A 57,671-nucleotide genomic window follows, 5' to 3' on the forward strand; every position below is an offset into this window, starting at 1 on the left:
GCCCTGCTTTGCCAAAAGTACCGCGATTGTCTTTATCATAATTCCAATCGCCACCGACCGGTGCATCGCGATTCATTAAGATGCCGGTACGTTTGCGCAATTGGCGATACCAATACTCCATGCGCAATTGTTTTTTGCCTTTTTTCCAGGCCGTAAATTCACCCGGCTTGGCGATAAAGTGATTATCGGCCAGCACCTCAATAACAACTTGGTGCTCAGCGCAACACTGCTTTAATACTTGCAAAACCCGATAGTCACCGGGTAATACAACCCGCAACTGAGCAACCTTGTAGTGCTGCAAGGTGTTTGATATCGCAGCGGTAAAATCCGGCTGCGCCTGCTCATCTAATGAAAAGTACAACAGCGGTAACTGTTCGTCACGCAGTGCTTGGGCGAAGTGACGCATAGCGGCGATAAACATCGCACTGCGCTGTTTACTTGAGGGAACATGAGTACTTTCAGCGAGGGTCTCCGCCATCCACAACACATCGTATGCTGGGTCAAAATCAGCAAATAACACACTGTCGCGATTGAGTTGATCGCCCAAAATTACACAAAGGTTACGTATCTTTTTCATCAGTGGGATTGCTTCCTGGAGCGACGGGCAGCATTGCTGCAAGCGGTAGAGCAGAATTTAACCTCAAGCCACACCTTCTCCCATTTTTTTCGCCAGGTATATGGCCGCTGGCAGTGCAGGCAAGTTTTTTGCGGCAGATGTTGTTTTTTCATGGTGGCAGATTCTTAGCGCGATCATTTTTTGATTCCAGCCTAGAGATACGAAAAACAATTGCGCTGGTATCATTCGCAGCCACACTCACTCGATCTGATATTCAACATGCAATCTATCGCTGTAAAAAACTGGGATATCTTCTGCCGTGTTATCGACAACTTTGGCGATATAGGCGTGTGTTGGCGCTTGGCGCGGCAGCTAGCTGCCGAGCACAATCAGCAAGTGCGCCTGTGGGTAGATGACGTGGATTCGCTGATACGCATTTGGCCGCAAGCCCAATCATTAGATCAACAGCTCATCGCAGGGGTCAATGTCTGCCGCTGGCACAGTGAATTGGCTCAAGACGAGCAAGTCGCCGATGTGGTGATCGAAGCGTTTGCCTGTGAAATCCCTGCTATTTATATCGATAAAATGGCGGAGCTCAAACAGCGAGGTCGAGCGCCGGTATGGATCAATCTGGACTACCTGAGTGCCGAAAGCTGGGTTGAAGACTGCCACCGCATGCCATCCACTCACCCCAGCACCGGTTTGCGCAAAACCTTTTTCTTCCCAGGATTCACACCGCGCACCGGTGGTTTGTTGCGCGAGCAGTCACTGATTAGCGCACGCGATAACTTTCACATCGCCCCTTGGCTGAACACTATTGGCGTTGCGCCACAGCCCGATGCCCTACTCGTATCGCTCTTTGCCTACGAAAACCCTGCCATTGGCAGCCTGCTCTCCACTTGGGTCAACTCAAGCACACCGGTGCACTGTTTGGTTCCCAACGGCAAAATCCTGAGCAGTATCAATCGTGCAACCGAACAAGCGCTAAAAGTTGGCGATAGCTACACCCTGGGAAATCTGCATTTGCAGGTCATCCCCTTTATTACCCAAACCGAGTATGACCAGCTGCTGTGGGCCTGCGACATCAACTTTGTGCGCGGCGAGGATTCCTTTGTACGGGCGCAATGGGCAGGCAAACCTATGGTTTGGCATATCTATCCGCAGGATGAGGAGGCGCATATCACCAAACTCACTGCGTTTCTCGATCTCTACACCCAGTCTAACCAATCGCACTTTGAGGCCAGCCTGCGCCAGCTGTGGTTGGTTTGGAACAGAGGGGAGAATATGGCAGCAGCATGGCAAGAACTGCTGACGCAGCGCGATAAATGGCAGCGTCACAGCCGCGATTGGTGCAATGCACTCTGCCAACAGCCTGATTTAGCGAAACAATTAGTCGATTTCTGCACCAACCAGCCCGGCTAAAAAAGCACTACAGAAAAGCGGCAAAGAACTGTATAGTAGCGCGCCGATTTCAAACTCGGGACGCCTGAGGGCTAAATTGCCCGCGCGCCATGCGCATCAAGGCCTCCTCTATTCGTTAACCTCTGCAAAGAATGGGATTTACCATGAAAAATGCTCAAGAATGCCGCGCTGGCAACGTTCTGATGATCGACGGCTCACCCTGGGTTGTTCAAAAAGCGGAATACAACAAATCAGGCCGTAACTCTGCGGTTGTAAAAATGAAGTTGAAAAACCTGCTGAACGGCATGAACACTGAAACCGTTTATCGCGCAGACGACAAATTCGAAGACATCCAATTGGATCGCAAAGAAGTAACCTACTCTTACTACGCCGACCCAATGTACGTATTTATGGACCCAGAGTTCAACCAATACGAAGTAACTGCAGAAGAGTTGGGCGACCTGTTGCCCTGGATGGAAGACGGCATGGAAGACATCTGTGATGCCGTATTCTACGAAGGCAAAGTAATCTCTGTAACTCCACCAAACGCTATCACTCGTGAAGTGGCTTACACTGAGCCAGCCGTTCGTGGCGACACTTCTGGTAAAGTGATGAAGACCGCTAAACTCAACAACGGCACTGAATTGCAAGTTGCTGCGTTTGTTGAGATTGGTCAGAAGATCATCATCGACACCCGCACTGGTGAATACAAATCGCGCGCTTAATTGCCGATTGGTAATCCAGCTAAATGGCGCTCTCGTAGCGCCATTTTTTTTGCCCGAATGAAATACACACGATATTTGAAACTTTAATTTACGCCACTCACCCATGGGCGACATAATTTGCCGCTTATCACGTTGCGCCACCACTTAGCACCTAATCCACACCCGCGCATCACATTGAAGGATGATAGTTACAATCACCATAAAACTTGAAAGGAATGAGATATGCGCTTTCTGACTGCACTGCTATCAATCATTATCACTTGCTCTTCACTGGCCCACGCCGATGCTGACACGCCACCGCAAACACTGGAAGAACTTAAAACGGCCATTGAAAAAATCCGCACCGAAACCAACACGCCTGCCGTGGGTATAGCACTAGTGAATAAAGATGGACCTTTGTGGATGGCAGGGCTGGGCGAAGCGAATATTGCGCAGCATACACCGGCCGATGAGAACACCCTTTTTCGTATCGGATCTGTTTCAAAAATGTTTGCCGCGCTCGCCGTACTGAAACTGCAAGAAGAAGGAAAATTAAACTTGAATGATAAGGTACGCGATTTAGTGCCAGAGATTCAGTTTGAAAACCAGTGGGAAGAAACACATCCGGTAAGAATTGCTCACCTACTGGAACACACAACTGGCTGGGATGATATTCACCTTGCGGAATACGCCTATTCCGCACCGGATAGCATGAGCACAAAAGAAGGGCTGGATTATCACCCTGATTCGCGCAAATCCCGCTGGATTCCCGGCACGCGCCACGCCTATTGCAATTCAGGTTCAGCCGTGGTCGCTTATATCGTAGAAAAAATCAGCGGCAAAAAATATGAAGACTATATTGCAGAGACTTTTTTTAAACCGCTGGATATGCCATCCACCAGTTATTTTCAAACAGAATTGTATAAACAGAAAGGTGCGACACTTTACACCAATGGCAAACCAGAAAATTATTGGCATATTATTCACCGAGCAGCAGGTTCTATTAATTCATCGCCAAAAGATATGGCCAACTTTATGCAATTTTTGTTGCAGCGCGGCGCAACGCAAAACCAACAATTAATTCCCCGCGCTGCGTTTGATCGCATGGAAATTCCTACAACAACACTGGGCAGCACCGCACAACTCACCGGCGGTTATGGGTTGGCGAATTACACCAGTGGTTACAAGGATTTTAATATGGCTTTTCACGGCCATAATGGCGGGGTATTTGGTGGGCTCACAGAATTAAGTTACAACCAGCAACTGGAAACCGGTTATGTATTTATGATCAATGCGGGTAACGGGCAGGCATTTGATAAAATATCCAAAACCATTCGCGCTTATTTGCTTAAGAATCACCAGATTAATAAACCACAACCTATAGTGCTTCCAGAAAAGTTTAAAGCACTGAATGGATATTACGTGCCCATTAATGATCGCCAACAGTTAACCCGTTTCATGAACAGGGTTTTTGGCGTAATGAAATTTCACACAGATGATACCTATCTCTATCGCCAGCCACTGCTCGGAGGATGGGACGCCCCCAGTAAAGACTTCGCAATTAACGATGATTATTTAATTGATCAATGGACAGGCTTACCGAGCATCGCACTGGTGAATGATCCAATCGCAGGTAACAGCGTGCAGGCAAGTACGGATCTATTTAAGCCTGTATCTGCATTCAGCGTATTCAGCCTGCTGGGCCTCTATGTATCACTTGGCACAATCAGCCTGTTAAGCTTGCTGGCCATTATTGTGTGGGGATGTCGTCGCCTAGCGAAAAAAATTCCCGCCGAAGCCAGTGTCTGGATTCGCATTTGGCCGCTGCTGACCAGCGTTGTATTGCTGGGTTCAATCATGAGCTTGTCTATGGTTGGCTTATTTATGCAAGCGGCCGCGAGCGTATCACTGCTTTCTATCACTGTTTATCTGTTGAGTATTGCCTATCCATTATGTGCGCTCGCCAGTGCTTTCGTGCTCATCAAGTACAGAAATCAAGTAATATCAAGGTGGATATACGGGTACGCATTAATTTATACGGGCTTGCATTTATTGATGGCGGCTCACTTGGTTTACTACGGAATATTTGCACTAAAACTCTGGGCATAATCGATGAATGTTTCTTTCTTCCCCCACAACAAAACTTTTTGGGTATACCACGGGTCAATTTTATTGCTCATGACCCTGATCCAAAGCCTAATTATTTTGTTATGGCGGGAAGAGGTACTGTTTAACTTTATGGGTGGACTGCTATGGCTACCGCTGTTTACCCTCGCCGCACTCTATTATCGGCACCTGTATAAAACACACCAATGGCATGATTTAAACACCGCCAAAAATATTCTAGTGGTAACCGGGTATAGCTTAGCGAGTAGCTTTATTGTTACTTTTATTATGCTGGGTTCGATTATTCCTTTTTTCTGGAGTGATATTGAAAATGCGGTTACCAAACATGAAGCAACTGCTTCTACAATCATTACCCAAATGTTTATCGGCAACTGGCTGCAGACCCAGCTCTTTATTGGCGGCTGGATTTTTGTGTACATTAGCATTACTACCAAGCAGCGCATTAAAGAAACGGAAGTGGCCAACTTAAGGTTGCAAAACAGCCTCAAAGAGGCACAGCTCACCAATCTAACCAATCAACTTAACCCTCATTTTCTATTTAACACACTGAACAACATTAAATTTACCGTACGCAAGGACCCGCTAAAAGCCGAAAAAATGATTACGGACCTTTCGGACATTTTGCGCTATTCATTGGAATCCAGCAGAAGTGAAAAAGTACAACTATTAGAGGAGCTGGAAATTGTTGATCGCTACATCAGCATAATAAAAGTTCATATGGAAGATCGATTGCACTTTGAAAGCGTCATTCCAGAAAATGTAGCATCGGCTCTGATTCCGCCGATGGTTTTGCAAATGCTAATAGAAAACTCTATTAAACACGGCATTGAAAATTTGCGTCATGGCGGCAAGGTACAACTATTGGCAGAGGCGGAATCACAGCACATTAGGTTTACCATAACCAATGATATACCGCACACCGAAACACCAAACATGCAAAGTATAGGAATAGGCTTACGCAACATAGAACAACGGCTTAAATTACTCTACAGCAGCTCCGCAAGCATAGATGCCAAACAACAAGCGCAACAATTTATCGTCACACTGACTCTTCCGCGAGAAACAAACCAATGAAAGCGATAGTAGTTGAAGATTCACGCATCGCCCGCGAAGGGCTGATCGGCATGTTAAGTGAATTCTCCGATGTGGAAATTGTTGGCCAAGCTGAACACCCTGCCCCGGCACTGGAACTGATTCGGGAAAAACGCCCCGATGTTATTTTTTTAGATATACATATGCCGGGTGAAACCGGTTTTGATCTGCTGGAAAAGTTGGACTACATGCCACGTATTATCTTTACCACGGCTTATTCAGAATACGCGATCAAATCGTTTGACTATCACACTATTGATTATCTATTAAAACCAATTAGTCAGGAGCGGCTGGCACTGGCTATTGCAAAATTACACACCCAGGCTGATGAGCTATCAACCCACGCCAAACCAGCGCTGGAAATGAACAACAAGATATTTGTAAAAGACGATGACAAATGCCATTTGGTGACACTGGAATCTATCCGCTATTTTGAAAGTTGTAAAAACCACGTGCGGATATTTTTCAATCAGGAGTCAGCGTTTGTTAAAAAAACCTTGAGCCAACTTGAAGAGCGATTACCCAAACGATTCTTCTTTCGCGCCAATCGCCAATTTATTATTAATCTGCATGCGATATCGGCAATCGAAGATGCGATTAGCGATGGCTATGAAGTGACGATGGAGGATGGTATGAAAATCGCAATTTCGCGGCGCCAGGCCTGTGAATTAAAAGAATTATTAAGCCTCTAGCGAATGAAAAATCAACAGTATAAAGCTCAGCAACCTTGCTACCGTAAACTTTAATATTGCCAACGAACACCCATATTCACACTGCGCCCTTCACCTGGAACCCCCACATAATTTTCGCGGCGTGCCGCGGGGTTGAGATAAGACTTATCCAGCAGGTTATTAGCCTGCAAAAATAACTCCCAGTCTGGCATCAGCTGATAAGACATATGCACATTCCACAGACTGCGGGCACTTAACCGGGTTTGTTCAACTGTGTGAATGTTTGCAGGAAAATCCTGTTCGTTCGCATCTATTTTATCGCCCTGATAATTTAGTAATAACGAACCGGCAAACGCGCCCCGCAGGTAACTCAGGCTGGCACCGAGCAGATTATTGGAATCGCGACTTGTATCATCACCTGGGTGAAAAATATGGCTGAGCGCCACCCGGCTCTGCCAGTGCTCGGCCCAGCGCCACTGCCACTCAAACTCAATACCGCTAATGTACAGCGAACTATTCATCCAAGAGCGGCGCTGATCTTGAGTAATCATATCGACCACCGCATCATCCAAGCGGCTATCAAACAAAGTCGCCGACCAGTAGCCATGATCAATAAGCTGCACCCAAACTAACTCGGTAGTTTTAGCCGTTTCAGGAGCGAGATCAGGATTCGATACCGCTACCAAGCTGCTGGTCAGGCGAGTCTCTGAAGGACTCGGCGCACGATAGGCTTCTGAATACAACAATTTAAGACTATCCATCTGCCCTAGTTCCTTCACCAAAGCAAAGCGTGGGCTAGTGTGGCCGCCAAAATCTGAATAATTATCATGGCGTACCCCCATGGTCAGCTCTAATGATTCCTGTAGAGGGTACTGATATTGACCAAAAAAACTGCGCGCGATGCGCTCGCCTTCCATCCCATTGGGCTGATCGCGTAAAACGCTGCCATCACTGGCGCGGGTTAGCTGACTGCGCGCCGCATCAACTGTAGCTCGTCGCCACTCACCCCCCAACAGCCAATTACCCTTAGCTCGCTCGCCAAATACTATCCACTGGCTACCCAGCTCCTGATCATCAGACACACCTGAGCTAAGCAACACCGGCGTAAAAACCTGAGCTGGAGCAATAGAAGTCGCTACATCCATCGCCATAAAATCACGGTCGCTCGCAAACACTCGCGCTTCCAACCTCAATGAATCGCTTAGGCGAGGCCGCCAATCCAATGCTGCATAGCGGCTTTCGCGCTCTACAAAACCAGAGTCTGCTGGAAGATATCCAGTGACATAAAATTCTTCGGCTCGGTTTTGTGCTGAACGCAGACTCAGTGTCCAATCACCCATACCAGCTCTCACATAGAGCTGCTGATAGGACCAGGGATCACGAACATCCACAGTTTGCGGCGTAGCAGGCTCCGGGCTGGGCTCAAATACCGTTAGGGATTCACCTTGAGACTCGCGCTGCTGCCAATGTAGTTCAAGCCAACCAACTTCATTTTGACCGCGCCACTGCACACTGGCATCTTGCTGGCCATGATTACCCAGCGCCAATTTCGCCTCCGGCTGGCTGCCGGTCACTATATTGATAATTCCAGTCATGGCATTACTGCCATAGATGGCAGAGCCTGGACCGCGTATAAACTCAACACGCGCCACATTATCCAAACTGATTAGCCCGTCCTTCTGCGCTGTGCCGCCACTCACCTCATCATTGAGGCGTTGACCATCCCAGAGAATAAGCAGCTCCCGACCACCCGAGCCAACTCGCCGTCCACGATTGGAGAGCGTGTAATTTGCACTGCTATCGTCCCCCCTAAAACTTTGAAAACCCGGCACAAAATTCACCAGTTCGCTCAAGGTTTCTATGCCCATAAGGCGGATATCCGCACGGGTAAAGACGGTAATTGAGGAAGGTACGGATTTGATGTTTTCAGCGGTACGAGTCGATGAATAGATATTTTGTTGCAGCAGCTCTTCCAGACTTAATGAAAAATAATCTGGCGCTACTGAAGTCGCATGGGCCGCTGCACAAGTGTTAAAAAAAAGCGCCAAAAATCGCGTGCAAAATCTCATCTAATTGCCTGACCTGAAGGATGATCTTTATAACTATCGCGTACCCAGGCAAAGCCACGGTAGACGTCATTGAAAGATATTATTCAGTAAGCTTAGTAGAGACTGGTCAAATTCCCAGCGGTTGCTAGTGAGAATGCTTTCGGAGTTGCGGTTGGATCAGCCCCTGCCCGGTTTTTGCCAATACCAATACCACCGCACCCCCAGCAGCAGCACACCAATAACCCCAAACAAAACAGCCTCAAAATAACTGGAGCGCACCTGCATAAACACATGCAGCCAAGCCAGAATAGCGATCAGATAAATGCTCTTATGCAGGCGAAGCCAGTTTTTACCTAGCCGCCGCATCATTCCCTTGGTAGACGTAACCCCCAACACAACTAATAAAATAACCGCAGGAATTGTGACCAGAATATAGGGGCGCTCAACTAGCTCTTTGGCGAAGCGCGAAAAATCCAAACCTAAAATAAAAACCAAAAACGCGGTCACATGCAACAATGCATAAAACAATACAAATAAACCCAGCATACGCCGATGAGTTTGCAACCAGCGGAAATGAACTTGCTTAAAATTAACTAAGCGCCGCAAGGGTGTGACCGCAAGCGTGATAAACAAAAAATAAATAGTCCATTCACCGGTAAATAACACAATCGTTTTAGCAGGATCAGCGCCCAGCTGATTAGTGATGGTTTGATAAATAATAAAAGCCAATGGAATTAATGAGAGAAAAAAAATTAGCACCCTGCGCCATAAAACCGGCATCGCTATACCTCTTAATAAAATTTGCGTAAATCCAACTCTTTATACAGATGCGCCACCTGTTCGGCATAACCATTAAATAATTGCGTAGGAATAATATTCGGGCGCAGCAATCCACTCGGTAACCGCCGCTCTTCCGCCTGACTCCAACGGGGGTGACTTACTTGAGGATTTACGTTGGCATAAAAACCGTATTCGTCTGGCGCGATCATGCTCCAGGTCGTTTTGGGCTGTTTTTCGGTAAATTCAATTTTCACAATTGACTTGATGTATTTAAATCCATATTTCCATGGCACCACCAAACGCAGCGGTGCGCCATTTTGATTGGGCAATACTTTGCCATACAAACCCACCGCTAATGTTGTTAGGGGATGCATAGCTTCATCCATACGCAGACCTTCGCGATAAGGCCAATCAATTGTACTGAAGCGGCTTTTTTGCCCAGGCATTTCTGACGGGCGCTCAAGCGTGGTAAATGCAACATATTTTGCTTTGCTAGTCGGCTCTACACGCTTGATTAAATCGGCCAGTGAAAAACCCACCCAAGGCACCACCATCGACCAGGCTTCAACACAGCGCAGGCGATAAATTCGCTCTTCTAACGTCACACCTCTTAATAAATCTTCCAGTGCAAACGTGCCCGGTTTATTAACCTCACCGGCGATTTCAACTGTCCAAGGGTGGGGTTTTAATACATGCGCTTTAGCAGCCGGATCAGTTTTGTCGTAGCCGTATTCGTAAAAGTTGTTATAGCCAGCAACATGTTCATAAGGTGTCAGCGCTTCACTGATTTTTTCCTGATTGGCGTTAGCGCCCGCAATCTGCTGTTTTAACCAATTCGGGCCGGGTAAATCCTTATCGGCAACCTGAGTGGGCGCGGCCAATACGCTTGTCGCGCTTGCGCCAACGCCCAGAGCGGCAACACTCATCGCACCCCGCATAAAGTCGCGGCGCGCGTTGTAAATAGATTCAGGGGTAATTTCAGATGATGGAATATCGCTGGGCTTTTTGATCAACATACAGACCTCGCGGAAACAAAATGGTTGGGCTATAGACTGGTGCGAAGCAGATTTGTTACTGCAATTCAAAAATATAATTTCTGCCCTGATAGTCGCATACATATCGCTGCGCAGTGAGCATGGCACAGTTTTGTAGCGATATTCCCTGCAGAACGCTGGATGACTCGCTCACCCCCATATTCGCTTTATCTTTCTTAAGAAAGCCATACATGATTTCAAAGCGCTGGGGAAAATCCAAACCTTTGGCCTGTAAATCCTGATAAAGATAAGCAAACTTGCCATACGTCATAGTCACGCCGCACAGACCGATTTCACACATCTTAGCAATGTACTGATCGTAGGCTTGGGTGAGATACTGGCTCAATGCACCGCCCTGATAACCTGGTAGGTTCATTTTGTTGTCGGGCGATAGTGAACCACTCGCCAAACGATGATTAGCCCTGTTGCCCACCAGCTTAAATAAATAGTTGCCACAGCGGATTTGATTACCAGCCAAATTACATTCGGCAGAATGCTTCACACCATCAAGCTCTTTACGCGTTAACTCAGCAAGTGGTTCACGCCTAACAGTTTCCGTCACACTAAGCTGCGGATTTTTAACCACCGGAGAAACTGGAGCAGGCATTATTAATGCTGGCGTTAGCATGGGTGTTTGCGTCTTGCGCGTCGGTGCAGGCAATTTAATGCCATTGCGCTCCGCTGGCCGCTTTAGTAAAGAGGCCTGCACAATTTCATTATTTTTTTTGAATTGATTAAACGGCGGCAAACCTTTGGTCTGCGCTTTAGCTTGTAGTTGACAATAGACTTGTTCGTAATAGGTTGCGGCGAGGGCGAAACAGAATTGATCAGCCATAACTGACGGTGTAACAAAAAATATTGCAACGAAAACACATCGTAATATTTTCATCGCAGGTCACCTGATCTAATTATTAGTATTCAGAAAAATAATGCATCACATCCATTTCTTGATGTAACACACCAATGATTTCAATCACTTCCAACCCGCATCGATAAAACACAACATGCTCTGCCTGGGGAAAGGAATAGAAACCTGCGCCAATATCCGATCTATTTCTACCCAATAGCGGATTTTCCGCCAGCCATTCAAAGCGCTGTTCAAGCTGTTTGAGATATTTATTGCGCTGCAACCTACCCCATTTTTGCTGTGTATAAAGGCCAATGCTTTTTAAGTCATCCCTGGCACGGGGAGTTACCCGATATTTCATGGTTAGGCGTCCTTATCCAGCTCCTCGATCAGACTATCCATAGAGAAATTGTCAACAAATTGCCCCTGGTCTGCCTGTTGTACACCTTGAGAGAGATGCGCTCTCAAGGCCTCCAGTTTATGCTTACGCTCTTCCAGTGTGCGCAACGCATCGCGTACCACTTCACTTGCAGAGCCATAGCGACCACTGGAAATTTCGTTTTTGATAAACGCCTCCCAATGATCGCCCAAACTAAGACTTGTCGTGGCCATACCCCCTCCCGAACCTATATTCATATTTAACAATAATGAATATAGTCCGCTTGAGGTGGGATGGCAATACCGCTGTTTTGATTAATGGGTAATCACCCAGCACTGATGAATTTTAGGGTTGCGTTTGAAATCTTCATCAATGGTTTGGGCGCTAATGTCTTTGATGGTGTAAGCACTTAATGCCTCTGCATCCAATTTAAAACTGCGCAGGTTGTTGGAGAAAATTAAGGTGCCGCCTTCGGCCAGTGAGCGCATCGCATTGTTGATCATGCTGACATGATCGCGCTGTACGTCCAGCACATCTTCCATGCGTTTGGAGTTGGAGAAGCTCGGCGGGTCAAGCAGAATTAAATCGAACTGTTGATCGTTTTCTTCCAACCACTTTAAACAATCCGCCTGCTCTAATCGGTTGCGCGATTCACTCAACCCATTTAACGCATAATTTTTACGCGCCCAGTTCAGGTAAGTGTTAGACATATCCACACTCACTGTATAACGCGCACCGGCCATAGCCGCGTGCACACTGGCCGTTGCGGTATAACAAAACAGATTTAAGAAACGCTTGTCTTTAGCGAGGTCGGCAATCATCAAGCGCACTGGGCGATGATCCAAAAACAACCCTGTGTCCAAATACTGCCACATATTAATATGCAGCTTGGCCTGCCCCTCTTGCACGCTGAACAGATCACCGGTTGGCCGCTCGCTGACTTTTTCGTATTGGCTAGTGCCCTTGGTGCGGCGACGCTGTTTGTAGCTAATATTGGATGCAAGTAGATCCAGCGCAAAAGGAACAGCTTGTTCAATTTCCATAAAACGCGCAGCGGCTTTATCTTCATCAACCGATTTTGGCGCAGCATATTCCTGCACGTGAGCATAGAGTTGCGGTGCGCGGTTGGGCTGAGTTTGACCGCGATAAATATCAATCGCAGCCGAATATTCCGGCATGTCGGCATCGTATAAACGATAACAACTGATATCGTTTTTCTTCGCCCACTTTTCCAATTGTTTAAGATTTTTTTGCAGGCGATTCACTAACATCTGCGCGCCGTTACTCAACGCATTGGCCTGCTCTTGTTTGTTTTCGATTTTTACCCGCGCCTCAGCGGCTTTGCGCTCTTCATCATCTTTACTGAAGCGTGCATCCTGCTCGACCCGGCTTTGCACAAAGGCTTCAGTGCTGATGCTGAACATCAACAATTCGCTCGCGATGGTGCCATTAAAAAATTTGTATTTTTTATCCGCACGCAAGCCCATTTGTTTACCCAACTCAGGGTTGCCGGTAAACACACCCGCGCGCCAGCCTTGAAACTCATTGCGCAACCGCTCGCCCAAATGGGCATAGAGTAATTTCAGCGATTCAATTTCGCCCAAGCGCTCACCATAGGGCGGGTTGCTGATGACCAAACCAAATGCCATCGCTTGATTGTGGGTGGGCTTTACAAAATCCTTTAATTCCTTGCGACTCACACGCAACCAGTGATCCAACTCGGCGCTGACAATATTGTCTTCCGCCGCGCGGATCACATTCACATCCGCATCATAACCGCGAATTTCCGGTAGATTCTCGCGGGCGAGTCCGGCTTTTTTGCGCGCAAACGCCTCTTCGCGCAACTCCAACCAAATGTCATTGCGATGGTTGAGCCAGCGCTCAAAACCAAAACTGCCGCGCAACAAGCCTGGCGCTATATCCGCCGCGATTAATGCGGCTTCCACCAAGATGGTTCCCGAACCACACATAGGGTCGAGCAATGCACCGCCCTGCGCCGCGATTTCCGGCCAGCCAGCGCGAATCAGAATCCCCGCCGCCAAGTTCTCTTTCATCGGCGCACTACCCTGCTTAACCCTATAGCCACGGCGATGCAGGCTATCGCCTGAGAGATCGATACTGACAATTACTTTGCTTTTGGATAAACGCACATTCACCCGCAGATCCGGGTCGCGCTTGGCCACTGAGGGACGCTCACCGCTGAAATCGCGCAGGCAATCCACAATGGCATCTTTGACTTTCACTGCGCCGAATTGGGTATTACGAATGGTGTCGTTAGTGCCAATAAAATCCACCAACAAGGTGCCATTAGGGCTTAGGTGTTCTTCCCAGCGCAATTCGCGCACGCCATCGTAGAGTTCTTCCTGGCTATTGGCCTCAAAACTGGCCAGCGGCAATAACACCTTATTCGCCAAACGCGACCAAAGGCAGACGCGGTAAGCCATGGCGATATCACCCGAGAAGTAAATACCGGCGACCGTCTCGCGCAAGTCGTCTGCACCCAAACCTTGTAGTTCGGTGTAGAGCAAGCCTTCCAAGCCCTTGGGGCAGGTTGCAAAATATTGATATGTCATTAATCTTTCCAAAAAGAGGCTATCAGGATGAACTTTTCTGAACCGCACCTGACTAAACAAGGTGACTGTCATTAAGCTGTCAAATACTTTTGCTAGGCCGTTATGCCATATAGAACGGCTTATGTATAAAAATCTATTCTTTCACGGCACCGGATAAATCTGGTGTACTCACCGAACCTGTCAACGCAAGGAGATTCGAAAAACCAGTCAGACATGCAAACGAAACACCGCAAGACCGCTTCCGTCGATAAGTATGATTCTATCGACAAACCAAAATATAGAGGTGCAATAACTGATGAAACGTCAAAAACGTGACCAAACAGAACGCGCATTTGTTAAAGGGTATCAAGCAGGTATTGATGGGCGTTCTAAAAGCCTTTGTCCCCATGAAACCGGTCAAGCTCGCCAGCAATGGCTAAATGGCTGGCGCGAGTCGCGCATCGATCAGTGGGACGGATATAGTCGTTTGGCACAGGTTCAAAAAGTTAACAACATTCAACCCATGGCCATGAGTGGCTGACTTTCAGTAAGACCTACAGAATGTTTCCAACCTAATCATTTTTGATTCTATAAGCCCGCTCTCGCGGGCTTCGCTATTTTAGCGCGCCAGGTTTAGACGCTCAGACTTAAAGACCTTTTTGATAGCTGGCGATACCCGCTGCCGCTTGCGCGATCAATGCTGGCCCTTCGTAAATAAAGCCGCTGTATACCTGTACCAAACTAGCGCCCGCACGGATTTTATCGGCAGCACTGGCTGCATCAAAAATCCCGCCGACACCAATAATGGGCAACTTGCCGCCCAAACAAGCACTCAAGGTTTTAATCACATAGGTGCTCTTGTCCCGCACCGGCAAACCGCTTAAACCACCCGCTTCACTGCCATTCTCATATTCTTCTACGCCGACACGGGTGATGGTGGTATTGGTAGCAATCACGCCATCCATACCCTCTTGCAGCAAAATACCGGCAACTTGATGGATCTCGCTCTCATCCATATCCGGCGCAATTTTTACCGCGATAGGCACATAGCGGCCAGTGGCTTGTTGCAATATCGCCTGCTCTTTTTTCAGCGGTGCCAACAGCTGTGACAGCGAATCACCAAATTGCAGATTGCGCAGCCCTGGGGTATTGGGCGATGAAATATTCACGGTGATGTAATCAGCGTGGTCATAAACTTTGCGCAGACAGATCAAATAATCATCGACAGCATTCTCAACTGGCGTCGTTGCGTTTTTGCCTATATTGATTCCCAACACGCCTTGATAGCGACGGTTTTTAACCTGTGCAACCAGATGATCTACACCCTTGTTGTTAAACCCCATGCGATTGATGATCGCCTGCGCTTCCGGCACACGGAACAAGCGCGGTTGTGGGTTGCCCGGCTGAGGCCGTGGCGTAATGGTGCCTATCTCTACAAAACCAAAACCCAAACTGCCCAACGCGTTGAAATAATCGCCGTTTTTATCCAGCCCTGCAGCCATACCAACGGGATTGTCGAAGGTCAGTCCCATTACCTCGACTGGTGCGCTAGGGATAGTCGGGGCAAATAAGCCCAGCAGGCGCAAACGCTCTGCAGCTCCCAGTAAATCCAGGCTAAGTTCATGGGAGGTTTCAGCATCAAGGCGGAACAAAAGATCGCGAATAGTGTGATACATAACTGGCCCTTCGGCGGTCTGAATGAGTGACTATATAAGTGACTATCTGAGTGACGATAAATAAGGCGGCAAGGATACTGGATTAGCAGGTTTGACGCACCCCAAACCTTGCCAATTTCCTACTCCAGCGACTACACCAATGACTAGGCCAATCGCTGTATGGACTGAAAGCGATTGTCATCATCAAAATCAATTTGAAAAGTGCCACGAATACCATTGTGTAATACAAATGGCCGCAGAATCCCCGCGGGAAAGCGAATACTGCGGCCATCAATACTGCGCGCAAAAACGTTCTTGACGCTGCCTTCATACAAACGCTGAAATTCTTCAGCAGAAATCGCCAGATTGACAATGATACTTTTCAAACAATATTCTCTAGATAGATTTATTCAGCTGCAGGACAAAAGTCCAAACTTTCACAATGTTGGCTGGCCTGCGCCAAATCGAGCAAATCGCGCAACGCAACCGCCACCATCGCAAAATCAGTACCATTTACTGCCTGCAATTCATTCACCATGGACTTCCAGCGGGCGATTAACAAGCGATGTTGATTACTCCAACGCTGGATTAATTGCTCCAAAGGTAATTGATCATCGTAAAAGCGCATGAGCGATATGCTCAAACTGCGCAACTGCGATTCCAAATCACCCAAATAAGTCTCGCGCGCCATAGCTTGCCAGAAATTATCGACCGGCAAACTGGAAATTTGTGCAGAGAACCAAGGCAAACTTAAATAATTGCCCAAGGCAAAATACATTTTGGCAAGCTCACCTATATCCTGATTCGCAATACGTGCCGCCTCCACCACACTCAAGCCGGAATATAAATCTGCCGGGCGTGCAACACAGCTAACCAGATTGTCGGACAAACCAAACGCGCGCAATTTTTGTACGGATTCCTGCCATTCCGCCAAGGCATCACCCACTAACAATTCGGGCAATTGCGCATTGATGGTTTGCATTCCTGCGGCAAATAATTCCACCTCACTCGCGGGCAGCAAATAACTGCGGCGATTGCGCAAAAACCAGCGCGCTGCGCGCCGGATTTTACGCATCATCATATTGATTAATTGTAATTGGCGCTCCGCCGGAACCTTAGTGCCCGCCGCATCCAACGCGGCTAAAAATTCCGGCATCGCGTAAATATCCCGCGCAATAATATACGCCTTAGCCACATCGCCCACACTCGCGCCGGTAGATTCCATCAAGCGCTGCGCAAAACTAATGCCCATGGTGTTGACCATATCATTGGCAATTTGGGTGGCGACAATTTCGCGGCGCAGGCGATGATTGCGCAACGCGAGCGGAAACAATTGCGCAATTTTATGTGGAAATGCGGTTTCGATAAATTTCGCCAGATATTCATCATCGACAATATTTGTCGCGGCCAAATCTTCTTTTAGTACCGCCTTGGCATAGGAAATTAAAATCGATAATTCCGGGCGGGTGAGTGACTTACCGTGAGTTTGGCGCTCCAACAACTGCTCATCGGTAGGTAAAAATTCGAGTTTGCGATCCAACCGACCAGCAGTTTGCAGTGCGTTCATAAAACGGCGATATTCCGCACTGCGCTGCAATGCTTCTGACTGCGCGATACTGATAGCCTGTGTCTGCCGCGTATTATTGTGCAGCACTAATTGCGCAACATTATCGGTCATATCCACCAACAATTGATTGCGCTGCTTTTGGGTAAGATCGCCGTTAGCGACAATTTCATTTAGTAAAATTTTGATATTCACTTCATGGTCGGAGCAATCCACACCACCGGCATTATCGATAAAATCAGTGTTACACGCGCCGCCATGCAAACAATATTCAATGCGCCCGCGCTGGGTCATGCCCAAATTACCGCCCTCACCAAATACTTTACAGCGCAGCTCGTCACCATTTACCCGCAGACCATCGTTAGCTTTATCGCCTGCGTCCGCATGGGTTTCTGTACTGGCTTTTACATAGGTGCCAATACCACCATTCCAAATCAAATCTACCGGCGATTTTAATAACGCATTAATTAATTCCATGGGCGTGAGGCTAGCCGCATCCAGCGCAAAACGCGTGCGCATTTGCGCAGAAATCGGAATGGATTTTGCGCTGCGATTAAACACACCACCACCTTCGCTGATTAAACTTTTGTCGTAATCATCCCACGTGGTTTTGGGGGTAGTAAATAACCGCTGCCGCTCGGTAAAACTGCGCGCCGCATCCGGATTAGGGTCGATAAAAATATGCTGATGATTAAAAGCTGCGACCATCAGAATGGATTGCGATAACAACATGCCGTTGCCAAATACATCGCCCGCCATATCGCCAATACCCAACACGGTGACGGGCTCATTTTGCACATCAACATCTTTTTCGCGGAAGTGCCGCTGCACCGAAATCCACGCACCGCGTGCGGTAATGCCCATACCTTTGTGGTCGTACCCCTGGCTGCCGCCCGATGCAAACGCATCGCCCAACCAGTGATTGTATTCAGCAGAAATAGCATTGGCGATGTCGGAAAAACTCGCCGTGCCTTTATCGGCAGCAACCACTAAATAAGGATCGTCTTCATCGTAGCGCACCACATTTTTAGGCGCGCAAATGCTGCCATCAACAAGGTTATCGGTTAAATCCAACAGGCCGCGAATAAACCACTGGTAACAGGCAATACCCTCTTGCATTTGCTGTTCGCGGCTGGCATTTGTGGGCATTTTTTTACAGACAAAACCACCCTTAGCGCCACTGGGTACGATCACCGCATTTTTAACTTGTTGCGCTTTTACCAAACCCAATACTTCGGTGCGATAATCTTGTAACCGATCAGACCAGCGCAAACCGCCGCGCGCTACTTTGCTGGTGCGCAAATGCAAACCTTCCATTCGCGGCGAATAGACAAAAATTTCATAGAGCGGACGCGGTGCCGGAATATCCTGCAATTTACGTGGTGAAAACTTGAATGAAAGATACGGTTTGTTATTGCCCTGCGCATCCAGTTGGTAAAAATTGGTGCGCAGGGTGTTATCAATTAAGGCGAGAAAACGGCGAATAATGCGGTCGTCATTTAAATTTTGTACCGCGTCTAATTGCGCAAGAATATCTGCATGCAGCATATTTCTGCGCTCTGGAGTATTTTCACTCACCAATTCCGGATCAAATTTTAGGGTAAAAAAATCCACCAACTTATGCGTAATCGCCGCCTGATTAACAAGCGCGGAAGCCATATAGCTGGCACTAAACGGAAATAAAGTTTGGTGCATATAGCCGGAATAGGCGCGTAACATGACAGCTTCGCGCCAATCCAAGCCCGCCGTGGTAATCAACGCATTAAACGCGTCACTATCAGCCAAACCGTGCCAAATAGCGGCAAAGGCATTGGTGAAATTTTCTTTGAGTGAAGGCAAGTCGATAATGCTGGAGAATTGATGCGCAAGTTTAAAATCGTGCAACCAAAACAGTGTTCCAGTGCTGGTTTGAATATCGTAAGTGCTTTCACTGACGACACGAAAACCCAAATTCTCCAGCACCGGAATCACATCAGATAAAGCTAAGGTTTTATCGCGCAGATAAATTTTAAACTGCACAAACGCCCCCGGTTCTCCCAATTGCGAATGGTACAGTCGCATGGCGATATTTTTTGCTGCAGAACCGGCATCGTCCGTCTGCATACTCTGAGTTAATTCGTGAATCGATTGAATATCCTGCACCGCTGTGGGCGCATCATATTCCTCTTGATACGCCGCCGAAAATGCATCGCGATACTCGCGCAATAAGCGCGCACTCGCTTCTTCACCATGGGTTTCTAGTAGCGCCGTGTGCAAATAGTCTTCCCATGAGCGGGTAATGTTGACAATACCCGCCTGTAAGGTAGCCACATCGACTTGCACAGGTGTCGAGCTATTGACTTTAAATACTAAATAAACTCGCGCGAGGATTGATTCAGAAAAGTACGTGGTAAATTCACTTTCGTGTGAATCAATAGCATTACCAATCAATTCCTGAATGGCCAGCCGAACCTTGGTACTAAAATAATCCCGCGGCACATACACCAGAAAATTCATAAACTTGCCAAACGGATCATTCCGCATAAATAAACGCACCATCGAGCGCTCATTGATTTGCGCAATACCCATCAGCGTATCGTAAAGTTCAGTGCCGCTACTTAAAAAAAGTTCATTGCGCGGAAAAGTTTCCAACAACTGACGAAAGTTTTTTCCATAGTGGCTGCTGGGCTCGAGCCCGGTGCGCTCAAACACTTTGGCCACTTTTGTGGAGATAAGCGGAATCTCGGTGGGGCTCATCAGATAGACAATGGAGGTGTACAACCCGAGAAAACGCACCTCGCCAATCACCTCGCCCTGCGGATTAAAGCGTTTGACGATCACATAGTCAGAATAGGCATTGCGATGTACCCGCGCCCGCGCTGAGGATTTAGAGAAGGTAATCACTTGTGGCACTAGATGAAAGCGCGCCATGCCTTCATTAAAGTCATCCACCGGCAACTCTGTGGACGCATTCTGGGAGTCATCGCGCAAGCGAAACAAGCCGAGGCGTTGCGCTGGAATTTCACACAAGGTTTTTTTGCCGTTTATCTCTTTAAATTCATATTCTGCATAGCCCAGAAATGTAAATTTATCTTCCGTTAACCACTGCACAAAGGCTTTGGATTGCTGAATGTTGGCAGCGGCCACAGCATCGCTAGCGAAATTGAGGTTTTGCTCTGTCGCCAATGCGGCAGCGCGCATAGGGTGATAATCTTTCACCACAAATTCAACTTCCGCCAAAATGCGGTGCAAACTCTGGGCAATATCGTCTAATACGGTTTGATCGGTGTGGGCGCTGATTTCCATCACAATCAAGGCTTCTTTACGGTGCTCACCGAGGCTCTGCTGCACCGCCTGCCCATTCTCCCCCTCGATTAACTCGACGAGCTGATCACTATCATCGCGCACCAAACTAAGCACCGTGCTTTTAATGGTGTAGATGGCGATATTGCGGCGGTTTAGTTCGATACGAATTGAATCCACCAGAAACGGCATATCTTTTTGCAGCACCACCAGTGCAGTGTGAGGGCACGTCCAACCATCTTCGATGAGGTTGGGATTAAACAAGCGTATTTTCGGCTGCTGCCGATCATAACTCTGAATAAATTGCGACCACTGATAGAGACTGCCAAACACATCGCTCAGGCGCCGCCCAACTAGTTCCTCCAGGGGATAATGGCTAAAGAACTTATTTGCCAGCCGCTGCAATAGCTCAAGTTCAGCACCCGTCAATTTGGATGCGGCGTAATGATTAAATTCTTCTAAAAATTCAACGAGCTTGCGCTGGCTAACCAAAGGGCTGTTCACAGTCTGAACTCCTGTCAAAAGTGAGGCGGGTTTATCTAAGCCTAGCTGAAAAAATCGTGTAAACAGTTGAAATTGCAGGGAACCGTCACAAACTTGCGCAGTCTATCGAGCACTTTTGCCGTGCTGTGCTGCCCATTTGCGGCTTGCCAGCGTTGAATCAACCCACAATTGCTAACTACAACAGCGAAAAGGTATTCATCTCCATGCAGGCTTTTCAACAAATCCAATCTCTCAGCACCTGGCTAAACGACCAAATCATCGGCCAGGAACATTTGACTCAACGCCTCTTAATCGCCCTGCTGGCCGATGGCCATTTACTAGTGGAAGGCGCGCCCGGCCTGGCGAAAACCAAAGCTATTAAAACCCTGTCGCAGGCGATAGAAGGCAATTTCCACCGCATTCAGTTCACGCCGGATTTGTTGCCGTCTGATGTGACCGGTACCGATATTTACCGCCCCGAACAAAATCGTTTTGAATTCCAGCCGGGCCCCATCTTCCACAATTTAGTATTGGCGGACGAAATCAACCGCGCACCAGCGAAAGTTCAATCGGCGCTGCTGGAAGCCATGGCCGAGCGCCAGGTGAGTGTGGGCAGCAAGACTTATCCCCTGCCCGGTTTGTTTATGGTGATGGCAACCCAAAACCCGATCGAACAAGAAGGTACTTATCCGCTGCCCGAAGCCCAGCTCGACCGCTTTTTGCTGCATGTAGTGGTGGATTACCCGAGTATTGAAGCCGAGCGCCGCATCTTAAAACTAGCGCGCAATGAAGCAGCAGCAGTCGCAGCCGAGCAACCGGAAATGATTACCCAAGCCACTATCGATGCCGCGCGCAATCAAATTTTGGCGATTTACATGGCGGAGAGTGTGGAGGACTACATAGTCCACCTGATTAACGCCACTCGCCGCCCAGCGCAATATTCCGAAGAGCTGGCCGGATTGATCGAATACGGTGCCAGCCCCCGTGCAACTATCGCGCTGGATCGCTGTGCCCGCGCCCACGCTTGGTTAAATGGCCGCGATTTTGTCAGTCCCGACGATGTACAAGCCGTCGCTCACGATGTTTTGCGTCATCGCTTGATTTTAAGTTTTGAAGCAGAAGCTACTGGCACCACACCGAATCATGCAATTGATAAATTGTTGGCCGCTGTGCCATTGAGCTAAGTGGAACGCACTGCTATGAGCAATTTGCTGCAAGACCTGAATCCGCGCGGTGCTTACACGGAGCTCGCGGCTTTATTACGCTGCCGTTTTGCCGCACAAGATTTAAAACTCTTTGCCCACCAACCGGCGCGCAGTTTGTTGTCGGGCGGTGAGCGCACCCGTTTTCGCGGGCGCGGAATGGATTTTGAAGAAGTGCGACTGTATCAACCGGGCGATGACATCCGCTCGATCGACTGGCGAGTCACGGCGCGCACCCAAGTCGCACATACCAAAATTTTTCGCGAAGAACGCGAGCGCCCGGTATTTATGTTGGTGGATCAACGCTCGCCATTATTTTTTGGTAGCACGCGCTGTTTTAAATCGGTACTCGCCGCGCACATCGCCGCACTGCTCGGCTGGGCCGCACTCGCCAACGGCGACCGTTTAGGTGCATTGGTGTTTGGCGACTACAATCAGCGCGATGTTCGCCCGCGCCGCAGTAAACATTCGGTGTTGGAATTATTGCATCAGCTGCAAGATTACAATCACCGCTTAACTTCACCAATCACACCTGCACCCGCACTATCGCCTTCAGGTCAGCCACAAAAAGCTAATTCATTGCACGATATGTTGAGCGATGCCCGTCGTATCGCCAAACCCGGTTGCGCGCTGTTTATCATCAGTGACTTTCACGATTTGGATAAAAATGCTGAGCAGCAATTATTTGAATTAGCGCGGCATACCGATGTGACCTTGGTACACCTATACGATCAACTCGAACGGCAATTGATTAGCAACTCGTCACTAACTATCAGCAATGGCCGCGAGCGGTTGCAATTAGCCGCAAACGAAAAAGCCTTTCAGCAAGCCTACACCCAGCAGTTTGATCTGCAGTTGGATTTGCTGACCACTATGTGTAAACGCTTGCGCATTCCTCTACTGAGTTATGCCACCCATGACGATATTCAAGACGGTTTGCGCAAGGCTTTTGGCCGAAAAAAATAATCCTACTTAATACGATTAACATTCTATGCAAGCACCTTCGATACAATCTCCATCAATACAATCACCGGCGCTGCAAACTCCGGCATCGCCACTGGATCAGCTGGCCGATATCCATTTGCCCGATAGCGTCAGTTGGTGGCCGCTTGCACCCGGCTGGTGGGCACTGCTCGCGCTTGTCATTATTGTGTTGGTTGGATTTTTTATCTGGCGCCATCGCAAAACACAAAATGCATATCGCGATATAGCACAACACCAGCTCGATAGCATTTATGCCGATTATCAACAAACCCAAAATGCCGCCGCCTATTTACAAGCGCTGAGCCTGCTGCTGCGCCGCACTGCACTTACCGCTTACCCGCACAGTTTTAACGCCAGCATTAAAGGTAAAGAGTGGCTGCAATGGTTGGATCAGGTTTGCCCTGCATTGCCAGAAAAATTTTCAAGCGAGTTAGGTGAGAATTTGTTAACCAGTGCCTATCAAAAAAATCCACACATAGATGTAAGCGAATTACAGCAACTCAGTTCGCAGTGGATTCGTTTGCATCGCAATCATCGCCAGAAACTTTCTATATCAAAAAAAGCCACGGCAAAAAAAACCACCAACGCAACGGAGGCCAATCATGTTTGAAATGCAATGGCCATGGTTGTTATGGCTCGCACCGCTGCCTTTATTAATGGGTATTATTGCGCCCAAAAAACGTATTGAGGCCGCACTGCGAGTGCCTTTTTACCAACACGCCAGCCAACTGGAACAACAAAATCGTTTAAGTATTGGCAAACGCCCGGCGAAATTACTATCGCTCTGGGCAATCTGGCTCTGCTGTTTATTAGCAGCCACAAATCCACAATGGGTTGGCGAACCTACCAGCATGCCATCTAGCGGTCGCGATTTATTAATGGCAGTGGATATTTCCGGCAGTATGGAACAGACCGACATGTCGGCTAACGGCCGCCGCATTACTCGCTTGATGGCAGTAAAAAAAGTCATCGGCGATTTTGTTACACGCCGCACTGCAGATCGATTGGGATTAATTCTGTTCGGTGCACAAGCTTATCTGCAAGCGCCACTCACTTATGATCGCAATACGGTCGATCAATTATTGCAAGAAGCACAAATTGGCTTTGCCGGGCGCGAAACCGCTATAGGTGATGCCATAGGCCTCGCGGTAAAACGTTTGCGCGACAGACCCAATGCTAGCCGTGTCTTAGTGGTGCTGACCGACGGCGCCAATACCGCCGGTGTGCTCAGCCCCGACAAAGCAACCGAGCTGGCACAAAAAGCCGGAATAAAAATTTACACCATCGCCTTTGGTGCAGAATCAATGGAAGTGCCGGGCATTTTTGGCTCGCGCACGGTTAACCCTTCTGCTGATCTCGATGAAGGCACCATGATGGCAATTGCTGAAAAAACTGGCGGAAAATATTTCCGCGCGCGCAATCTTGAAGAGTTAGACAACATCCATCGCGAGTTGGATCGTCTTGAGCCGATTGAAATGGAAGCTGAAACGTTTCGCCCGGTACAAACATTATTTTACTGGCCCCTGGCCTTTGCATTTTTACTTAGTTTTATGTTTGCGATTGCACATATTTGGCAAGGCCGCACGATTCGCTCAACCGCCACAAACAAAACCACAACTAGCGCGGAGGTAAAATAATGACAACGTTTGATCTATTTATCAGTCAATTTCATTTTCTGCGCCCTTGGTGGTTGCTCACACTCGCGCCTGTTATTCTTATCGCGCTGTTGCTTTGGTATCAAAAACACACGGCGCGCTCATGGCAACAAATAGTGGCGCCGGAACTATTGCACTATTTGCTCGACGGCCAAACCACTCGCATTCGCCCATGGCAACTCATCGCACTTTTAATTGCCTGGATTATCAGTTGCATTGCACTCGCTGGCCCCAGCTGGGAAAAACGTCCGGTTGCCGTTGAGCAAAATCAACAAGCATTAGTGTTGCTACTTGATCTATCGCCGTCGATGATGAGTGAAGATGTAAAACCATCGCGCTTGGTGCGTGCAAGATTAAAAATTGCTGATTTATTGCGCCTACGCAAAGATGGTCAAACCGCTTTATTAGTCTATGCCGGCGATGTGCATGTGGTGACACCGCTCACCGATGATACCGAAACCATCAACAATATTATTCCCGCGCTGCACCCTAACATCATGCCAGCGCAAGGTAGCAATACTGAAGCTGCGGTCGCTCGCGGTATTGAATTATTAAAAAATGCCGCCATCACCCAAGGCGATTTATTGCTGATTACTGATGGTATAGACAAAACCGCGCAAGCCAATATCACCGATATTATGTCGCGCGAAAGCCAATATCGTTTATCCATTCTCGGTGTGGGTGGCACCGCCCCTACTCCCATACCCAGCGAAAAAGGTGGCTTCGTGCGCGACAAAAATCGCAACATAGTCACCACTCAAGTCAACGCCAATGAATTGCAAAATCTCGCCAACGAAAACCGTGGCCGCTACCGCTCACTGGCAAATACCAGCAGTGATATTGATTATTTAATGGATCTGCCCACACCGAAAAAAGAAGAAACGCAACGCGTAGAGCGCGAATTCGACAGTTGGTACGACCGCGGTCACTGGTTAGCCTTATTGCTCTTGCCGATTATTCTCTACTGTTTCCGCCGCGGCGTTCTGCTCAGCCTTTTGCTTGTTCCCTTAATTGGCCTCACCCCAAGTAAAAGTTATGCCTTTGGCTGGGATGATTTATGGAAAAACAAAAATCAACAGGCCTATGAAAAATTGCAGCAGGAACAAGCGGCTGCAGCGGCAGAACAATTTGATCAGCCCGAGTGGAAAGCCAGCGCCCAATACCGCGCAGGCAATTATGAAGATGCGGCTAAAAACTTTGCCAAATCCGACACAGCAGATGCGCATTACAATCGCGGCAACGCGCTTGCCAAGGCCAATAAATTGCCGGACGCAATCAAGGCCTATGACCAAGCTTTAGAGCGCGATGCAGATCATGCTGAAGCGAAGAAAAACCGCGCCTTGGTTGAAGAACTGTTGAAGCAACAGCAACAAAATCAAGAACAAAATAAAGATCAGGATCAACAAGACAAACAAGATCAAGATCAAAACCAGCAAGATCAACAGAATCAGGATCAACAAAAACAAGATCAGCAAAATAACGATCAACAGAACAAACAACAAGACCAGCAACAACAAGAAAAAAATAACAAACAGCAAGATCAACAAAATCAGCAAGAGTCAGAAAACCAACAAGACTCCCAACAACAAAAAGATCAGCAACAAAAAGACCAACAAGAGCAGCAAGAACAACAGGAAAAGTCTGAGCAAGAACAATCAGATCAGGAACAATCTGAACAAGAAAAGTCAGAAGAAGAAAAAGCCGCCGAAGCAGCACAGCGCGAGCAAGAGGAGCAACAAGCTGCCGAGGAAAAACAGCAGCAAATGCAAGCTGGCGAACGCAAAGATGACGACCTAACCGACGAGGAGCGTCAGGCAATGGAGCAATGGCTGCGCCGTATACCGGATGATCCGGGTGGCCTATTGCGCAACAAGTTTAACTACGAGCACTACAAGCGCAGACAGGAAATGATGAATGGCGATTGGGAACCCGCCGAAAATGGTGCTGAAAATCGCTGGTAAAACAACAGCCCATGGCCCTGAATAGTTATTTGCAACGGAAATAAACAATGAAACAATCTTTAATGAATGTACAAAAATACCTCAGCCACTGTGTCGGTTTTTTATTAATGATTAGCGGGCTCAATGTTTACGCGGGCAATCTGACCGCCAGTGTGGATCGCGATGTATTAGGACTGGAGGAAACCTTTACCCTCGTATTACGCTATGACGAGCAAATCAATACAACACCGGATTACGAACTGCTGCGCAAAGACTTTGATATTTTAAATACCCAAAGCGGTACACAAATGAGCATTATCAATGGCAGCATGGAAGCATCTACCGAATGGAAAATTGCCCTCGCCCCCAAACGTATTGGTAAATTATTAATTCCCTCTTTTACCATTGACGGCGCCATTAGTGATGCGATTGAAATAACTATCGAAGGGAAAAGTAAATCGCCAAAAAATACCGACAACAATGTCTCGGTAGAAGTTGAAACCAGTAAAGACAGCAGTTACGTGCAAGAGCAAATCATCGTTACCCTACGCCTCTACACTACCGTAGGCCTTAACGGCGTGGAGCTACAACCACTGCAAGTAAAAGATGCACTGGTCGTCAACATAGATGAAAAACAATACCAAACCAAAATCAATGGCCGCCCGGGTGCGGTAGTAGAAACCCGCTACGCCGTGTTTCCCCAGCAAAGTGGCGAGCTTATTATCCCCAGCATGTTGTATCAGGTTTCTGTCAACTCTGGTCAACGGGATGTGTGGGATCGTTTTTACGGCAACAGCCAGAATAATATTTTGCGTTTACGCACCGATGAAACGCGCATCAACGTATTACCCGCACCGGCCAGTACAAATTCTGGTGAATGGTTGCCTGCCCTCAATGTCAGCCTGAGTGAACACTGGAGCAACAGTATCGATTCATTAAAAGTAGGCGAACCAGTTACTCGCAGCATCACCATTAAAGCAGATGGATTAACTGCCGGACAAATTAGCCCACTGCAATTAGCGCCTATTGATGGCCTGACTTTTTATAATGATCAAGCGCAAACTGACGACCAAAAATCTACCAATGGCGTTGAAGGTTCGCGCATTGAAACTATTGCGATAGTGCCCACCAAAGCAGGCCATTTCACCTTGCCAGAAGTTAAAGTGAATTGGTGGGACACCAAAAGTAATAGCTTTCGCACTGCCAGCTTGCCCGCCGTTTCCCTTACCGTTGGGCTTGGCGATATGAGCCAGCTTTCGGTGCCAGCAGCTCCAGCTCCGACAGAAGCGCCCACTAGCGTAGATCTCAATACTGATTTAAGCAGCATTCCACCGCAGCAAACCCTAGTGCAGGAAAAAACACCGCTCTGGTTGTACATTAGCAACGTATTAACACTGATTGTGGCAGCATTTTTTGCGCTGCGTTTCTGGCAGAACAAACGCGAGCTTACCGCCATTTACACAACGGATAAGTATGAACAAAATGAGTTGAATCAAAATGAAAATAGCGCATGGAATAAGGTCAAACGCGCACTTACCGAACAGCAGCCCGGTGAATTACGCAAAGCATTAATAACCTGGGGTCAGGCCTATTGGACGAGCGAATCCATCACCAGCTTGCAGGCCATTGCAGAACAGGCACAAAATCCAGCGCTAACTGAGGAGCTGCGCAAATTGGATGAGGCCATATTCAGCGCAAACAATGCAAATCCCAATACCGAAACCCTGCTGCAACTATTGGCCAACCTGCGCAAACAGAAACATAAAAAAGCGGCCGATAGCACCAAGTTGCGGCCGCTCTATAAAAATTAATTCAGTTTATTGCTTAAACGGTCATGTATTTCAAAGGTCACTCCCGCTCGCGGGAGTCCAGCTTTTAATGCTGTTCAAAACCAAAGGGTCCCCGCAAACAGGATGACGAAAGTGCTCATCCTGACGTAGCTCAAAAATCAGTTTCGATAGTACTGCAACCGATCAATCTGGCGATCAAACTGATTGAGCACATGTTCAATACACTGGGTCGCCAAGGTAAAATAATCGCTCGGCTGAATAGTTGGATGATCAACAATTAATTGCGTTTCTATACAGCGCAAAAGCTTTTGAATCTCTGCCCGCGAACTATCTGGCCATGATGCATCAATACTGGATGCAATTTTATTGCGCAAATGATTAAGCTGGATACGCAACACGCTGGAACACTCACCTTTTGCTGCGACACCTGTACCCAACGCGCGCGCCTGCCCAATATATTCCGCAATCGATAATAAGTAGCGCCAATCTGTATCCATTGCATCGCCAGTAATTTTGGAAAGATGATGCACATCCGCCACATCATCAATTAAATACAGCAAATTAGCGATCAGGATATTATGTTGCTTAAAGTTTTTTTCGGCATCGCCCTGCATGTAAGTAACACCTAGGCGTGTCCAGTGATCAACTAAACTGGACCACTTCACATTGCCACGAATCCAGTCGCCGGCCTGATCTAATTCACTCATGACCCGTTTAATTTTCATGGCCATTTTCTCTATATCCGGCTTAGCACCCAAATTGCCATTAATAAAACCTGTCGTTAACCCACGGTGCTGTTGTACATAGGTTAATAGACTACGCAATAGTTTTATGTACTCAATACCTTGGGTAAACAACAGAGTTGCATAACGCTTTTTACGGGTTAACGAAACTATTAAAAAAACTAAAAAACCTACCGGAAAAGCGAACAAAATAATCATTAGCGATACAGGAGTTTCCATAGTACTACTCCGATTGATGAGTCAATCTATGCAAGTGGTCGGCAATTTCAGCAGCTTGTCCAGCGCGATAACTATTTTGATTCGCCAGATCCGCTACCGTTTCTATATGTTTTGAAATCTCACGCGCGGCTACACTTTGTTGCGTGGCAGCAACTGAAATTTCATCGATTAATCCAAAAACATCATCAGTTGTTGTTAAAATTGACTTTAAAGATTCATCTGCACTGAATACACCTTGCAATGATTTATCGGTTTTTTCTACAACGTTTTTCATGCTCACTAACACTTGCTGCATGCTCTCCTGTACACGCGCAATATTGGTTGCAATTTCACTGGCAGAACCTTGGCTTCGCACCGCCAGTGCCCGCACTTCATCGGCGACTACAGCAAATCCACGCCCATGTTCACCTGCCCGGGCCGCCTCAATTGCAGCATTTAATGCCAGTAAATTTGTTTGCCCGGCAATATCACTGATCACCTGCGACATTGCGGTCACGTTTTGCATTAACGCACCCAATTGGCTGACGCGCTCCTCCGTTTCACGCGCAAGGTTTGCCACTGCGTTAACTTCATTGCTGGCTCCCGCCAATGCAGTGCCACCACTTTTACTAAAGTCACAAGCTTTGGTTGCCGCATTGCGTGCTGAAGCGATTCGGCTGCTGATATCGTCGATGCTGTGGCTAATCTCCGTGATCGCCGCCGCACTGGATGCCGTAGCACTGGATTGATAAGCCGCACTTTTTGAAACGTCTTTTGCATTGCTCGCCAACTCAGCGGACGAGTGCCCGATCTCCTTCACTGCATCTTTATATTCTGCGTTACGTCGCTGCCGCGACTTAAACACATCGATAAATGTGTCGTGTAAACCATTAAGTGGCCCAGCAACCAATTGATTCCAATCAACCACCTCACTCTTATCAACAGCAAGCAAATAACGCTGAATACCCTCAATATCTTTACTGACACCACCCACAATACCGAGAATCAAAATCACCACCAACAACATGGGCAGCAACAACCACAAACTGCTGCTGGTAAAGATAATGGCCCCTGCCACCAATAACAAATTGCCGAAAATAGCGGCCAACAATACCCAGGATTTAACCGATGCAACCGCCTGTCCCAAAAAACGCACCATTACACAACCTCCAACCAGGCCTTACCCAACAGGGCGGAATAAAAACTGGCACGCATTTAGTGCAAAGAAATTATCCGCCACCGCTAATGCAACAAAAAGACGCACAACCTCTTGCGAATTTTTACTTGCGGTCAACATCCAAGGTATTACCTTCAACATTCATGCCAGCGGGAATTGTTGTGCTGCCAATAAGTGCGCAATAAAAAAGGCAGGAACCGTTTATGGTGCCTGCCTTGATAAAACAGTAGGAATGGAATTGAGCGTTTGGTTACGCCAAGCTTTTACTCACCACTTCGAATACATCTTTAGAGAGTGCTGGCTCGGCCATAATTCGCTCCAACTCCGCTTTCATTAAGCCTTGCCGCTCAGGGCTGTACTTTTTCCATTTGGTCAGCGGCGTTAACAAGCGCGAAGCGATTTGTGGGTTTTGTGTATTTAGCACGATGATTTGATCGGCTAAAAATGCATAACCTGCGCCAGCATCGGCATGGAAGTTAATCGCATTGCCATTGCAAAAGCTGGCAATCAGCGCGCGAATTTTATTGGGATTTTTGCCATCGTAAGCTGGATGTTGCTGCAAGGATTTTACTTTGGCGAGCGTATTGGGCAATGCACAACTGGCCTGTACCATTAGCCATTGATTAACGACTAATGATTCATCTTGCCAGCGCTGATAAAAATCAGCGAGTGCAGATTCAGCCAAGGTGTGTGCAAGCGGTGCGTCTGTATTCACTAATTGTGTCAGCGCGGCCATTACATCGGTCATGTTGTTGGCGGTGCGATACTGCTGCTCACAGGCGCGAATTAATTCATCTTCACCCAGCAACATCAAATAACCCAGCGCAACATTTTTTAAACTGCGCGCGGCAATTGCATCGGCCGTTGCAGCGTAGGCTTGTGTGTGGTCATAGGCAGTGTAAATTCCCATAAATTCGGTGCGCAGTTCACGCGCGAGAATTTTACGAATCGCGCTGCGACTGTGGTGAATAGCCTCAACATCAACCACCTCAGCCAATTCGCTGATATAAGCTTCTGTGGGCAGGCTGAGCATATAGGCCACCATAGCCTTATCGAGACTCTCGTCTTGCAGTACGCTGCGATAGGCGGCAATTAACTCCGCATCAAGCTGTAACGCCGCAAGATTTTCACCACGCTGATAAATACTCATTGCGAAATAGATCGCCTGCAAGCCCAATTGCTGGCTCGCCTCCCAGCGATTAAAGCCATCGCTGTCGCGGCTCATTAATACAATTAAATCGGCGCGACTGTAGCCGTACTGTAATTTCACCGGCGCCGAAAAACCGCGCAGCAAACTCGGCACGGGTTTTTCTTGCACGCGCTGGAATACAAAGGTTTGTTCGGCAGCGGTTAACTCTAAAACCTGGTGGGTGTTATCACCGGTTTCAAAATCCGGCTCTGCATCTTTTAAATACAGCGGCAAATCCCCTGCACTACCTAACAAACCTACTGCAATTGGAATATGGAACGGCAGTTTGGTTTGACACTCAGGTGTTGGCGGGCAAGATTGTTTAATGGTCAGCGAATACTCTTGTGTATTTTCATCGTAATGATCGGTGACCTGCAAACGCGGGGTACCGGCTTGCGAATACCAGCGTTTGAATTGGCTGAGGTCGCGCCCTGATGCATCTGCCAAGGCCGCCACAAAATCTTCGGTAGTCACTGCTTGGCCATCGTGCCGTTCAAAATACAAATCCGTACCTTTGCGGAAATTTTCTTTGCCGAGCAAGGTCGCCAGCATACGAATAATTTCTGCACCTTTTTCGTAAATCGTCATGGTGTAGAAATTGGAAATTTCGATATAGGACTCCGGGCGAATCGGGTGCGCCATGGGACCGGCATCTTCCGCAAACTGTAAGGTGCGCAGCAGGCTCACATCCTCAACACGTTTGACCGTGCGCGAGCCAAGATCCGCTGAAAACTCCGAGTCGCGGTAAACGGTAAAACCTTCCTTCAAACTCAACTGAAACCAATCGCGACAGGTCACGCGGTTGCCGCTCCAGTTGTGGAAATATTCGTGTGCGACTACCCCTTCAACACGCTGAAAACCGGCATCGGTAGTGGTTTCCGGTTTTGCCAGCACGCAGGATGTATTAAAAATATTGAGCCCTTTATTTTCCATCGCGCCCATATTGAAATCATCTACCGCAACGATCATAAAAATATTCAGATCGTATTCGCGGCCATAGACTTGTTCATCCCAGCGCATCGAATTTTTGAGCGAGGTCATGGCGTGCTCGCATTTGTCCAAATCTTTTGGTTCGACAAATATTTTTAATGCCACTTCACGCCCAGTGCAAGTGGTGAAACTGTCTTCAATGTGGGCGAGATCCCCCGCCACCAAGGCAAATAAGTAGGCCGGTTTTTTGAAAGGATCGTGCCAGGTGGCAAAGTGGCGATCATTATCTGCTTCACCTTGATCGATCAAATTACCGTTGGAGAGCAGCACCGGGTATTTTTTATCGGCCACCACAGTAGTGGTGAATTCACTCATCACATCGGGGCGATCCAGGTAATAAGTAATTTTGCGAAAACCCTCCGCTTCGCACTGGGTGCAATACATAGTGCGCGAGCGATACAAACCTTCCAGCGAGGTGTTTGCTTCGGGTTTAATTTTAGTAATGGTCAGCAATTTGAATTCTGCGGGCGTATTAAAAATAGTGATATTTTCTTCACCAAACTCGTAATCATCTGCTGAAAGAATTTTTCCATCCAATGCGATAGAAACCAATTCCAAATCCGCACCGTGCAAGGTCAACTGTGTTGCTGGTGCTTGCGCTGCGGGGTTGCGATACAAATGCAGCATCGCACTGACAATCGTTTCGCCTTCATAGATTTCAAAACGCAGATCTGTCGTTTTAATCAGGTAACCGGGAACCTGATAATCTTTTAAGTAAATTGTTTTTGGTTGTAAATTATTGGCCGGTAGCGATTGTTCAACAGCTGTCATAATGAAATCCTTAAAGTTTATTCAACCCACTTAATCGGTTTATCTTGCGGCTCATGATCATGATCATCGTCGCCACAATAGGTGTGCGGTTCTGGCGGGATATAACCGGTATGTTGCTCTGGCGGCAGGTTCTTGTGCTCGTACGCGATAACCGCTTGCATGCAGAGTTGGCGCTGTTCGGGGGACAAGCGATTGCCATCTGGCCACTTACCCAATTCAACTGCACGTTTTAAATTTTGATAAATTTCCGGCGTAAGACTGGAAAGTAATTGTTGTAAATCCATAAATTTCTCACTCAATTCTTTATCTCAATCAACATGACGTTTGATATTAACGTCGATATAAATGTTTGGTCGCGAATGCATAAATGCTACCAGCAATTAATCCACCCAAATGCGCGGCATTCGCTACAGAACCGGCAATAAAATAATCTACCGCGCCGGTCATACATAAGACTAAAAAGAACAGCATAAATCCAATTAAAGCCGGCGGAACCGCCACCAGCGGGTGCGGAGCCAAGCGCTGTCGCACTGCAATAAAACCGACCAATGCATAGACCACACCCGACATGCCGCCAAACATTGCACTGCCGCTCCACAGGTATTGCGCAATATTCGAGGCAACCGCAGTGATCACAAAAAATAATAGAAAATGCCAGCGCCCGAGAAACAACTCTAAACGTCGGCCTAAATCCCACATCCATAAACTGTTAAACAGCACATGTAAAATGCCAAAGTGCAAAAAAGCGGGCGTGAGCAAACGCCAAATTTCACCGCGCGCTAATGACTCAGCTAGGGGAAGAAAATGCGTGTCGTTATAATCCTGAAAGCTGAAATAGCTGGCCAGTGGGGTACCGATCACTAAGGCGCCCAAACCGCTGAGAACAATCAGCATCAGCACCACCGGCACATGCAGCGCCTGCTCAACTAATGTGGGTTCGCGAGGCTCTGCCGATGTATCAGCACTAACCGCAGACTGTAAATCGACTTGTCCATCTACATACTGACCAAGAAAGTCTTGCAGCGCGGGAATAACAGCTGCATCCACTACTGCCAGACATTGCTGACCGTTTTCTTCGCTAATACGATGCTCCAATCCGCGCTCGCGCAAATAACGGCTAAGCGCGCTTAAATCCTGATCGAGCGGAAAATATTTTACGGCAATCCAGTTCAATGTCGGTTCCGGTATAAAAATGAATAATTACAGATACGGAGGTGAACACTTAAAGATCAACGACTCAGGGATCAACATAGACCCATACAAATTTGTCGGGTTGCAATTGTGCCTCACCATCCATGCGATACGCCACCAAACGGCCGTATTTAACCGCACTGTAATCAAGGCAGGCGAGATTGGGCGCAAGTGGCCGCGGTTGACCTTTTAGCCAGTAGTGGCCGACAAACAGCGGCGGTTGGGATTGGTCGTAATGAACCATTTGTGTGCGATGTGCTGGGGATATCTCTGCCTTGGCGATGTAGTCCGGTATAGGGTCTGGCTGAAACAATAACTGGCCGTAGGTTTGCGCCTCATGCCCCCAAAATTTGGTGCGAAACGCGCGGCGCACATAGCCGTCGGACGACACCATGGTTTCGCCGTCCGGCAAAGGTAAATCAATCCCGCCAGTGAGCCGCTGTTTGGTAATCGCCTCCAAACTGCCTTTTTGTGCCGAGCGATGGATAAACTGCCAATCGATATGACCATCGCCATAGTGAGCGCGATGCTGATTAATCAACTGCTGATCCCAACAGGCGTGTACCGCGCGAAAGACTTGCCGGGTAACCGGGTGTTGAATCTCCAAAAACAGCGGCAACTCGACAAACCAACGCAAAAACTCCTGCCATTCCTGCGAATACTTTACAAATTGCTCTAGTGTTTCGCTAATCTGGCGAATATTGGCGGGGGTATGCGGGCGTAAATATTCGCCCGGAACAGTGGAGGGAGTGGAATAGACAACGGCATTAAATTCATGATTACCAAGAATCATCTGCGCACTGCCCTGCTCCACCATATCGCGCACTAAATGCAGCGCTTCGCGAATGCGCGGGCCACGGTCGACAATATCCCCCAGAAAAATCGCTTGGCGATCGCGATGCCGATAAACACCAGACACCTTTTGATAACCAAGCTGTTGTAACAAACGCTCCAGCGACTGCGCACAGCCATGCACATCGCCAATTAAATCATAACCCTTCGCCTCACCTATAACGGGTGAGTAGTGCGAGTGATGTGGCGGCGCATCAGACATATTATTCCTTCAGCAGGTGGCCACCCCAGCCCAGCTTGGAGCGGCAGCGTTCATAGAAGTTGTAATCGAGCGGATGAAGCAGTTCGAGCCGTTGCGGTTTTTTGCGGATGCAAATTTCATCGCCCGTTTGCACATCAACGTGAGAGTGACCATCACAAGTCACCATCGGCTCAGCGCGATTGTGTTCACCAACCACAATTCTGATCGCACTATCGCCCGCCACCACAATTGGGCGACTACTGAGCGTATGCGGATTCATTGGCACCACCACGATAGCATCGAGTGTGGGGTGCAAAATCGGGCCGCCGCCACTCAGCGAATAGGCAGTCGAACCCGTCGGCGTTGCCACTATCACTCCATCAGAGCGCTGGCTGGTGACAAAGGCATCATCCACCGAGATTTCAAATTGCAGCATGTGAATAAATTGCCCGGGATGCAGTACCACATCGTTCAAGGCATCGGCAGTGGCGATCACTTGCCCCTCACGTTTTACTTCCATATCCAACAAAAAGCGCTGTTCGGATTTAAATTTACCCGACAATACTTCTTCCACTTTTTCTTCAATATCTTCCGGTGTGATATCGGTTAAAAAGCCCAAACGACCGCGATTGACTCCCAGCAAAGGCACACCGTATTTAGCAAGCGCACGGGCACCGCGCAGTAAACTGCCATCGCCGCCAACCACAATAACCAAATCGCAAACTTGCCCGAGGGTCTCTATATCAGTGATTTGTTGTGCGGCGGCCACTAAACTGGTATCGGTAATTAACGCCGCCGTCTCGACTTCCAATACAAACGCTCTGCTGCGCTGTTGCAAAAAACGAATTAATCGTTTGATCGAATAAACCGCGCGCTCGTTGTTGAGATGACCAATCAGGCCAATAGTTGAAAAATGAGTCATAAAATTTCACTGAGTGAGCGGTTGAGGATATGAATAAATTGTAATCAGGTTTTGTAAGCTATTATAGCCTGCATAGCAACCCAAACTGACTTTTATGCCACTTACAACTATAGACTCATTCAATAAACCTGTGCACCAACTGCACCACCAAGTAGTGCGCGATCTCGCGTGGTGTTGTTTTAGTGCGCCTATGATGCGTGAATTGCCCGGTTCAAACGCCACTATTTTTCCGCTCAATAATGATCAGCTCTGGCCCTGGCTTAGCGCACTGGATCAACAACCCGATGCGCTACTCGCACACATTTCCGCGGTAAAAAGCACTCGCCTGGGAATTTACTACGAGACACTGTGGCATTTCTATTTTTCCCAGCATCCAGAATGGGAATTACTGCAACATAATTTACAAGTGGAACGCAACGGCATTACCCTCGGTGCGTTTGATTTTTTATGTCGTCGCAACAGCGAATATTGGCATATTGAAACTGCAGTTAAATTTTATTTATGCAATGCCACTAGCGCAGAGGATGCTCGCAATTGGCATCACTGGATTGGCCCCGCCAGCCACGACCGGCTGGATGTAAAACTCGCGCGCATGCACCAGCATCAATTACCCTTACATCAAACAATGGAGGCAAGAACACAACTGCAAATACTGTATCCGGAAGCGGGGGAATGGAAAACCGGTTTATGTGTGCAAGGTTATTTATTTTCACCTGCATTTGCCGATTACAGCCCTGAGTTTAGCAATTCCAATCATGGCAAAGGTTACTGGTGGCGCCTGCAGGATTTTTTACAATACCAAAGCAAACACAACGAAATGGAGTGGATGATTTTGGAGCGCCACCAATGGCTTGCACCGGTGCAGATTAGTGATGATGAGCGAGTAAAAAGTGCAGATTCACTAGCACAACTAGAACAGCAAGTAGGTGAAATGAAAAGGCCGCTATTATTAGCAGCCTTGAAAAAAAACAATTCAGCGGATAACTATTGGCAAGAAGAATGGCGCGCTTTTGTGGTGCCTGATCACTGGCCAGATAAAAATATCATTTAGCAAATTACCCTTGCCCGAGCACGGCTACACCATCGCGCAACACATAGCTGTTGGTATCGCTTAAAAACTGTTGCACACCTGCAGGAGTAAATAATTGCGGGCAATTATCCAACGCCAGTGTTTTATAGCCATGCTGCGCCAATAGGTGCGCGGCGGCGCGGCTGCGGCGACCGGTATCGCAATAGAATATGTAGAGCTTATCTTTTGCGAGCAAACGGGATTTAATCGCCAAAATATTTAACGGGACATTCACTGCGTGCGGCAAATGCATTTCACTGTATTCTTCTTCACTGCGCACATCCACCGCAACCACATGGTTGGCGATATTTGCTTCTAACTCATTAAGCGCAAGAGTAGCAACCGTCGGCTCTTTTAATAAACGATAAAAGTCCTGTTTATCCAAGCGCATTAAAACACCATCAGTGCGCATCATTACAGTGGCATTACGCACTGTTTCATTGACCAACGCATCTTCACCAAAACAGCGCCCGACACTGATGGTTGCAAGGTGCTGCCGCTTGTTATCGCTGTGGCGAGTGACATCTGCCTCGCCTTCTTTAATGAAATAACATTGATCGCCCATTTCACCCTGACGAATAATCACATCTCCGGCATAAACCACTTGAGGCGTCAGGCGCGAAAAAATTTGCTCTACATTTAATGGCGGAACTTTAAAAAACAAATTGGATTTTAATACCGTCATCATCCAATCAACGTCTTCATCCAAATCGCGCTCGCGCGAAATAATCAGCTGCAGATAATCCGCCACTTGGCTCCAGGTCAACATTTTGTCCAAACGCTCACTGTCGATTCGCAACACACTGCAATCTGTTTCCGCAACAGCGGTGTATTGACGCGGCTGCTGGTGCGCAATTGGCAATAAAGTAGCGCGACCTTTAATCAATGTGCGACTGTCATCATCAACCACCAAGGCGACATCGCCATGCAATAGATAGACATGCTGGGCATCGTAACTACCGGCAGTAAATAAGGTTTGTCCTGCGCAGGCCACCTCTACTACCGCATCATCCAACAAGGCTAATAAGTGGCTTTCGCTCATATCTTTTAAAGGCACCAACGTTCGCGTCAAATTCAGATCGAATTCAACGAGCGGCACCTTGGCCACAACCGGAGTCGAGGTAGTTTTCTGAGCTTGCATAACAACATCCTTCAAAGATGGGAGCGACCACTTAAGACAACATATTCATACAATTCACACAGGGGGCTGCTTAGAACTGCCTTTAAAAACCGCCTTTAAAACCGCGTCGCCCCTGTAGCCCGCCCGAATGAATTGCAACAATTCGCGAGCCACGCGGCCAATAACCCTGCCGGACAAGAGCATTTAATCCGAAAAACATTTTTACGGTATACACCGGGTCAAGTGGTATGCAGCTCTCGCGTTCAAAATCCCGCCAGAACTGAGCCAAATAGTCTGGGTGCTTTTTGCCGTAACCACCGCAATGAAAACCTGAGATCAACCGCCAATTAGGCGCTTGCTCAGTGCACAGCAAGTTGTAAATGGCGTTTACATCGCGTCCTAAGCCACCCTCACCTTTCAACACCGAAAAACCCAACGCCGGTTTGCCAGCATCAATTCCCGCCGCCAGACCCGCTAAACTGGTACCTGTACCACAAGCTATACATACCGCAGTATAGTCACCTTTCAATTGCTGCTCTAGCGCTTGCCCCAGTAGCAGCACACCGTGCGCCCCCGCCAGATTAGCGCCACCTTCAGGAATCAGATAAAACTCGCCGTAACGGGTTTTTAAATCGGCGATTAACGCCTGCTCCGTTTTATTGCGATACTCAGTGCGACCAATAAAAATAAGTGTCATGCCCCAAGCTTCAGCATCGCTGAGTGTGGGACTTAAGTGTGCCGGCCGTTCGCCGCGCACAACTCCCAAGGTACTAAAACCATAGCGCTTTCCCGCTGCTGCCAAAGCATGCAAATGGTTGGAGTAAGCGCCGCCAAAGCTTAATACGCGGGTGAATCCTTGCACTTGCGCAGCCTGCAAATTAAAAAATAATTTGTAAAATTTATTGCCGGATAATACCGGGTCGATCAAATCATCCCTACGCACCAACAATTCAATACCGGCTGCAGTCAACGCCTTGGTCTCTACACGCTGCAGCGGCACCTTAACGGCAATATCCAGCAAGTTAGCCCTTGCAAAATCAACATCTAATAAGACTTCTACCGGTTCAATCAACACGCATTCAACACTCTATAATCAGTTCAACGTTTTGTTTAACGTCGCTCTGCCACCAATGCATAGGTCACTGCCTGATGCTGCGCACAGCGATCGCTCTCACCGGGGTGGAATTCTAACGGACTTTCGAGGACTGGGATGCTTTTGCCACACACTTGGCCGCGTGGATCAAGCGCATTGCAACAAGGCGATTTGTGGTGCTCCAGCCAGGCTGCATAAACTGGTTCACTCACACCGACCTTGTCGGCCGCAAAGGCCTGCGGACTTTCCAGATAGCTGCCAATATCATCCAGCGCAATCGCATACTCGCCCAAGCCCGGCAAGAAAATGACCAGATTAACGCCCGCCTTGGTTAGCCGACTTAATAACTGATCGCCGCTATTTTTGAGCAACTGCTGGTTTTCACGTTTGAGGTTGACAATCTCATCTTTCAAAGCGCTTTCATTCTGATGGCGATAAAACAGCTCTACTTCGCGCATATCCAACATTTCACGCAAATCAGCCGTAGCCGCACTCACTTTGGCATCCAGCTCCAAGGCAAAATTTTCCTGCAAGAGCTGCACCTGGCTCGATTCATCTTGTTGCGCTGCTTTGAGCTTATGCGCAAAATACTCACGCATCCCCTCAATTTTGGTCGCCTGCACATCCAGATTTTCTTTGAGTGTGCGATTGCGTTCAGCCAATTCTTTATTTTGCTGTTCGAATTGCTGATGTTTTTGTTGATAGGCCAGCAACCGCTGTTGATGCTCGTGCTGCATGCCCTGCAATTTTGCTTGATGTTGATTCATCATGGTCGCAATCCGCAGGCGCTGCTCTTTGATTAACATCGCCATCTTGTCGCGCAGCTCTTGTGCATAACGGTCATGCAGCTTTTGCTCCAATGCCACCTGTTCGCGCTCAGCCTCCTGGGCAGATCGAAGTGACTGCAATGGCTCAGTTGGTGCTGCATCCTTCACTAGCGCAGGCTTAACTATCAAGCCCAAGCGATTTGCCTTTACCGCTTTACGCATCGCCACAAAGCTGTTGTTGCCGCGCTGCATTAACGGGTCCCAGAGGCTTTTTTGATGCCAGGCAATCGAACACTGGCTGTAACAGGCCAGCCGAATGGCTCCTGCTCCCATATCCGGCCCGGTGCCCGCAGTTTCGATTAACTGACGCAAAGGCACATTCCAGCGCCGATCTACCATCCCATTTGCATCAAAACCCAATAGAAAAAAGACCACCCCGGTAATACAAAGGGAGTGATCCACTTGTACATAGGCAGCCTTAGCAGATGCACTGGCAAAATCCGGGACAGGAATAAAACCATCGAGGATGGCTTCAAATTCTGGATAGAGTAACTCGCGTGAAATCTGCTCTTCCTGAAACAGAAAGACCGCTTCAAGTTGCTCTGCGGGAGAATTGGGCATAGACAGTCGTCTCAAACCAAGCGGAAGATTCCTTGCAGTATATGAAATCAAATGGCATGAAAACGTGAAGAACACCGCTCATTAGCGACTTTTAACCGGATTTGCGGCCTACTCGACGTAAATTAACGTTAAGCAACCTGTCATCAAAAGCCACAGGTTATAGGAATACTGAAGAACGGAAAAAAGAGTTATGAGGGAATTGCTACCAGTGGAGATATGAAAAGGGGGAGTTACCGCGAGCCTTGCAGCACAATGCTGCAGCAGCCCGGGTTAGATATCTGAGTAATCCTCAGCCATGTCATCATCACAATCGTCGTACTGAACGTCTAATAGGTCTTCAATATAGTCTTGCATATGTGTATTACTCCTTTAAGGGAAGGATTTTAAGATGAGGCGAACCACCTGATCTGAGACAGCCAAACAAACCAGCTGTTCACGGACTTTACTCCTCGAAACCAAAATTACCAATTGATGATGACAATTTTATGTATACCGAATATTTATTAGCTAATAACCAAACCTAAGCCACAAACAAATCGGTAGGGGGAAGGGAATAACAGGAAGGAAAACTCGGAAAATAAAAAACCCGCAACAAGTGCGGGCTTCTTGAATAGTGGCGGACCGGACGGGACTCGAACCCGCGACCTCCGGCGTGACAGGCCGGCATTCTAACCGACTGAACTACCGGTCCGCATATCTCTCAGAGTTATCAACACCAGCATTTTTACTTTATTACTCTTGTTCATAAGAGTTAAAAATGTGGTGGGCGGTACAAGACTCGAACTTGTGACCCATGCCTTGTAAGGGCATTGCTCTACCAACTGAGCTAACCGCCCCTCGTTGAGAGGTGCGCATTCTATCGAATTCAGCTGCCCTGTCAAACATTTTTTAGCAAAACATTTAAACTTTTTCAGATTCGATTAAAACCCCATCGCTCACGGGCAAAAAACCAGCAAAAGTGATTCAAAGTAAACAAATGAAGTTTTCACATGGAATTCGGGTCGATATATTCAAGCGCAAAGAGTAGATTATCGTTACCCCCACCACAGGCCTTTAATTCGCCCTATGACTGCAGACGCCCTACTCACCAGCCTATTTCACAATGAAGCTAGCCCTTGGATGAGCATAGTGGTGATCCTGCTGCTGGCCCTACAAACATTGTTAATTATCGGTTTGCAGCGCAGTCGCCTGAGCAACAAACGCGCCCGCCAAGCCTTGAAAGAATCGCAAAAAGAATTGGAACAAAAAATTCTTGAGCGCACCGAAAGTTTGCACACCATTAACAATTTATTAATTGACGAGGTCGCGCGGCACGAGCAAACCGGCAGACAATTGCGCGAGACCAAACTCTACTTGCAGAGCATGATTAACTCCATGCCGTCGATTATTATTGGCGTTACCGCACACGGCGAAGTAACCCACTGGAACGCAGCCGCTGAAAACACCTTTGAAATTTTTTCCAATGAAGCACTGGGTCAGAAAATAATTGATTTGCTACCGCGATTCCCAGTTACTCTGGATGCAATTAAAAACTCCATACGCAACGGCGAACCACATTCAATACAGCACACGCAAAGTGATGCAGAGGAAAAAAAACGCTACTTTGAAATTACTATTTATCCCTTAATTTCCAGCACACAGCAGGGCGCGGTAATTCGAGTAGATGACGTCACATTAAAAGTGACCATCGAAAACCTGATGATACAAAACGAAAAAATGTACTCCCTCGGCGAAGTAGCTGCAGGTATCGCCCACGAGATCAACAATCCACTCAGCGTGATTTTACAAAACGTGCAAAACATTACTCGCCGTACCGACGTCAACTTCCCTATCAACCAAACCTACGCCGATGAGTTGGATGTCGATTTTCAAAAAGTAAATACCTATTTATACGCGCGGGAAATCCCACAAATGCTCGACTCCATTCGCGAGGCGGGCGAGCGCTCCGCCACTATAGTGCGCAATATGTTGGAGTTCTCTCACAATTCACAGCGCAAAACCAGCTTGGTTGATATCAAACATCTGATCGAACAAACCATCGCGCTCAATCGCAGCAGTTATCCCAGCCCACAATCGGATCAAGCACTGCAAATCAGCACTGAATTTGCCGACCCACTGCCGCCACTGCATGCATCCGCTCCCGAACTGCAGCAGGTATTACTCAACCTATTGCGCAATGCCAAACAAGCACTGGCCAATAGTGCGACCGAACAGCCGCATATTTGGATTAGAGCCTACGCACAAAACCATCATCTTGTGATCGAGGTTCAGGACAACGGCCCCGGCATGACCGATACTGTTCGCCAGCACATCTTTGAACCTTTTTTTACCACCAAGGAATTGGGCTCAGGAACCGGCTTGGGCTTATCTGTTTCTTATTTCATTATTACCGAGCGCCACCAGGGAACGATTAACGTAAAAACATCCCCAGGCAAAGGCTGTAATTTTATTATCCAACTACCTTTGCACTAGCAATAATTATCCACCTTATCGTTTACCAGGAAATAATAATGATCAACAAACGCTATTTCTCTCTTGCAGCCTTGGGTGCTGTGCTCATCAGCGGTTGCGCCAATCAAACACCTATCACCACCGATGCCAACAGTCTTGAAAAAGCCGCAACCCATATACTCAGCGAAGCGGTTTATTTCTCCACATTATTCTCCAACTGTGCCGCGCTGGGTGGCGATACTGAACTTGATGCGATTGATATCCAACAAAATTGGATAAATGCAAATGCCAAATTAGTCGCCGCTGCCGATAGCTATTACAGCCAGCAGCAAGCCAATCGCACCTTTAGCTATAAAGGTCAAACCCTTGCACCGGAGGCTATTCGCTTAGCACTGGATGCGCGTGCGCGTGCAACCAATGAACTGGCGCTGGCGCAGCGCAGCCCGGTTAACAAACAAAAGACCTGCCAATTTCGATTAGCACAAATCAGCGGCAATAGACTTCCACTCACCAGCGATCCACTGATTGCTCCCTATCAAGCGGAACTGCTCACGCATTTACCGCTTGATCTCAATATTGCCGACGCACCACAACTTGCGGGCGGAATCAGCGACATAAACAAGGGCGCAACCTACTTCACGATTGCCAAAGCACATGAACCCAGCTGCACTGCAGCTTATACACTGACCATTGCCAACCAATGGCCTAATGAAGCCTACGCCAATTTTTGCGGCGCAAACGCGGTAGAGATACTCACCTGCGAATGGGGCAAATGTGAGACGAAGAAGTTATAATGGCGCATCACTAGCCGCAGCCAGCTGCGGCTTGCTTTTTTAAACGATGAACCCATTTATGACGCCTACCGATTTTTCTACTGCAGCCTACCAAGAGCAACTCTCCCGTAAGCTAACAAAAATCCAGCAGGATTTTGCCGAGTTTTCCCTGCCTGAGATCAGCGTATTTAGCTCACCGGAAAAACACTACCGTATGCGCGCCGAGTTTCGCGTATGGCATCAGCAAGAGCGCACTGAATACGTGATGTTCACGCAAGATGAATTCAAACGTCCCTACCCGATTCATGAATTCCCGGTCGGCTCGGCGTTGATGAATCAATTAATGTCGCAAGTATTGCAAGCGATTAATAGCGATGATTTATTACGCCGCAAACTCTATCAGGTCGAATTCTTGACTACCCAAAGTGGCGAGGCACTCGTGACCCTGATTTATCATAAGCCGTTGGATGAAGCCTGGATTGCCAAAGCTAAATCGCTCAAACAAGAATTGGGTATCGATATTATTGGCCGCAGTCGCAAGCAGCGTTTATTGGTTGAGCGCGATCACGTGATTGAGCGCATGACTGTTGCCGGGCGCGAATATACTTATCAACAGGTCGAAGCCAGCTTTACCCAACCCAATGCAAAAGTGTGCGAAGCCATGCTGAGCTGGGCGGTGGAAAACAGTAAGGGTTGGAGCGGCGATTTATTGGAACTCTATTGCGGCAATGGCAACTTTACCCTGCCACTGTCGCAAAATTTTGGCAAAGTATTGGCAACTGAGGTATCTAAAACATCGGTGGAATCTGCGCAATTTAATATTGCTGCCAATCAGATCGACAACATTCAAATCGCGCGCATGTCGAGCGAGGAATTTTCACAGGCGATGGATGGTGTGCGCGAATTTAATCGGCTGCGCCATGTCAATTTAGCGGACTACAACTTCACCAGTATTTTTGTCGATCCACCCCGTGCCGGGCTTGATCCACACACCACCAGCATTGCCCAGCGGTTCGACAATATTCTGTATATTTCCTGCAACCCCGACACGCTGCGCGACAATTTAAAAACCATTACGCAAACCCACAGCATTAAAGCCTTTGCGATTTTTGATCAGTTCCCTTACACCCATCACGTAGAATGCGGTGTGGTATTACACAAAAAATAATACGGCCAGTGTTTATTTAACTGGCCAACTCGCGCGTCATATAAATTGCCGGGCCGGAATAAGTCGCCAAATTAGCTTGCTGAATTTCATCCAACAATGTGCACACAGCAAAGCCCAATTTCTGCCAAAAGGATTGGGAGTTTTGCACCGACACCAAAGCCGCCGCGCGCAATTCGCGCTGGCGCGCTTCTTTCAAGGCATGATTTACCAACAGCGGCCCCAAACCACAACCAGCCGCCGATTTGCTGATTGCAAGGTCATGTAAATACAAGGCAGTCGAATCAGGCTTATGGGTAAACTCGCTGCCCCAGGGTGAAACCTCTCCCAATGCAGACTGATAACCCACTAAATAGCCGCACACTTCGCCAGCGCGTTCAGCTACCCATGCGGTATCCGCTGTTTGGGCAAAACGCGCGTAGATCACCGCATCAGTCTCTAAAATTTCATCAATATAAGCTTCAGCTTGAATGCGAATCACATCAGCCAGATCGCGCTCCTGCATAGCGCGACAGATAAATTCCACCGTCATTTTCTTATCCTTAAAAATCCCTACCCTGAATACGCTTGGCAGCATCCATCACAAAATCATTGAAGGTTGCCTCATGGCGTAAACGGTCTATATCAAATTTATTTTGCTCCGCATTAGAGAGCTGCTGCCAAGCTTCCAAATAGGGAATATGGCTGGTTTTTTCGCGCAACTGATAAAAAGCCGAAAACTCGGCTTTTATATCGGCATGCACATCAAGGGCATCCAGCAAGCCGGAAATTCGAATGCTGGTTTCAGTTAAGGTAAGCTCATCTTTGTGCACTGCCTGCGCCAGAATCTGAATACTTTTATTCATCCGCTCCCGCTGCTCACGTAAGGTTTTTTGATTAGCTTCTTCCTGCGCTTGCAACTTAGCCTCCTGCTCTTTTTTCTGGCGATACACTTTATACACCAAGCGCCCAGCGATAATAGATAAAACCAAAATAATTACTGCACCCAACAGAGCCAACACACTTAACACGCTCATCTACAAGACTCTCTATATTTACGTGGATTAAATTACACAGCTTAAATTATTTGATGCAATTAACGCTCAGCCCCATCGCCCGACGAATCCACATCTAGCAATAAGTCTTCCGTTTCTAGCTCCGCACCTGCATCTTCCAATAAATGTGTGGCAATGGTTTTTTTAGTTTTTGCGCCCAGGCGACGAATATCATCCACGCGTTTCACCAAATTGCCGCGCCCAGACTGCAAGCGGTCGCGCGCTTTGCTGTACGCCTCTTGGGTTTTATTGAGTGAGCTGCCAATGGCATCGAGCGACTCCAGCAACAACACAAATTGATCGTGCAGTGCACCCGCCTCCTTGGCGATGCGCTCGGCATTTTTATTTTGTTTTTCGTAGCGCCAAATATTTTCTACGGTGCGCAAAGTCGCCAGTAAGGTGGTTGGGCTGACCAAAATAATATGGCGATCATAGGCCTCACGGTACAGTCCCGGCTCATGTTGCAAAGCAAACATAAACGCCGCTTCAATCGGGATAAAAATAAATACAAAATCGAGCGCTTTAATACCGTCGAGTTTTTCGTAGTCTTTAATACTCAAACCTTTAATATGACTGCGCAGCGAGTTTACGTGTGCATTGAGATGTTGCTTGCGCTCGGCCTCATCGTCTGAGTTGCAGAATTTTTCGTAATCGAGCAACGAGCATTTGGCGTCGATCACAATGTCTTTGTTTTCCGGCAAATGGATAATCACATCGGGCATCAAGCGCGAGCCATCGCTGCCGGTGAAATTAACTTGTGTATCGTACTCGCGGCCTTTTTGTAGGCCAGATTCTTCCAGCAAACGCTCCAGCACCACCTCGCCCCAATTGCCTTGGGTTTTGCTATTGCCTTTTAATGCCTGAGCGAGATTAACCGCATCTTCACCGATTTTTTGCGCTTGTTTTTGCAGCTCAATCACCTGCCCGGATAGGCGGTTGCGATCGGCATTTTCTTTTTCGTATACATCTTCCACTTTTTTGCGGAATTCGGTGAGTTGCAGTTTCAAAGGATCAAGGGTGCTATCGAGCAAGGTTTTGCTGTTAGCACTGAATTGCTGCTGTTTATGTTCAAAAATCTTGTTGGCAATATTTTCAAATTCTTTGGCCAATTCCACCTTGGCATTTTGCAATAGCGCCAGCTGTTCAGCAAAATGTTTACGCTCCTGCTCCAAGCGTGTTTTAAGCTCAGTGGTCTCTTTTGCAAATAGCACGAGCTGTTCATCTTTACGCTGGTTTTGTTGTTGCAGCTCATCAAAGTGGCGAGTCTTCTCGCGCAGGCCAGCCGCATCTTGCTGCGCAATACCCAGCGCTTGCTGTAATTCACTAGCCTGTTGCTGCGCCGCTTGCCGCTGACTTTTCACTTCGCTCAACTGCAGATTGAGTTGATGGATCTCCTGCTGCAACGCGGCTTCACGCAGCGCATGGGCATGTTGTACTTGTTGCAGTGATTGTTGCTGCGCAGCTTCCAATTGCTGGGTTTTGGCCGCCACGGCTTGCTCAAGGCGGCGACCGATAATCCAGTAAACAATAAACGCGCCGATAACCAAACCCGACAAGGCGGCAACAAGGGGCAAAAACGATGGATTCACTAAAAAACTCCAGAATGTAAAACGCGGCTAGGTTTTATCGGCCACGACCGTTAAAATCGCCGCCATTTTAGCAATATATCGCCGCCCTCAGGCCATTGATTTGATTCTCCTATGACTGATACTACCCAAACCTTTCAAGCGCCCCGCGTGCTGGTTTTTGATTCCGGCGTCGGCGGTTTGAGTGTCGCACAGGAAATCCAGCAACGTTTGCCACAGGTTTCGCTGGTGTACGCTTCGGACAATGCCTTTTTCCCCTATGGCACCAAGGGTGAAGCGGAGCTGATCGCGCGAGTGGATCAGGTAATAACGGCGCTGTTAGCGCGCTACCCAGCCGATATTCTGGTGATCGCCTGCAATACCGCCAGCACTCTCACCCTGCCCCATTTGCGCAGCAAGTTAAACCTGCCGATCGTCGGTGTGGTGCCGGCGATTAAACCCGCGGCATTGATGAGCAAATCCGGTGTGATTGGCCTGCTCGCCACACCAGCTACAGTTGCTCGCCCTTATACCCACGAATTAATCCGCGAGTACGCCACTAATTGCCAAGTGATTTCACTGGGATCGAGTGCGCTAGTACACATCGCCGAGCAAAAATTACGCGGCGAAGCGATTGATTCAGCAGCCATAGAGGCGATTACGCAGGAATTAATGAACACAAAGAACGCAGAAAAAATGGATGTACTGGTATTGGCCTGCACCCATTTTCCACTGCTAAAAGAAGAGTTGGCACAACAGCTACCCGCACGAATCAACCTGATTGATTCAGGTGCAGCCATTGCGCGACGGGTAGAGTTTTTACTGGCCGATAGCGAAGACGCGCCTGCGGGTTATATTTCCGAACACATTGCGGTGTTTACCAAAGAGACTGCAGAGGCAACACAACTTGCCCCCGCACTCGCCCGCTTTAACATTGACCAGCAGACTTATCTCAATATTTAACCAACTAAGCGCATTAAACAACGAGGCGCAGCTCACTTCCAGAAGGCTGCAGATTGCGCAAAATATCCATGCTGGTAATTACACCCTGGGCGATTTTTTTATCGACCACCACTACCCGATGAATATTATTTTTCACCATCACTGCGGCGACTTCTGCAACAGAAGCTTCTAACCGCACGGTAATAATTTCGCGCTGCATAATTTGATGAACGGTGCAATTATATTCCGCCCGATTACTCCACTCGCGCAGACAAGTATCATCCAAATCGATTTCACAACTTTCGCGATAATAATTGCGCAGTGCCTCGCGGCGATTAGTTTCATCCATACTGCTAAATTTAAAAATATCCGACACAGTCACCACACCCACTAATTCGTGATCCGATGCAATCACCGGCGCACCGGAAATACCGTGTTTGATAAAAAATTCCGCCAGCCGATGAATAGTCCAACCCTCATAGGCACTGAGCAGTGTTTTGCTCATAATAGTTTTGGCGGTCACATTATTATTGTTACTGTTCGACATAACAGGTTCCTCACTGTGAAATGAATTACCTGTTAAGTATTGACCATCGCATTGATCAACGCAGTGCCGCGATCAAATTTAAGCGCAGCTAATTAGACTTTTTTGATATTAGAACCCAATCAATAAAAACAAGCCGATAAAAAAACCGCTTCCAGTTACCCGGCAGCGGTTTTCATAAAAATGCTACTAACCAATTTACAGATCGGTAATCGGCTGGTATTTGGGCACCAACAAACGCATTACAAACCAGGCAATCAAGTAAGCGGTTGCGCAGATTGCAAACATAATGGTGTAACCCATATAGATATTGCCTGCTTGGCCGAAGTAATCGAACAATCCACCGCCCAACTTATTAAGCAATACACCGCCCATACCACCGGCAAAACCACCAATCCCCACCACTGAACCTACGGCTTTTTTCGGGAACATATCAGACACAGTAGTGAAAATGTTCGCTGACCAAGCCTGATGCGCTGAGGCGCCAATCGCAATCAACAGGATTGGAATCCATACCGAAATATAACCTAGCGGTTGTGCAAGCAGCACCACCAGCGGCACCAGCGCAATAACAAACATGGCGGTGCGGCGCGCATTAAATGCGTCCATACCTTTTTTGATGAAGTAACTGGGGAAGGCGCCGCCACCAATACTACCAAACATAGTCAGGGTATAAATCAGCGCGATAGGCAACGCAATTTCGGTTTTTTCCATGCCGTGTTGGGCACTCAGGTAAATAGGCAGCCAGAATAAGAAGAACCACCAAACACCATCGGTCATAAATTTGCCGAACGCAAAGGCCCAGGTTTGTCTGTAACCCAAGAGCGCCAGCCAAGAGGTTTTTACTTCTTCTTCAACTGCTTCTACAGCTTCAACGTCAGAGTTGATATAGGCGCGTTCGGCATCGCCCAAGCGCTTTTGTTCGCTCGGCTTGTCGTACCATACCCACCAAAAACCTATCCATACAAAACCGATAATACCTACCAGAATAAAGGCCCATTGCCAGCCCCACATCACCCCAATTACTGGCACTGTCAACGGCGCCAAAATCGCACCTACGTTTGCACCTGAGTTAAAAATACCGGTGGCAAATGAGCGCTCTTTCTTGGGGAAATATTCTGCCGTTGCTTTAATCGCAGCGGGAAAGTTACCCGCCTCACCAAAGGCAAGCACTGCTCGTGCAATCATAAAACCGGCTACCGAATAGGCGGTAATTGCAGCAGCACCATTGACCGTGCCATTGGCCTGATCAATATCTGCCAAGCCAAGCCAGCCGAGCAAGGTGTAAAAGGCAGCGCCCATATCGTAGGCAAATGCATGAATTGCGGCACCAATCGACCAAATCGCAATGGCGATAATGTACCCATTTTTGGTGCCGAACTTATCGATAAAACGACCGGCGAAGATCATTGATATCGCATAAACGAAGGTGAAAAGTGCAGTGATATTGCCGTAATCGTTATTGTTCCAGCCGTAGGTGTGCATCAGCTCGGGGGACAATAAACTTAATACTTGGCGATCGAGGTAGTTGATAGTGGTTGCGAAAAACAACAGACCGCAAATGGTCCATCTGTAATTACCAGTAGATTGTTGGTTCATAGGGTCACTTGTTTATAGTTATGAAATACAAAGGGAATCATAGACGCACTTTTGAATAAAACTAAAAAAAGTAGCGACCTAGTGAAACACTCACCTGATGTATAGACCGTATTTGCCGATGTTCTGTGCCCTTTGGGCTATTGTTATTCAATCCGATTGAAGCCTGCGAGTAGCAGAAATTATGCGGTGCAATCCAAGCATTTCTTTATGTGGGCAGGAAAAGTAGCATGTTTCACTTGGCCAAACAAGGTGAAACAGCCGCTAATTCCTTATGCGACAAAGGCTTATACAAAATTTTACGCTTAATTTTACCCCGCACAGGTATTGAATCCGGTGCCATAATACCGGCCACTTTAGCGTGACACCGTTTACAAGGCACCCGGACATCATCATGGTTGATACCTATTTCGATATAACACCTTACCTCGCCGCCATCGACAGCGGCGAGCTGATCATCACCGCCAATAATCGCCTGCGCAACCATATGTTGCGTGCCTATGGCCAGCGGCAGACGGATACCAGCAACGTCTGGCCCAGCCCGCGCATTTATTCTTTGAGCCAGTGGCTTGAACTCAATTGGGCATTATTGCAGCGGCGCGCTTATACACCTGCAGCGCAGCGCATTATCAACAACCTGCAACGCCAAACTCTGTGGGAAAAAATTATTGGCGAATCCTCCCTCGCCGCTGCGCTTTTACAACCGGAACCCCTAGCGCAAGCAGCCGATAGCGCATTGCGTAACCTTGAACTCTGGCAACTGACTGAAGAACAAGTGCGAGCCGCCGAACCGCTCCTCAATACCCAGAGTAATACTTATTGCTGGCTAACCTGGCTCGGCGAATTTCGCGCGCGTTTGGCGCAGCTGGGCTTTATTACACAAGAAAGTGCCAATCAAATTTTGATCGATGCGTTTAAACAATCGCAGCTGAAACAAGAAAGCATTATTCATCTCACCGGGTTTGATGATATCCCGCCGCAGCATCAGGATTTAATTAACAGCGCCTGCCAGCAATTGCGCAACATCAAATTGGAAAATCAAACAACGCAATTAATGCGCACTGAAACGCAAAATAACGAAGCCGAAATTCGCGCCGCCGCACTCTGGAGTAAACAACAACTGGAGCAAAATCCAGCGGCGATGATTGGTATTATCGTGCCGAATTTAGGTCAGTGTCGCGATCAGGTCGAGCGCATTTTTGTCGAGGTATTTGAACCGCTTGCCGCCCTACCCAATCAACCGCGCTATACCTTGCCATTTAACTTTTCTGCCGGCACACCGCTGGGGGCAACACCAATTATTAGCGCCACATTAGATTTATTAGAGCTGCAAAAATCCTCTTGGGATTTGGAAGCCATTTGCAATTTATTGCTCTCACCTTTTTTTGGCGATTCAGATGCAGAATTAGTGCTGCGCACACACTTGGTTCAAACCCTGCGCAAACTTAGCCGCTTTACTATTAGCCTGAGCGATTTGCGCTACCACGGGCAAAAACTGGCGAGCAAATTAGGAATCGCCGAAGGTGACAGCAATTTAATTAGCCGTTTAGTGCAGTTGGAAAACTATCGCCGCCAGAGTTTTGGTAAACAAAGCGCACAATACTGGAGTGATTTTTTTCAACAGCATTTGCAATTACTCGGCTGGCCAGGCACACGGCGTTTGGATAGTCAGGAATACCAACAGCTCACCCTATGGAACCAGGTGCTGGAAAACTTCTTGCAGTTGGATGGTACCGGCATTGAATTAACCTATACCGCCGCGATTCAACAATTGCGCAGCATTGCCGGAAAAACACCGTTTCAAGCGCAGACCCCTAATTCGCCCATCCAAATCCTCGGTGCACTGGAAGGCGCCGGTTTGCAATTCAGCCACTGTTGGGTAATGGGTTTACATCATCGCCAATGGCCGCCAGTGCCCGCACCGAATCCATTATTGCCCAGCAATTTGCAGCGCACACAAAAAATGCCGCACGCCAGCGCCGAACGTGAATTGCAATTTGCGCGTGCACTTACTGAACATTATGGTCAATGTGCACCGGTAGTTATCTTCAGTTCAGCACACAGCGATGACGAGAGCGAGCTCAGCCCGAGCGCATTAATTCGACATCTGCCCCTGACCGCTATAGAAACATTAATCGGCAACCACGACAGCGTCAGCGCACACAATTATCAAGTGCTCGCCGCTACCCGCCATTTGGAAATAGTGCCTACGGCGCAAGCGCCACAATTAATTCTGGGGCAAGAACCCGTGCGCGGCGGTGCGAGTTTGTTTAAAGAACAAGGCGCCTGCCCGTTTAATGCGTTTGCACGTTTACGCTTAGGCGCAAACAGTATCGACGAACCCGTCGCCGGTTTTTCAGCCATAGAACGCGGCAATTTATTGCACGATGCGCTCGCGCAAATTTGGAAACAACTGAAAGATCAACAAACTCTGCTCGCGCTGGATGAAAGTGCACTCAACACACTTATCAACCAAACCACACAAACCGCTGTGGATGCACTCAAACAAAAACGCGGTACCAGCATAGGCGCGTTTTACGCCCAACTGGAGCAAGAGCGACTCGCACAATTAATTACCGAATGGCTTGCGCAAGAAAAAACGCGCCCGCCATTTACAGTGGTGGCAATTGAAGAAGAAGTACAGCTTGAATTTGCAGGCTTGCCACTTCGTTTGCGTATTGACCGTATCGATCAATTGGATAACGGTGATCTCATCTTGATCGATTACAAAACCGGTCAACCCAAATTGCAAAGCTGGCAAGGCGAGCGCATGGATGAACCGCAATTGCCGCTTTACGCCGTTACTGCAAGCAACAAAATTGCCGCCATGGCTTTTGCACAAATTAATGCCAAGGCAATGAAGTGGATTGGTACGGGTGAATTAAATATCCAGCACGATGGCATTTTCCCCAGCAAAACTCCTTGGGATGAACAATTGCAAGAATGGCAACTTTTCCTACAAAATTTAGCCGCTGATTTTATTCAGGGCGATGCACGTGTCGATATGAAAAACTCCACCACCGCACAATACGCAGAAGATTTACTGCCACTTAATCGCCTGCAAGAACAGGATGCGCTCAATGCCTTTGTTCGCGGCATGCAGGGGGCGGTGTAATGTCTGAATTCATTTCAAATCAACCTATCGATCAACAAGTTCGTTTTGATGCACTCGATCCACAAACATCGTTTGCGGTTTCTGCCCCGGCCGGTTCCGGTAAAACCGGGCTATTAACCCAGCGCGTATTAACCCTGCTCGCCTATTGCGATGAACCCGAAGAAGTTTTAGCCATTACCTTTACCCGCAAAGCGGCGGGCGAAATGCAAGACCGGATTATGCACGCACTCTGGCAAGCAGCCGATCAACCCGAACCACAAGATCCCCATGCACTGCGCACCTGGCAACTCGCACAAAAGGTTTTGCAGCGCGACCGCGAATTGCAGTGGAATTTATTGCAAAGCCCGCAGCGTTTGCGCGTGCAAACCATCGATAGTTTATGCCGTTCCATTACCAAACAATTACCACTCGCCAGCGGCATAGGGGCGCAGCCAGATACACTGGAAGATGCCGACCAAGCCTATCGGTTAGCGGTGCGCGAATTATTTAAACTGCTCGAACAAGAATCACCCCTGCGCGATGATTTAACCCGCCTGTTGCGCCACTTGGATAACAATCTGCAAGCGGTAGAAAATTTATTAATCAGCCTGCTCGCCAAACGCGAGCAGTGGCTCGGTGTATTGCTGCAAGCTCGCCATGAGGATGCGCGCGCATACTTAGAACAAGTACTGCGTGATGTAGTCTGTGAACATTTGGATTTGCTCGCTGCAGCGCTATTAATTCACAGTAGCGAGCTGTGCAGCATTGCCGACCGCGCCGCCACCAATTTGCAGGAAGAAGCAGAGCGCAAAAATCGCATTCACGAATTGCTTGGCATTAATGGGTTGCCCGACGCCGAACCGGAATCATTAAATCAATGGCTCTCTCTAGTGGATTTGTTGTTGACCAACGGCGGGACTTTTCGCGCGCGTTTAACCAAAGCCGAAGGTTTTCCTGCTGGCAAAGAAAATGCCGAGTTGAAAAATCGCTTTAGCGAATTAATCGCTGCGATTACCGATACCGCACCCGAAGCAGAACAATTACTGCAAGAACTGCGCTCACTGCCAGCGCCCCACTACGCCGAACATCAATGGCAACTGCTCGACAGTTTAACCAGCATTTTGCCGATTCTCGTGGCGCAACTCACTATTGTGTTTAAACAGCAAAGCGCTACGGACTACACCGCCATCAGCCAAGCGGCATTGCTCGCACTGGGTGATGAAGATTCACCGAGCGATTTAGCCCTGCAATTGGATTATCGCATTCGACATATTCTGGTAGATGAGTTTCAAGACACCGCCAGCCCCCAGTTGGAGTTATTAAAAAAACTCACCAGCGGTTGGCAAGCGAGCGATGGTCGCACGTTGTTTATTGTGGGCGATGGAATGCAATCCTGTTACGGATTCCGCAACGCCAACGTAGGTTTGTTTTTGGATGCACGCCAGCAAGGCATAGGTTCAGTGGATTTAACCGCGTTAGATTTACGTGTGAATTTCCGCTCGCAAGCCGGTGTAGTGAATTGGGTGAATGATATTTTTCAACATGCATTCCCCGCGCAAGACGACATCAGCCGTGGCGCTGTCAGCTATTCACCGTCTGTTGCGTTTAAACCGGCAATCGATGGCGATGCCGTTACTTTTTATGCGTGCACTTACACCACTGAAAAAAGCGATGAAAGTGACAGCGATGACAACGAACCCTCATCCCGTGTGCAAGCGCAACAGCAAGAAGCGGCAACTGTGGTCGAGTTGGTGCAGCAAGCGCGATACGATAACCCCAATGGCAGCGTTGCGATTCTGGTGCGCACGCGCAATCACCTCGCGCGCATTTTACCGGCGCTCTCCGCTGCCGGTTTGCATTACCAAGCCACGGAAATTGATCGCCTCGCCAGCCGCATGGCGATTATGGATTTACTCTCGCTCACCCGCGCATTATTAAACCCCGCTGATCGCATCGCCTGGTTATCAGTTTTGCGCGCGCCTTGGTGTGGTTTGGATAATAACGACTTGCATTGCATCACCACTGCCAACCTCGCCGGACAAAATCCGCGCATTAATGAAACCGCATTTGCGGTGCTTTGGCGGCAATTGGAATTACACGAACAGATCAGTGGCTTAAGCGCGAACGGAAAAATAATTCTCGCAAGAGTAGTTCCCCTTCTTGCGCAAGCGTTGCAAGAGCGTTACCGCAAACCCTTGCGCCAGTGGATTGAAGGCATCTGGTTTGCACTGGGCGGCCCCGCAACACTGCTGGACGCGAATGACCGCGACAATATCAACAGTTTTTTTGCGCTGCTCGACAAACATCAACAAGGTGGCAGCATTCGCGATTGGCAAGCGTTTAACAATGCCATCGAACGTTTATTCGCTGCGCCGCGCGCCGATGCTGATCCAAAATTGCAAGTGATGACCATCCACAAATCCAAAGGTTTGGAATTTGATACGGTCATCATTCCCGGTTTGGATCGCAGCGCGCGCAAAGACGACAAACAATTATTGCTCTGGCAAGAGCGCATTAATCATCAGGGCGAAAAACAATTATTACTCGGCTCACTCGCCGCCACCGGCAAAGAAGAAGAAGGCCTCTACACCTTTATGCGCCGCGAAGCAGACAAACAACAAGCCTTTGAAGCAACGCGCCTGTTATATGTCGGCTGCACCCGTGCAATTAAACGCTTGCATTTAATTGCCTGCATCAACACCAAAGAAGACGAATTGGTCGCACCCGCCAAAGTATCGCTGCTGCACAGCATTTGGCCCTATGTAAAAGACAACGCACAGCGAATAGACAGCACCCGTGCAATAGCTCGCAATGATTCATTCGACAACAACAATGCAAAACCCGGTCTGCAACACATACTGCGCCTGCCCGCCAACT

General features: G+C 48.0%; 46 protein-coding genes and 2 tRNA genes (2 of these 48 only partly in view). 19 read left to right on the plus strand and 29 right to left on the minus strand.

What is annotated here, in order from left to right; genetic code table 11:
• Nucleotides 1–577, minus strand: the 5' portion of a protein-coding gene (locus AWU77_RS19695) for a cryptochrome/photolyase family protein (protein ID WP_062067659.1). It extends 974 nt beyond the left edge of the window; 577 of the gene's 1,551 nt are visible here — the first part of the coding sequence; the start codon lies at nt 575–577; its stop codon lies beyond the left edge, outside the window.
• Nucleotides 577–729: a DUF2256 domain-containing protein gene (locus AWU77_RS20865; protein WP_084618564.1), complete on the minus strand. Its 153-nt coding sequence runs from the start codon at nt 727–729 to the stop codon at nt 577–579. Before AWU77_RS20865 ends, AWU77_RS19695 begins: the two co-directional genes overlap by 1 nt.
• A gap of 106 nt (nt 730–835) precedes the next feature.
• Here AWU77_RS20865 and earP point away from each other — a divergent pair, with 106 nt between their 5' ends.
• The 5 genes from earP (at nt 836) to AWU77_RS19720 (ending at nt 6,572) form a co-directional block, all read left to right on the plus strand.
• The gene (gene earP, locus AWU77_RS19700) at nt 836–1,978 is read left to right on the plus strand and encodes an elongation factor P maturation arginine rhamnosyltransferase EarP (RefSeq protein WP_062067663.1); all 1,143 of its coding nucleotides are present in this window, start codon (nt 836–838) and stop codon (nt 1,976–1,978) included.
• A gap of 143 nt (nt 1,979–2,121) precedes the next feature.
• Entirely contained in the window at nt 2,122–2,682 is a 561-nt protein-coding gene (gene efp / locus AWU77_RS19705) for an elongation factor P (protein ID WP_062067666.1), read from the plus strand.
• Between the two features lie 222 nt (nt 2,683–2,904).
• Nucleotides 2,905–4,770, plus strand: a complete 1,866-nt coding sequence (locus tag AWU77_RS19710; protein ID WP_062067669.1) for a serine hydrolase — start codon at nt 2,905–2,907, stop codon at nt 4,768–4,770.
• Nucleotides 4,771–4,773: 3 nt separating this feature from the next.
• Entirely contained in the window at nt 4,774–5,862 is a 1,089-nt protein-coding gene (locus tag AWU77_RS19715; protein ID WP_062067672.1) for a sensor histidine kinase, read from the plus strand.
• On the plus strand, nt 5,859–6,572 hold the full coding sequence (locus tag AWU77_RS19720; protein ID WP_062067675.1) for a LytTR family DNA-binding domain-containing protein: 714 nt from the start codon (nt 5,859–5,861) through the stop codon (nt 6,570–6,572). Before AWU77_RS19715 ends, AWU77_RS19720 begins: the two co-directional genes overlap by 4 nt.
• Before the next feature lie 50 nt (nt 6,573–6,622).
• Here AWU77_RS19720 and AWU77_RS19725 read toward each other — a convergent pair whose 3' ends face one another.
• From AWU77_RS19725 to rlmKL, 7 genes are all read right to left on the minus strand, one after another.
• Nucleotides 6,623–8,620, minus strand: a complete 1,998-nt coding sequence (locus AWU77_RS19725) for a TonB-dependent siderophore receptor (RefSeq protein WP_062067678.1) — start codon at nt 8,618–8,620, stop codon at nt 6,623–6,625.
• 156 nt (nt 8,621–8,776) lie between these two features.
• Nucleotides 8,777–9,379, minus strand: coding sequence for a sulfite oxidase heme-binding subunit YedZ (locus AWU77_RS19730; protein WP_062067681.1), 603 nt, complete (start codon nt 9,377–9,379; stop codon nt 8,777–8,779).
• An 11-nt stretch (nt 9,380–9,390) separates the two neighbouring features.
• Nucleotides 9,391–10,395 carry a protein-methionine-sulfoxide reductase catalytic subunit MsrP gene (msrP, locus tag AWU77_RS19735; protein ID WP_062067684.1) on the minus strand — a complete coding sequence of 335 codons (1,005 nt, stop codon included), beginning with the start codon at nt 10,393–10,395 and terminating at the stop codon, nt 9,391–9,393.
• A gap of 55 nt (nt 10,396–10,450) precedes the next feature.
• The gene (locus AWU77_RS19740; protein WP_062067687.1) at nt 10,451–11,302 is read right to left on the minus strand and encodes a hypothetical protein; all 852 of its coding nucleotides are present in this window, start codon (nt 11,300–11,302) and stop codon (nt 10,451–10,453) included.
• Nucleotides 11,303–11,324: 22 nt separating this feature from the next.
• Nucleotides 11,325–11,621 carry a type II toxin-antitoxin system RelE/ParE family toxin gene (locus AWU77_RS19745; protein WP_062067690.1) on the minus strand — a complete coding sequence of 99 codons (297 nt, stop codon included), beginning with the start codon at nt 11,619–11,621 and terminating at the stop codon, nt 11,325–11,327.
• Between the two features lie 2 nt (nt 11,622–11,623).
• Nucleotides 11,624–11,872 (minus strand): type II toxin-antitoxin system ParD family antitoxin, encoded by a 249-nt coding sequence (locus AWU77_RS19750; RefSeq protein WP_062067693.1) that lies wholly within the window; start codon nt 11,870–11,872, stop codon nt 11,624–11,626.
• An 81-nt stretch (nt 11,873–11,953) separates the two neighbouring features.
• Nucleotides 11,954–14,212 carry a bifunctional 23S rRNA (guanine(2069)-N(7))-methyltransferase RlmK/23S rRNA (guanine(2445)-N(2))-methyltransferase RlmL gene (gene rlmKL, locus AWU77_RS19755; RefSeq protein WP_062067696.1) on the minus strand — a complete coding sequence of 753 codons (2,259 nt, stop codon included), beginning with the start codon at nt 14,210–14,212 and terminating at the stop codon, nt 11,954–11,956.
• A 295-nt stretch (nt 14,213–14,507) separates the two neighbouring features.
• On the opposite strand from rlmKL, the gene rmf reads away from it, so the two are divergent.
• The gene (gene rmf, locus AWU77_RS19760) at nt 14,508–14,732 is read left to right on the plus strand and encodes a ribosome modulation factor (protein ID WP_007641871.1); all 225 of its coding nucleotides are present in this window, start codon (nt 14,508–14,510) and stop codon (nt 14,730–14,732) included.
• A gap of 106 nt (nt 14,733–14,838) precedes the next feature.
• Here rmf and AWU77_RS19765 read toward each other — a convergent pair whose 3' ends face one another.
• The 3 genes from AWU77_RS19765 to AWU77_RS19775 form a co-directional block, all read right to left on the minus strand.
• Nucleotides 14,839–15,867 carry a quinone-dependent dihydroorotate dehydrogenase gene (locus tag AWU77_RS19765; protein ID WP_062067699.1) on the minus strand — a complete coding sequence of 343 codons (1,029 nt, stop codon included), beginning with the start codon at nt 15,865–15,867 and terminating at the stop codon, nt 14,839–14,841.
• A gap of 143 nt (nt 15,868–16,010) precedes the next feature.
• Nucleotides 16,011–16,232, minus strand: a complete 222-nt coding sequence (locus AWU77_RS19770; RefSeq protein ID WP_062067702.1) for a DUF2835 domain-containing protein — start codon at nt 16,230–16,232, stop codon at nt 16,011–16,013.
• Between the two features lie 20 nt (nt 16,233–16,252).
• A complete protein-coding gene (locus tag AWU77_RS19775; RefSeq protein ID WP_062067705.1) occupies nt 16,253–21,196 on the minus strand; it encodes an NAD-glutamate dehydrogenase in 4,944 nt (1,647 codons plus the stop codon).
• Between the two features lie 203 nt (nt 21,197–21,399).
• On the opposite strand from AWU77_RS19775, the gene AWU77_RS19780 reads away from it, so the two are divergent.
• From AWU77_RS19780 to AWU77_RS19805, 6 genes are read left to right on the plus strand one after another with little or no spacing between them, the layout of a single operon-like run.
• Nucleotides 21,400–22,359 (plus strand): MoxR family ATPase, encoded by a 960-nt coding sequence (locus AWU77_RS19780; protein WP_062067708.1) that lies wholly within the window; start codon nt 21,400–21,402, stop codon nt 22,357–22,359.
• 15 nt (nt 22,360–22,374) lie between these two features.
• Nucleotides 22,375–23,343, plus strand: a complete 969-nt coding sequence (locus tag AWU77_RS19785) for a DUF58 domain-containing protein (protein ID WP_062067711.1) — start codon at nt 22,375–22,377, stop codon at nt 23,341–23,343.
• A gap of 25 nt (nt 23,344–23,368) precedes the next feature.
• Complete coding sequence (locus tag AWU77_RS19790) at nt 23,369–23,971, plus strand: DUF4381 domain-containing protein (protein WP_062067714.1); 603 nt, start codon at nt 23,369–23,371, stop codon at nt 23,969–23,971.
• Nucleotides 23,964–24,998: a VWA domain-containing protein gene (locus AWU77_RS19795; RefSeq protein ID WP_062067717.1), complete on the plus strand. Its 1,035-nt coding sequence runs from the start codon at nt 23,964–23,966 to the stop codon at nt 24,996–24,998. Before AWU77_RS19790 ends, AWU77_RS19795 begins: the two co-directional genes overlap by 8 nt.
• Nucleotides 24,998–26,977, plus strand: coding sequence for a VWA domain-containing protein (locus tag AWU77_RS19800; protein WP_062067720.1), 1,980 nt, complete (start codon nt 24,998–25,000; stop codon nt 26,975–26,977). The genes AWU77_RS19795 and AWU77_RS19800 overlap by 1 nt, the downstream gene beginning before the upstream one ends.
• Before the next feature lie 47 nt (nt 26,978–27,024).
• A complete protein-coding gene (locus tag AWU77_RS19805; protein WP_062067723.1) occupies nt 27,025–28,767 on the plus strand; it encodes a BatD family protein in 1,743 nt (580 codons plus the stop codon).
• Nucleotides 28,768–28,904: 137 nt separating this feature from the next.
• Here AWU77_RS19805 and AWU77_RS19810 read toward each other — a convergent pair whose 3' ends face one another.
• The 7 genes from AWU77_RS19810 to AWU77_RS19840 form a co-directional block, all read right to left on the minus strand.
• On the minus strand, nt 28,905–29,708 hold the full coding sequence (locus tag AWU77_RS19810; protein WP_062067726.1) for a nitrate- and nitrite sensing domain-containing protein: 804 nt from the start codon (nt 29,706–29,708) through the stop codon (nt 28,905–28,907).
• Nucleotides 29,709–29,712: 4 nt separating this feature from the next.
• Nucleotides 29,713–30,846: a methyl-accepting chemotaxis protein gene (locus tag AWU77_RS19815; RefSeq protein ID WP_062067729.1), complete on the minus strand. Its 1,134-nt coding sequence runs from the start codon at nt 30,844–30,846 to the stop codon at nt 29,713–29,715.
• Between the two features lie 268 nt (nt 30,847–31,114).
• Nucleotides 31,115–33,814, minus strand: a complete 2,700-nt coding sequence (gene pepN / locus AWU77_RS19820; RefSeq protein ID WP_062067732.1) for an aminopeptidase N — start codon at nt 33,812–33,814, stop codon at nt 31,115–31,117.
• 17 nt (nt 33,815–33,831) lie between these two features.
• A complete protein-coding gene (locus tag AWU77_RS19825; protein WP_062067735.1) occupies nt 33,832–34,098 on the minus strand; it encodes a YeaC family protein in 267 nt (88 codons plus the stop codon).
• A gap of 46 nt (nt 34,099–34,144) precedes the next feature.
• Nucleotides 34,145–34,987, minus strand: coding sequence for a rhomboid family intramembrane serine protease (locus tag AWU77_RS19830; RefSeq protein WP_062067738.1), 843 nt, complete (start codon nt 34,985–34,987; stop codon nt 34,145–34,147).
• 64 nt (nt 34,988–35,051) lie between these two features.
• The gene (locus tag AWU77_RS19835; protein ID WP_062067741.1) at nt 35,052–36,059 is read right to left on the minus strand and encodes a metallophosphoesterase; all 1,008 of its coding nucleotides are present in this window, start codon (nt 36,057–36,059) and stop codon (nt 35,052–35,054) included.
• A 1-nt stretch (nt 36,060) separates the two neighbouring features.
• Complete coding sequence (locus AWU77_RS19840; protein WP_062067744.1) at nt 36,061–36,960, minus strand: NAD(+) kinase; 900 nt, start codon at nt 36,958–36,960, stop codon at nt 36,061–36,063.
• 94 nt (nt 36,961–37,054) lie between these two features.
• Between AWU77_RS19840 and AWU77_RS19845 the strand changes: the two genes are divergently transcribed.
• Nucleotides 37,055–38,011, plus strand: coding sequence for a DUF1853 family protein (locus AWU77_RS19845; protein WP_062067747.1), 957 nt, complete (start codon nt 37,055–37,057; stop codon nt 38,009–38,011).
• Nucleotides 38,012–38,015: 4 nt separating this feature from the next.
• Here AWU77_RS19845 and AWU77_RS19850 read toward each other — a convergent pair whose 3' ends face one another.
• The 5 genes from AWU77_RS19850 to AWU77_RS19870 form a co-directional block, all read right to left on the minus strand.
• Nucleotides 38,016–39,170, minus strand: a complete 1,155-nt coding sequence (locus AWU77_RS19850) for a cyclic nucleotide-binding domain-containing protein (RefSeq protein ID WP_062067750.1) — start codon at nt 39,168–39,170, stop codon at nt 38,016–38,018.
• An 82-nt stretch (nt 39,171–39,252) separates the two neighbouring features.
• Nucleotides 39,253–40,224, minus strand: a complete 972-nt coding sequence (locus AWU77_RS19855) for a 1-aminocyclopropane-1-carboxylate deaminase/D-cysteine desulfhydrase (protein WP_238582532.1) — start codon at nt 40,222–40,224, stop codon at nt 39,253–39,255.
• A gap of 35 nt (nt 40,225–40,259) precedes the next feature.
• On the minus strand, nt 40,260–41,630 hold the full coding sequence (locus AWU77_RS19860; RefSeq protein ID WP_062067753.1) for a hypothetical protein: 1,371 nt from the start codon (nt 41,628–41,630) through the stop codon (nt 40,260–40,262).
• Between the two features lie 614 nt (nt 41,631–42,244).
• Nucleotides 42,245–42,321 (minus strand) — tRNA-Asp (locus tag AWU77_RS19865).
• A gap of 69 nt (nt 42,322–42,390) precedes the next feature.
• Nucleotides 42,391–42,466, minus strand: a tRNA-Val gene (locus AWU77_RS19870).
• Between the two features lie 229 nt (nt 42,467–42,695).
• Here AWU77_RS19870 and AWU77_RS19875 point away from each other — a divergent pair.
• The 3 genes from AWU77_RS19875 to trmA are packed head-to-tail and all read left to right on the plus strand — an operon-like array spanning nt 42,696 to nt 46,022.
• Nucleotides 42,696–44,102 carry a nitrogen regulation protein NR(II) gene (locus tag AWU77_RS19875; RefSeq protein ID WP_062067756.1) on the plus strand — a complete coding sequence of 469 codons (1,407 nt, stop codon included), beginning with the start codon at nt 42,696–42,698 and terminating at the stop codon, nt 44,100–44,102.
• Between the two features lie 38 nt (nt 44,103–44,140).
• Nucleotides 44,141–44,875 carry a hypothetical protein gene (locus AWU77_RS19880; protein ID WP_062067758.1) on the plus strand — a complete coding sequence of 245 codons (735 nt, stop codon included), beginning with the start codon at nt 44,141–44,143 and terminating at the stop codon, nt 44,873–44,875.
• Nucleotides 44,876–44,933: 58 nt separating this feature from the next.
• Nucleotides 44,934–46,022 carry a tRNA (uridine(54)-C5)-methyltransferase TrmA gene (trmA, locus tag AWU77_RS19885; protein WP_062067761.1) on the plus strand — a complete coding sequence of 363 codons (1,089 nt, stop codon included), beginning with the start codon at nt 44,934–44,936 and terminating at the stop codon, nt 46,020–46,022.
• Nucleotides 46,023–46,038: 16 nt separating this feature from the next.
• Here trmA and AWU77_RS19890 read toward each other — a convergent pair whose 3' ends face one another.
• From AWU77_RS19890 to rmuC, 3 genes are read right to left on the minus strand one after another with little or no spacing between them, the layout of a single operon-like run.
• Nucleotides 46,039–46,551 (minus strand): GNAT family N-acetyltransferase, encoded by a 513-nt coding sequence (locus AWU77_RS19890; protein WP_238582533.1) that lies wholly within the window; start codon nt 46,549–46,551, stop codon nt 46,039–46,041.
• Between the two features lie 10 nt (nt 46,552–46,561).
• Nucleotides 46,562–47,035, minus strand: coding sequence for a DUF2489 domain-containing protein (locus AWU77_RS19895; protein ID WP_062067763.1), 474 nt, complete (start codon nt 47,033–47,035; stop codon nt 46,562–46,564).
• A 59-nt stretch (nt 47,036–47,094) separates the two neighbouring features.
• Entirely contained in the window at nt 47,095–48,642 is a 1,548-nt protein-coding gene (gene rmuC / locus AWU77_RS19900; protein WP_062067765.1) for a DNA recombination protein RmuC, read from the minus strand.
• A gap of 111 nt (nt 48,643–48,753) precedes the next feature.
• On the opposite strand from rmuC, the gene murI reads away from it, so the two are divergent.
• On the plus strand, nt 48,754–49,581 hold the full coding sequence (gene murI, locus AWU77_RS19905) for a glutamate racemase (protein ID WP_062067767.1): 828 nt from the start codon (nt 48,754–48,756) through the stop codon (nt 49,579–49,581).
• Between the two features lie 13 nt (nt 49,582–49,594).
• Here the strand turns inward: murI and AWU77_RS19910 are convergent, their stop codons facing one another.
• Complete coding sequence (locus AWU77_RS19910; protein ID WP_062067770.1) at nt 49,595–50,107, minus strand: HPP family protein; 513 nt, start codon at nt 50,105–50,107, stop codon at nt 49,595–49,597.
• A 195-nt stretch (nt 50,108–50,302) separates the two neighbouring features.
• Nucleotides 50,303–51,703 carry an MFS transporter gene (locus AWU77_RS19915; protein ID WP_062067773.1) on the minus strand — a complete coding sequence of 467 codons (1,401 nt, stop codon included), beginning with the start codon at nt 51,701–51,703 and terminating at the stop codon, nt 50,303–50,305.
• A 391-nt stretch (nt 51,704–52,094) separates the two neighbouring features.
• Between AWU77_RS19915 and AWU77_RS19920 the strand changes: the two genes are divergently transcribed.
• Together AWU77_RS19920 and AWU77_RS19925 are read left to right on the plus strand one after the other, a co-directional pair.
• Entirely contained in the window at nt 52,095–54,815 is a 2,721-nt protein-coding gene (locus AWU77_RS19920) for a PD-(D/E)XK nuclease family protein (protein ID WP_062067776.1), read from the plus strand.
• Nucleotides 54,815–57,671, plus strand: the 5' portion of a protein-coding gene (locus AWU77_RS19925; RefSeq protein ID WP_062067779.1) for an exodeoxyribonuclease V subunit beta. Its footprint extends 662 nt past the window's final position; the window shows 2,857 of its 3,519 coding nt (coding positions 1–2,857); its start codon is at nt 54,815–54,817; its stop codon lies off the right edge, out of view. Before AWU77_RS19920 ends, AWU77_RS19925 begins: the two co-directional genes overlap by 1 nt.

Source organism: Cellvibrio sp. OA-2007, from assembly GCF_000953825.1.
Lineage (GTDB): Bacteria > Pseudomonadota > Gammaproteobacteria > Pseudomonadales > Cellvibrionaceae > Cellvibrio.

Excerpts from the sequence above, each read along its gene's own strand:
- AWU77_RS20865 (WP_084618564.1), bottom strand. The coding sequence starts at position 729 with ATGAAAAAACAACATCTGCCGCAAAAAACTTGCCTGCACTGCCAGCGG.
- earP (WP_062067663.1), top strand. The coding sequence starts at position 836 with ATGCAATCTATCGCTGTAAAAAACTGGGATATCTTCTGCCGTGTTATC.
- efp (WP_062067666.1), top strand. The coding sequence starts at position 2,122 with ATGAAAAATGCTCAAGAATGCCGCGCTGGCAACGTTCTGATGATCGAC.
- AWU77_RS19710 (WP_062067669.1), top strand. The coding sequence starts at position 2,905 with ATGCGCTTTCTGACTGCACTGCTATCAATCATTATCACTTGCTCTTCA.
- AWU77_RS19715 (WP_062067672.1), top strand. The coding sequence starts at position 4,774 with ATGAATGTTTCTTTCTTCCCCCACAACAAAACTTTTTGGGTATACCAC.
- AWU77_RS19720 (WP_062067675.1), top strand. The coding sequence starts at position 5,859 with ATGAAAGCGATAGTAGTTGAAGATTCACGCATCGCCCGCGAAGGGCTG.
- AWU77_RS19725 (WP_062067678.1), bottom strand. The coding sequence starts at position 8,620 with ATGAGATTTTGCACGCGATTTTTGGCGCTTTTTTTTAACACTTGTGCA.
- AWU77_RS19730 (WP_062067681.1), bottom strand. The coding sequence starts at position 9,379 with ATGCCGGTTTTATGGCGCAGGGTGCTAATTTTTTTTCTCTCATTAATT.
- msrP (WP_062067684.1), bottom strand. The coding sequence starts at position 10,395 with ATGTTGATCAAAAAGCCCAGCGATATTCCATCATCTGAAATTACCCCT.
- AWU77_RS19740 (WP_062067687.1), bottom strand. The coding sequence starts at position 11,302 with ATGAAAATATTACGATGTGTTTTCGTTGCAATATTTTTTGTTACACCG.
- AWU77_RS19745 (WP_062067690.1), bottom strand. The coding sequence starts at position 11,621 with ATGAAATATCGGGTAACTCCCCGTGCCAGGGATGACTTAAAAAGCATT.
- AWU77_RS19750 (WP_062067693.1), bottom strand. The coding sequence starts at position 11,872 with ATGGCCACGACAAGTCTTAGTTTGGGCGATCATTGGGAGGCGTTTATC.
- rlmKL (WP_062067696.1), bottom strand. The coding sequence starts at position 14,212 with ATGACATATCAATATTTTGCAACCTGCCCCAAGGGCTTGGAAGGCTTG.
- rmf (WP_007641871.1), top strand. The coding sequence starts at position 14,508 with ATGAAACGTCAAAAACGTGACCAAACAGAACGCGCATTTGTTAAAGGG.
- AWU77_RS19765 (WP_062067699.1), bottom strand. The coding sequence starts at position 15,867 with ATGTATCACACTATTCGCGATCTTTTGTTCCGCCTTGATGCTGAAACC.
- AWU77_RS19780 (WP_062067708.1), top strand. The coding sequence starts at position 21,400 with ATGCAGGCTTTTCAACAAATCCAATCTCTCAGCACCTGGCTAAACGAC.
- AWU77_RS19785 (WP_062067711.1), top strand. The coding sequence starts at position 22,375 with ATGAGCAATTTGCTGCAAGACCTGAATCCGCGCGGTGCTTACACGGAG.
- AWU77_RS19790 (WP_062067714.1), top strand. The coding sequence starts at position 23,369 with ATGCAAGCACCTTCGATACAATCTCCATCAATACAATCACCGGCGCTG.
- AWU77_RS19795 (WP_062067717.1), top strand. The coding sequence starts at position 23,964 with ATGTTTGAAATGCAATGGCCATGGTTGTTATGGCTCGCACCGCTGCCT.
- AWU77_RS19800 (WP_062067720.1), top strand. The coding sequence starts at position 24,998 with ATGACAACGTTTGATCTATTTATCAGTCAATTTCATTTTCTGCGCCCT.
- AWU77_RS19805 (WP_062067723.1), top strand. The coding sequence starts at position 27,025 with ATGAAACAATCTTTAATGAATGTACAAAAATACCTCAGCCACTGTGTC.
- AWU77_RS19810 (WP_062067726.1), bottom strand. The coding sequence starts at position 29,708 with ATGGAAACTCCTGTATCGCTAATGATTATTTTGTTCGCTTTTCCGGTA.
- AWU77_RS19815 (WP_062067729.1), bottom strand. The coding sequence starts at position 30,846 with ATGGTGCGTTTTTTGGGACAGGCGGTTGCATCGGTTAAATCCTGGGTA.
- pepN (WP_062067732.1), bottom strand. The coding sequence starts at position 33,814 with ATGACAGCTGTTGAACAATCGCTACCGGCCAATAATTTACAACCAAAA.
- AWU77_RS19825 (WP_062067735.1), bottom strand. The coding sequence starts at position 34,098 with ATGGATTTACAACAATTACTTTCCAGTCTTACGCCGGAAATTTATCAA.
- AWU77_RS19835 (WP_062067741.1), bottom strand. The coding sequence starts at position 36,059 with ATGTCTGATGCGCCGCCACATCACTCGCACTACTCACCCGTTATAGGT.
- AWU77_RS19840 (WP_062067744.1), bottom strand. The coding sequence starts at position 36,960 with ATGACTCATTTTTCAACTATTGGCCTGATTGGTCATCTCAACAACGAG.
- AWU77_RS19845 (WP_062067747.1), top strand. The coding sequence starts at position 37,055 with ATGCCACTTACAACTATAGACTCATTCAATAAACCTGTGCACCAACTG.
- AWU77_RS19850 (WP_062067750.1), bottom strand. The coding sequence starts at position 39,170 with ATGCAAGCTCAGAAAACTACCTCGACTCCGGTTGTGGCCAAGGTGCCG.
- AWU77_RS19860 (WP_062067753.1), bottom strand. The coding sequence starts at position 41,630 with ATGCCCAATTCTCCCGCAGAGCAACTTGAAGCGGTCTTTCTGTTTCAG.
- AWU77_RS19875 (WP_062067756.1), top strand. The coding sequence starts at position 42,696 with ATGACTGCAGACGCCCTACTCACCAGCCTATTTCACAATGAAGCTAGC.
- AWU77_RS19880 (WP_062067758.1), top strand. The coding sequence starts at position 44,141 with ATGATCAACAAACGCTATTTCTCTCTTGCAGCCTTGGGTGCTGTGCTC.
- trmA (WP_062067761.1), top strand. The coding sequence starts at position 44,934 with ATGACGCCTACCGATTTTTCTACTGCAGCCTACCAAGAGCAACTCTCC.
- AWU77_RS19890 (WP_238582533.1), bottom strand. The coding sequence starts at position 46,551 with ATGACGGTGGAATTTATCTGTCGCGCTATGCAGGAGCGCGATCTGGCT.
- AWU77_RS19895 (WP_062067763.1), bottom strand. The coding sequence starts at position 47,035 with ATGAGCGTGTTAAGTGTGTTGGCTCTGTTGGGTGCAGTAATTATTTTG.
- murI (WP_062067767.1), top strand. The coding sequence starts at position 48,754 with ATGACTGATACTACCCAAACCTTTCAAGCGCCCCGCGTGCTGGTTTTT.
- AWU77_RS19910 (WP_062067770.1), bottom strand. The coding sequence starts at position 50,107 with ATGTCGAACAGTAACAATAATAATGTGACCGCCAAAACTATTATGAGC.
- AWU77_RS19915 (WP_062067773.1), bottom strand. The coding sequence starts at position 51,703 with ATGAACCAACAATCTACTGGTAATTACAGATGGACCATTTGCGGTCTG.
- AWU77_RS19920 (WP_062067776.1), top strand. The coding sequence starts at position 52,095 with ATGGTTGATACCTATTTCGATATAACACCTTACCTCGCCGCCATCGAC.